The sequence below is a fragment of the Micromonospora sp. HM134 genome (genome assembly GCF_007833915.1).
Classification (GTDB): domain Bacteria; phylum Actinomycetota; class Actinomycetes; order Mycobacteriales; family Micromonosporaceae; genus Micromonospora; species Micromonospora wenchangensis.
In genome coordinates, this window is record NZ_CP041061.1 from 6,927,931 (window position 1) to 6,984,110 (window position 56,180).

A 56,180-nucleotide genomic window follows, 5' to 3' on the forward strand; every position below is an offset into this window, starting at 1 on the left:
GTAGCCCGGCGACCACGCCGCCCACACCCGCAATACCGACGTCGCCGGGTCAGGCCCGGGGGAACATCTGGCCGATCCGGATCCGGTTGCCGAACGGGTCACGGATGCCGAAGTCGATGCCGTACGGCCGCTCGGTCGGCTCGTCGGTGATGTCGACGCCCTTGGCGACCAGATCCTCGTACGTCTTGTGCGCGTCGTCGGTGGTGATGCTCAGCCACCCGCCGATCGCGCCCTTGGTCAGCAGCTCCCGGACCTGCTCGGCGGTCGCCGGGTCCAGCGCGGGCGGGCCGGGCTTCTCCAGCAGCACCTCGCGCTGCGGGTCGCCGGGCACGTTGACGGTCAGCCACCGCATGAAGCCCAGATCCTGGTCGGTGTTGACCTCGAAGCCCAGCTTGCCGACGTAGAAGTCGAGCGCCTCGTCCTGGTCGAGGACGTAGATCTGGGAGCGGGTGATCGCGTTCATCGTCATGCCCGGAACGCTATGCCAGGCCCCTGACCTGCTGCTTATCCAAAACTGCTGGGCCTGGTCCAGGCTTTGGTGAAGCAGCTCGGCACCGTCGTGTCGCCGGCCGACCGGCGGCTGCGGTACCCGCTCGGTGACTCGCCGACGATCTGCCGGAAGGTGCGGCTGAACGAGCCGAGACTGCTGAACCCGACGGCGAAACAGATGTCGGTGACGTCCCGGCCGGTCTCCACCAGCATCGACATCGCCCGTTCCACCCGACGTCGTTGCAGGTAGCGGTGCGGTGTCTCGCCGAAGGTGGCCCGGAAGGTACGGATGAAGTGCGCCTCGGACACCAGCGCGATCCGGGCCAGCGCCGGGATGTCCAGCGGTTCGGCGTACGCCCGGTCCATCGCGTCCCGGGCCCGCAGCATGGCCCGGTTCGACTGCTCCACCGCACGACTCATCGGCCCCCGCCCGTCGTCCTAGCTCCGCGCCGACCAGGCTACCCAGCCGGACCGACCGGCGGGGTCCCGCCGCGACCGGCGACCGGTGGGCCCTGCGGGGATCCGGAAGGCTCAGCAACCGCTCCACCGGAGACCTGCGGGCCGGCGGCCCTGCCGACGACCAGACCGTTGTCGGCGATCGCCTCGGGGACGACGCGGGTCACCGGGCCCGAGACGGCACTGCGCAGCGGAACCCGGCGATCAAGGTGATCGACCACCGAGTCGGAGAGCAGGCCACCGGCGGCTTTGACGCCCGTCATGGCGGTCAGTCCCGGCCTGACCGGGGTCGCTACCCCGGTGCGCAGGTCCCACCGCACCATCTGCCTGTACTCGCCGTCCGCCGTGTCGGCCACCTGGCCGATCGCCCAGTTCCCCCGGGCCGCCCGCACCGTCGACTTCACGGCCCCGGGCGCGGTGAGCCGGTCGATCCGCCCGTCGGGACGACGCACCCAGGCGACGGGCGGCGGGGTGACCCCGCGCCCGGCGGCACCACGCGCCCCGGCACCGTGCGACGAGCGGTCCTCCTCGGCGGGGACCTCACCGACGATGGTGCCGTCGTCGAGGACCGCCACCGGTATGCCGCCGGGCTCAAGAACCTCGACGGTGTCCGGCCGGTCGACCGGCCAGCGCAGGGTCACCGGTTCCTCCAGGTAACCGCCGTAGCCGACGATGTCCCCTCGGCTGTTGACGGCCGTGACATAGCCGACGATCCCGTTCGGCGGCAGGGACGGCCACTCCACCCGGCCGTCCCGGTAGCGCCACGGTCGGTTGCCGGTGCTGGTGGAACCGTCGCCGACCGGGACGCCGTCCCGGTTGACGGCCACGAGCAGACCGGGTGATCTCGTCAACACGGTGACGCGCGGGCCGTCCCACCGCAGCAGCAGCGACTCCTGCCCCTGATCGGTGGCCCGCCGGCCGGTGCCGACGCTGGGTCCTCCCACTCAACCAGCTCGATCCGCATACCGGAAGTGACCGGTCGGTCACGCAAGCGGCGGCGGGAGCGTACGCCCGGCCGCTGTCGACGGATCGACAAGCGGCAACGCCAGTGGCGGCCGTGCTGTGGAATTGGAGCCCCCGGCCGGGATCGAACCGGCGACATCTCGCTTACAAGGCGAGTGCTCTGGCCAGCTGAGCTACAGGGGCGCGTGGTGCGAGGTCAGCATAGCGACTGACGTCGGGAAATCCCGGCCGGCAGGGTCCCCGAGCATGGAAAACGTCAATCTCACGCCCGCACCGCCGACGAATTGACGCGCCGGACCCCCGTCAGGCGAGGGGATTGATGCCCGGCCGTGCCCGCCTGACCGAAATGCGTATGCCGTCCGTCCCACTCGGTGTATCCCGTCTTGGCAGGGATGGAAATCCCGTTTACCGTGCAGTGACACGGATGACACCCGGGGTCGGCCACGGCTGCCCTCCGGATGTGGTCCGCGGGGTCGGCACCGTGGGTGCCGACAGCTCCTTCACTCGGATCGTCCGGCACGTTCCTGCCGGTGAAAGGAAGCGCACCACCATGGCTACGGTCACCTACGCGAAGGCGTCCCGGATCTACCCGGGCACCGAACGCCCCGCCGTCAACCAGCTCGACCTCCAGATCGGCGACGGGGAGTTCCTCGTCCTGGTCGGCCCGTCGGGTTGCGGCAAGTCCACCAGCCTGCGGATGCTCGCCGGCCTGGAGGACGTCGACGACGGCGCGATCTACATCGACGACCGGGACGTCACCCACCTCCCGCCGAAGGCCCGCGACATCGCGATGGTCTTCCAGAACTACGCCCTCTACCCGCACATGTCGGTGTACGAGAACATGGCGTTCGCCCTCAAGCTGCGCAAGACCCCGAAGGCCGAGATCGACCGGCGGGTCAAGGAGGCGGCCGGCCTGCTCCAACTGGAGGAGTACCTCAGCCGCAAGCCGAAGGCGCTCTCCGGTGGTCAGCGCCAGCGGGTCGCGATGGGCCGGGCGATCGTCCGCGAGCCGCAGGTCTTCCTCATGGACGAGCCGCTGTCGAACCTCGACGCCAAGCTCCGCGTGCAGACCCGTACCCAGATCGCCTCGCTCCAGGCGAAGCTGGGCATCACCACGGTCTACGTCACCCACGACCAGGTCGAGGCCATGACCATGGGCCACCGGGTGGCGGTCATGCTCGACGGCGTCCTCCAGCAGGTGGACACCCCGCGGGCGCTCTACGACACCCCGGCCAACGTGTTCGTCGCCGGCTTCATGGGCTCCCCCGCCATGAACATCAAGACCGTGCCGCTCAACGAGCGGGGTGCGGCCTTCGCCGAGATGCACATCCCGCTGACCCGCGAGCAGGTCGAGGCGGCCCGCAGCGAGGGTGGCGACAACCGGGTCACCGTCGGTTTCCGCCCGGAGGACTGCGACCTGGTCAGCCCGACCGAGGGCGGCATGCCGGTCGTGGTCGAGCTGGTCGAGGACCTCGGCTCGGACGCCAACGTCTACGGCCACGCCGCGCTGGAGGGCCACGAGGAGCGTTTCGTGGTCCGCACCGACCGGCGGAACATGCCGAACATGGGTGACACCGTGTTCGTCAAGCCGCGCGCCGGCCGCAGCCACGTCTTCAACGCGGCCACCGGCCACCGCATCTGATCCACCTGCGAAAGGGGCGGTCCGCTTCGGCGGGCCGCCCCTTTCGTCGTACGTCGTTCCCGGCACCTGCCGACGCCGGCAGCCGGTCAGCCCTCCACGGCGCGGCGGCGGGCCACCTCGGCGAGGGTGACGGCGGCGGCGACGCTGGCGTTCAACGACTCCACGTCCGAGATCATCGGGATGCTGACGGTCAGGTCACAGGTCTCCCCGACCAGCCGGGACAGCCCGCGCCCCTCGGAGCCGACCACCACGACCAGCGGACCGACGGCGGCCTCCAGGTCGTACAGGTCGGTGTCGCCGTCGGCATCCAGGCCGACCACCATGAAACCGGCGTCCTGACACGCCTTCAACGACCGGGTCAGGTTGGTGACCTGGGCGACCGGCACCCGCGCCGCCGCGCCGGCACTGGTCCGCCAGGCGGTCGCGGTGATCCCGGCGGCCCGCCGCTCCGGTACGAACACACCCTGCGCGCCGAACGCGGCGGCCGACCGGATCACCGCACCCAGGTTGCGCGGGTCGGTCACCCCGTCCAGCGCGACCAGCAGCGGGGCGGGCTGCTCCAGGGAGGCCGCCAGCAGGTCCTCGAACAGTTCGTAGGCGAACGGCGGCACCTGGAGACCGACACCCTGGTGCAGCACACCGCCGGTCATCCGGTCCAGCTCGGCCCGGCTGATCTCCAGGATGGCGATGCCCCGGTCGGCGGCCGTCCGGGTGATCTCGTTGACCCGGTCGTCGGCGTCGATGCCCTGCGCGGTGTAGAGGGCGGTCGCCGGCACCTGGGCACGCAGCGACTCCAGCACCGGGTTGCGGCCCACCAGCAGCTCCGGGCTGTCCCGCGACGGGTTCGACTTGCGCCCCGGCGCGACCCGGGGGCCACCGCGGCCCGCGCCCGCGCCACCCCGGCCGGCCGCGCCGCCTCGGCCACCACCGCCGGCCCGGACGGGGGCGACGCCCCGGGTGCCCCTGCCCCAGGTGGTGTCCTTGGTGCCCGGCTGGCCGATCTTGGGAGCGCGGCCCTCCTCGGCCGCCGCCCGGCGCTCCTTGTCCTGCTTCCAGGCGGTGCGCTGGGGCAGCTTCTCGGTCCCCGAGTACGCCTTGTGCCAGGGACGCTCGTCGGCGGGCAGGGTCTTGCCCCGGCCCGCGAGGGAATCCTTGTTCTTGCCGCCGGAGCCCTTGGGGGCACCCGCCTTCGACGTCAGTCGCCGGCCACGGCGCTGCGAGTTGCCGGCCATCAGTCCTGCTCTCCAATAGTCCAACGGGGGCCCTGCGGGGTGTCCTCGACCACCACGCCGGCCTGTTTGAGCTGGTCGCGTACGGCGTCCGCAGCGGTCCAGTCCTTGCGGCTGCGGGCCTGCGCGCGCTGCTCCAGGGCCAGCGCGACCAGGGAGTCCACCACGCCCCGCAGGTCGTCGACGCGCCCGCCGCCGGTCCAGGCCGGGTCGAGGGGGTCGACGCCGAGGATATCCAGCATCGCCCGGGTGGCGGCGAGGGTGGTGCGGACCGTCACATCGTCGCCGTCGGCCAGCGCGGTGTTGCCGTCACGCAGCGTGGCCTGGAGGACGGCGAGCGCGGCGGAGGTGTTCAGGTCGTCGTCCATCGCGGCCACGAACCCGGCGGGCAGCTCCCCGAGCTGCCCCGCGCCGACCCGCTCCACGGCCCGCTGGACGAACCCCTCGATCCGCCGGTACGCCACCGCGGCCTCGCGCAGCGCGTCCTCCGAGTAGTCGATCCGGGACCGGTAGTGCGCCGCCGCGTAGTAGTAGCGCAGTTCCACCGGTCGCACCCCGAGCGAGTCGACGTAGTCGAGGTCGAGGGCGTTGCCGAGCGACTTGCCCATCTTGGCGCCGCCGATGCTGAGCAGCCCGTGGTGCACCCACCAGCGGGCGAAGGGCAGCCCGGCGGCCTGCGACTGGGCGATCTCGTTCTCGTGGTGCGGGAAGGTCAGGTCGAGCCCACCACCGTGGATGTCGAACTCCGCGCCGAGGTAACGCAGGCACATCGCCGAGCACTCGATGTGCCAGCCGGGACGGCCCCGGCCCCACGGGGAGGGCCAGTAGGCGTCGGCCGGCTCGTCCGGCTTGACGCCCTTCCACAGCGCGAAGTCCCGGGGGTCCCGCTTGCCGCGCTCCGGGGCGTCCCCGGCGGACTGCATGTCGTCCGGCGACTGGCCGGACAGCGACCCGTACGCCGGCCAGGAGGCCACGTCGAAGTAGACGTCACCGGACCCGTCGGTGGCCGGGTAGGCGTGACCGGTTTCGATCAGCCGGGCGATCAGCTCGTGCATCTCCGGGATGTGCCCGGTCGCCCTCGGCTCGTACGTCGGCGGCAGCACGTTCAACGCCCGGTAGGACCGGGCCAGGACCAGCTCGTTGGCGTACGCGATGGACCAGAACGGGCGGCCCTGCTCCTGCGCCTTGACGAGGATCTTGTCGTCGATGTCGGTCACGTTGCGGATGAAGGTGACCTCGAAGCCGGCGGCCGACAGCCAACGCCGCAACACGTCGTAGTTGACGCCGGAGCGAAGGTGACCGATGTGCGGCGGCGCCTGGAGGGTGAGACCACACAGGTAGACCCCCACCTTGCCGGTTTCCCGCGGAACGAAGTCCCGCACCGATCGGGCGGCGGTGTCATACAGGCGTAGCGTCACCGTACCAGGGTAGCTGTCCGTGCTTTCCCGGGTCGGCCCGAGCCGGGTCGTACGCTGCCTGCTGTGGAGACGACGGCGGCCCCCGGCGAGCCGGGCAACCAGGTGCCTGCGGGTGGCGAGACGGCGCAGACCCTGGACCGGGGCCTGCGCCTGCTGCACCTGGTGGCCGACGCGTCGGCCGGATTGACCATCACCGAGGCCGCCCACCGGCTCGGCATCGGCCGGGCCGCCGTCTACCGGCTGGTGAGCGCGCTGACCGGACACGGGATGCTGCGTCGGGGCGGCGACGGCCGGCTGCGCCTCGGCGTCGGCGTGCTGCACCTGGCCCGACGCGCCCAGCCGCTGCTGGCCGAGGGGGCCCTGCCCGCCCTGCGCCGGCTCGCCGAACAGACCGGGGCGACCGCGCACCTGACCGTGGTGGAGGGCGGCGAGGGGGTCGCCCTGGCCGTGGTCGAGCCGAGCTGGACGTCGTTCCACGTGGCGTACCGGCCGGGGGCCCGGCACCCGCTGGAACGCGGGGCCGCCGGGCGGGCCGTCCTCGCCGGGCGGGCCGGCCACGCGGGCCCGGTGAGCACCGCCGGGGAACTCCAGGCCGGGGCGTACGGGGTGGCCGCGCCGGTGCTCGGGGTGCCCGGCCTGGAGGCGAGCGTCGGGGTGATCTCGCTGGCCCCGCTGCCGGTCGACACGGTCGGCCCGCAGGTCACCGCCGCCGCCCGGACCATCGCCACCGCCCTGTCCTGACCCTCCCGGCCCCGGGGATGATCGACTCACGTGGGCCTTGGTAGCGGTCTCCCGCCGAGTCGCACCCCGCAACTTCGGCCCAGGTGAGTCGATCAAGACGCGCCATCGCCGGCCGCCCACCTGTCCGCGCGACGGAAGGGGGCGGCTGGATCGTGGGCGGCGGATCGGTTGCGCCGCCTTACCACATGGCACGGTGTGAGGGGGCTTGTCCACAGGGGCGGGGGGCGCGGGCGGGCGCGGTTGTCCACAGGGGTGTCGCCGGACGGCCAGGCGGCCCGAGGCTGGTGTCATGCCACCTCAACCGCATCGGCCGGAGGCCCTCGCCTGGCAGGTGTTCCGCGGCTCGGACGCGATCCGGCGCGGCCTGCTCACCCGACACCAACTACGCGGGGCAGCCTGGCTCCGCCTCGGTCACGACGTGTACGCCGACGCCCGCCTCGACCGGGACCACGCCCTGATCTGCCGCGCCGCCATCCTGCGGATGCCCGCCGGATCGGTCATCGCCGGCCCGTCGGCGGCGTACCTGCACGGGGTGGAGCACGCCGCCGGCTTCGGTGACGAGGTGCACGTGCTCGTGCCCCGGGCGGCGCGGGTCGGCTCCCAGGGAGCCACCACGGCCACCTCCCCCGGTGGCGTCCGGCTCCGCTCCGCCGGTGGGGTCCGGCTCGGCTCCCCGGGTGGTATCCGGGTGCACTCGGTAGCCGACCCCGGCGGACCGGCCGGGTCCCGGCGGCCGCCCCCGTCCGACCATCACCCTGAAGCCACCCCACTCGACCTCCCCGGAACCGCCAGGTTGGACCTACCCGGAACCGCCCGGCCCGACCTCCAGGCGACCACCCGACCCGACCTACCCGGAACCGCCCGGCCCGACCTCCATGCGACCACCCGGCACGACCTCCCCGGGACCGCCGGGCACGACCCCCCTCAGACCACCAGGCTCGACCTCCCTGGGACCACCAGGCCCGATCTCCCTCGGACCACCCGACCCGACTTCCCCGGGACCACCAGGCACGACCCCCCTCAGACCACCCGACCCGACCTCCCTCGGACCACCAGGCTCGACCTCCCTGGGACCACCAGGCTCGACCGCTCTGCAGCCGTCCCACCCGGGCTGCCTGCGGCCACCACGCTCGGCCCGCCTCTGATGCCGCTCAGCCCGCCCCGGTCGTCTCCTGCGCTCGCCGCCTGGGAGACAGCGGCGTGGCTGGAGCCGGTCCGCGCGGTGGGGATCGTCGACGCACTGCTCGGTGGCGGCCTGACCAGCCCGGCCGCGCTCGCCGAGATCGCGCAGCGGTTCGCCGACCGGCGGGGCGGTCGACGGGCCAGCCGGGTCTTCGCCCTGGCCGACCCGGCCGCACAGTCGCCACCCGAGTCGCACCTGCGGGTCCGGCTCGTACTGGCCGGCCTGCCCCGGCCCGTCGCGCAGCATCCCGTACGGCTGCCGTCCGGTCTGGTGTTGCATCCCGATCTGGCGTGGCCGGAGTTCGGGGTGGCGGTGGAGTACGACGGCCACTGGCACACCGACCCGGACCAGATGCACCGGGACCGCCGCCGGCTCAACCAGTTGGTCGCTGCCGGCTGGGTCGTGCTGCATGTGACCAGCCGTCGCCTGCGGGACGACTTCCCCGCCGTGCTCCGCGACGTCCTCGCCCAACGGGGTTGGCGCCGATGATCCACTCCCTTGGGCCGATGTTGCGGTATCCCGCCCACCCCGACACCGCAATATCGCCCCCCTTGAGTCGATCATCGACGGACCACGACCGGCCAGGGCGGGACGCGGAGGGGCCCGGACGACCTCCGTCGTCCGGGCCCCTCCTGGGAACGTCGAGCGTCAGCCCAGGTGTCGGGCGTCAGCCGGGGTGCCGCGCGTCAGGGGGTGACGTTCGGCTTGAGCGGGCTGCGGACCGCCGCGTTGGCGTCCACGATGCCGTACCCGTAGAAGCCGTTGAAGTTCAGCGACCCGGCGCAGTACGCGTCGAACTCGGTCGACCGGCCCTCGTTGGCGTAGCTCTGCAGGCGCGGCTCCGGGCAGGCGTGCTCGGTGGCGGTCCGGTAGAGGTGCTGCTCCACCTTGGCCGGTGCCAGGCCGTAGCCGTCCTTACCCTCCTTCTTGCCCCACTTGCTGACGATCAGCGCGGCGACCCCGCTGACGTGCGGCGACGCCATCGAGGTGCCCTGGAGGTAGGTGTAGTAGCCACACTCACCGGCGGTGGTGCACTGCTTGAACACCGAGTTCTCGAAGCCCGGCACGACGTTGCCGTTCTCGTCGACCGACCCCTCCTCCTGGAGCACCTTCTTCGGGTACGTCGAGAGGATCATGTTGGCGTCGGTGCGGTAGGTGTCGGTGCCGAAGCCGTCGCGGAACCAGCCACCCGGCGCGGCGACCGAGATCTGCTCGGTGCCGTAGTTGGAGTAGTCGGCCTTCTTGCCGGACGGGCCGATGGCGGACACGCCGATCACGTGCGGGCCCTCCACCGGGAAGTCCCAGCAGCTCTCGTTGTCGATCGGGCGCGGGTACGGGTCGGCGCCGTAGTCCGGGCTGGACACGTCGGTGCGCGGCGCGCCGAGGTCCTCGTGGTTGTTGCCGAGCGAGCCGACCAGGGTGACGCCCTTGTTGTGGGCGAAGTTCAGGGCCCGCTTCATCGCCTTGATGACGGCGCGCTGCTCGGCCTGCGACTCGGGCGAGTCGGCCGGGTTGGCGGTGCAGTTGTAGAGCCACGGGTCGACGTAGAACGACATGTTCACCACGTCGAGGCCGGACTTGCCGGCGTGCACCAGGGCGTTGACGACCGGGTTGAGGAAGAAGTACCCGGAGTCCTGGCCGCCCTTGAGCTCCACCAGCGAGACGTTCGGGGCCACGCCGGACAGGCCGAAGCCGTTGGCCGCCGCGCCGATGGTGCCGGCGACGTGGGTGCCGTGCCCGCCGTCGTCGGTGCCGACCGGGTCGAGGCAGCTCGGCACCTCGCACGGGCCGTCGACCTCGGCGATGTCCGGGGCGAAGTTGCGCGACAGCGCCCAGTTGAAGTTGGGCGCGAGGTCGGGCTGGCTGGCGTCGACGCCGGTGTCCAGGATGCCGACGGTGACCCGCTTGTCGCCCGGCATGACCTTGCGGGCCTTGTCGGCCCCGATCATGGTGAGGCCCCAGAGCTTGTCGTCGAGCGGGTCCAGCTTCTTGCCCTTGGCGTTGGCCGCCGCCTTGGCCGCCTTCCTGGTCTCGGTCAGCAGGTTCTCCTGCGCGACCCGGTCCAGCTTGGGCTTGCGGCCGATGGCCCGCTGCTCGGCCGCGCCGACCAGCGCGGAAGCGGCGGTGACCCGGCCGGCGAAGTCGGCCCGGTCGCTGGTGACCTGGTAGAGACCGACGTCGTCCGTACGGGACACGACGGTGCCACCGGCGGCACGGATCGCGGCGATCGCCGCGTCCGCCGAAACGCCGTCCTCGGCCACCACGGTGAACGTCCGGCTGGTGGTCGGCCCGGCGTTCGCCGGGACGGTCAGGCCGGTCACCGTAAGTGCCAGGGCCGCCGCGGTCGCGACGGCTCCGGCGGTGAAGCGCTTGCTCACCACATCAGATCCTCTCGTTGAGGGACGTGGCAGCCATCCCATAGCACCGGCGACGATTCCGCCAGATACAAATCCGAATTGGTCCCGCATCAGGCATTCGTCGGTTGCAGGCTGCGCAGCGCCGCCGGCAGGTCGGTGAGCGTGCCCACCTCCGCGTCGGGGCGTACCCCGGCGGGGAGGGGGAGCCCGGGCCGGTTGAGCCAGATGCCGAGCATCCCGGCCTGCTGGGGGCCGAGCACGTCGTGGGCGATCGAGTCGCCGACGTACGCGATCCGCTCCGCCGGCACCCCGGCGGCGGCGACGATCGCCGCGTAGAACGCCGGGTCGGGCTTCTTGGGCAGGCCGCCCTCGTGGGCGTACAACTCGAAGGCGAACTCCCCGGGCAGGCCGCAGCGTTCGGCCCGGCTGTTGCCGTTGGTGGCGTAGCCGAGGGTGAAGTCGGCCCGCAGCGCGGCCAACGCCGGCAGGGCGTCGGGGTAGGGGTGGCTGAGCGCGTAGCGCCTGGTGAAGAAGAGTTCGGCGAACTCGTCGAGCTGACCGGCCAGCCCGGCCCGGTCGAGCGACCGGGCGAGCGCGGCCCGGCGGATCTCCATCACCGGCGCGGCGGTCATCGACCCGAACACCGCCTGCCAGTCGGACTCCACCTCGGCGAAGGTCACCCCGGCCGCCACCGGCGTCCGGCGACGCATCTCCTCCAGTACGGCCACCAGGGCCCCGGTGACCGCCGGGCGCAGGTCGATCAGGGTCTCGTCGGCGTCGAACACCACCACGCTGAGCATGCCCGACACCCTCTCACGTTCGCCCCACCCGGCCACGCGGGCCGGGCCGGCACCCGCCCGCGCCGGCCGGGCCACCGTCACGTCGGCTCAGGTCAGTGCCGGCTCGTCCGTCCGGACCGTCGTCTGTTCGGTGCGGCCCGCGCGCAGCTCGTCGAGGCGGACCAGGGCCACCCCGGCGACGATCAGCGCGCCCCCGGCGAGTTGCACGGGCACCGGCAGCTCGCCGAGCACCAGCCAGGCGATGAGCACCGCGAACATCACCTCGGTCAGCCCGACGAACGACGACAGCCGGGCACCGAGGATGCGCGTCGCGGCGATCCCGGTCAGGTAGGCCACCACGGCGGCGACCAGCGACAACCCGACGATCGGGACGAGCCAGCTGGTGCGCTGCCCGGCGAAGTCGACCGCGCCGAAGGTGGCCCGCAGCGGCAGCACCCCGACCAGGCCGAGCAGGGCCAGCACCGCCGCCCCGACGGCCATCCCACCGCTGGCCATGGTGACCGAGGGCAGGTCGGCGTCGACCCGGGCGGCCAGGACGAAGTAGCCGGCCAGCCCGACGGCCGCGCCGAGCCCCCAGAGCACGCCGACCGGGTCGAGTCGGCCGGTGCCGGTCAGGTCGAGCACCAGCACGAGCCCGACCAGGGCGGCCAGCGAACCGACCACGGTGAGCCGGCGGGGGCGCTGCCCGTGCACCAGCCACAGCCAGCCGACCACGAGGATGATGCCGAGGTACTCCAGCAGCAGGGCCACCCCGACCGGCAGGTAGCGGACGGCGTTGAAGAAGCACGCCTGGGCGGTGGCGACGCCGAGCAGGCCGAAGACGGTGACCGGGCCGAGGTTGCGGCGCAGCACCCCGGCCCGGCCACGCAGCGCGAGCACGGCGGGGACGGCCAGCACCAGGGCGGCCAGGCCGACCCGGGCCACCACGACGGCCTCGGCCGACCAGCCGGCCTCGATCAACGACCGGGCGAAGGTGCCGGAGGTGGCGAACGTGACGGCGGAGAGCAGGGCGAGTGCCAGGCCGGTGCCGGCGGTGGATCGGTGCGGCATCGGGTTCCTCCGGCGTGACATCAGCAAAGTAGCATTACGCCGGTGACGCTAGCGGCCGAGGATGACAGGGGTCAAGTTGCTTTTCGCCCATGACACGGAGTGCGGGCTGACCGCCGCCGCCGCACTGGTCAACACCGAAGGCCGGGACGGCGAGGGGCTGGCCGACATCGCCGCGCTGGACCGCTTCGTCGCCGCGAACCGGTGGACCGGCCGGCACGAACGCACCGAGGCCGAGCTGCGCGCCGTCCGGGCCCTGCGCCCCCGGCTGCGCCGGCTCTGGGACGACGACCCCGACACCGTCGTCACCGTGGTCAACGACCTGCTCCGGGAGGGCCGGGCGCTGCCGCAGCTCATCCGGCACGACGACGAGCCGTACCACGTGCACGCGGTGCCCCGGGACGCCCCGCTGGCCACCCGGATGGCCGTCGAGGCGGCGATGGCCGTCGCCGACCTGGTCCGGGGCGACGAGTTGGGGCGGCTGCGGCACTGCGCCCACCCGGAGTGCGACAACGTGCTGGTGGACCTGTCCAGGAACCGGTCCCGCCGGTTCTGCGACGCCGGCTGCGGCAACCGGGTCGCGGTCAACGCCTACCGGGCCCGGAAGGCGGCCGGTAGTCGCCCCTGAGCAGCTCGTACTCCACCTCGCCGTGCTCCGATCCGGCGATCGGATCGGCCCAGTCGAGGTGGAAGGTACGGACGTACCGCAGGCCGGCCTTCGCCAGCACCGCCCGGGAACGCACGTTCACCGCCATCGTCTGCGCCCACACCCGGCGTACCCCCGCCAGGGTGAAGGCGTGCCCGACCAGCGCGCGGGCGCCCTCGGTGGCCAGGCCCCGCCCCCAGGCCGCCCGGCGCAGCCGGTAACCCAGCTCCGGCCCGGCACCGTCGTCCGACGGATCGAGCGCGAACCACCCCAGGAAGGTGCCGTCGACGGCGTCCTCGGCCGCCCACCGGCCCAGCCCCGGGTAGCGGTCGTAGCCGGCGAGAATCCGGGGCAGCTGCTCGTCCCGCACGGTGGCCGGCGGGGTCGGCCGCCCGCCGGTGAGAAACCGCATCACCTCCGGGTCACCGTCCAACTCGACCAGTCGCGGCACGTCGTCGCCGGTGAAGCGGCGCAGCCGCAGCCGGGCCGTCGTCAGCAGCACCTCGTCCGAGCCGGTCACGCCCCGGATCATGCCGGGCCGCCGACCGTCCGGTCGACCGGTTATCCCGCCGCCGGCCGGTCCCGTCAGCGCGGCGGCGCGGCCAGGAAGACCCGCCAGGAGTACGCCGGAAAGGTGAGCACCGGGCCCGCCGGGTCCTTGCTGTCCCGCACCCCGACCACCCCGCCCAGATTCGCCACCTCGACACAGTCGTGGTTCTGGCTGCTGCGGGTGCTCGTGCGCCAGACCGGGCCGGTCGGCCCGGGAACCGCGCGACCTGCCGCACCGGTCAGTTCCACGACTCCGCCACCTCCCGCATCAACTCGATGGACTCCGCCGGGGGCAACGCCTCACCGAGGGTCGACTCCCAGACCTCCCGCATCCGGGTCAGCACGTCGGGCTCGGTGAACTCCTGGGTGCGGACCTGCCCGCCGACACACCCCAGCTCCGTGCCGTCGGGCAGGGTCGCCAGCACGAAACCCCCGGCGAGCCCCGGGTACTCCCCGGCCGTGCACGGCACCAGGTGCAGCCGGACCCGGGGGTGCTCCGTCGCCACCCGCGCGAGGTGCGCGGCCTGCTCACCCATCACCTTCCGGTTGCCGACCTGACGGCGGAGGGCGGCCTCGTCGAGGATCGCGACCACCTGCGGCGGCTGGTCGCGGTACAGCACCGCGTGGGTCTCCAGCCGGTCGGTCAGCCGCCGCTCCACCTCGGGCCCGTCGAGCAGCGCGCCGGCTTCGAAGACGGCTCGGGCATACGCCTCCGTCTGGAAGAGACCGGGCACGTACAGCGGCTCGTACCAGCGGACCGCGCGCGCCTGCTCGATCAGTGCCCGCCAGCCGAGTTGCCACACCCGGGCCCGGTCGAGCGCGACCAGGTCGGTGAGCATCCGGCTGAAGATGCCGCCGGTGTCGAGGGCCTTGTCGACCAGTTCGAGGTACTTCGCGGTGGGCGGCTGCTGGCCCAGCTCGATCGCGCTGACCATCGACGCCGAGTAGTTGACCGTCTTGGCGAGATCGTCCTGGCTCCAGCCCCGCCGGGTCCGCGCCCGCCGTAGCTCGGCGACGAGGAAGGCCGCCGCCGTCATCCGCCCGTCCGTCATCTCCAGTCGCCCTCCACCGCGCCGACGATCGACTCCGACACCACGCCGACCAGGGACGCCGCAAACACAGGACAAGACCGGAAGCCGACAACAACCCTTCACACGGTAGTGGTTTCATCAGCAGACTGTGAAGTGCGACATCGACCGCCCTCCCTCCGGGCGTGCCGGTGTCGCGGTGGGACAGCCCGCTCCCCGGCCGGCGGTCCCACCGCCGGGGGAGACGACCAGCCGACCCACCATGGAGGCGACGCGATGCCCCGGCTCACCTGGCGACACCGGCTTGCCCGCAGATTCCGACCGGCCCGGCTCCCCGCAGCGGCCGAACCCGCCCAGCCCGTTCCCCCGTCCACCGGAAAGACCGCCCACCCGGCCACGGGAGCGGCGGCGTCCCCGGCCGGCGGGCCGGGTACCGGACCGACGCCGCCCGGGTGGGAGGACACCACCGTGTCGTTTCCCCGGGTGGGGCGGGTCGGTTGGCTCACGTTGGCCCAGGAGTGGCGCGCCAACCGGGGACGCCGGTGAGCGCGGCGGCCGGTCCGGACGGGCCGCGCCGCACCGGTGGGCCACCCGACCCGGTCGGCCGCGACGGGCCGGGCCCGACGTATCCGCGCCCGCACCTGCCGCTGCGCCCGCTCTGGCTGTGCCGGGTGTGCGCCGCGCCGTGGCCCTGCGGGGCCGCCCGACTCACCCTCGTCTCCGAGTACGCCCACGATCGGGTCGCGCTCAACATCTACCTCTGTACGGTGCTGCACGACGCCGCCGCCGACCTGTACCGGCTCCATCCCGACACCGGCCCCGACCCGGCGGCCCTCTTCGCCCGCTTCCTCGCCTGGGTCCCCCGCACCCGCCCACCCGAATGATCCACTCCCGTGGGCCGATGTAGCGGTATCGACTCAGGTCCGACACCGCTACATCGGCCCACAGGAGTCGATCGAGCCGGGCGGGCCGGGGCGGCGGGTCAGGGGTGGGTCATCCGGAGCAGGTCGAGGGCCTCGTCGAGCTGGGTCTCGGTGAGCTTGCCGGAGTCGACGTGCCCCCGGGAGATCACCACCTCACGGATGCTGACCTGCTTCGCCAGCGCCTCCTTGGCGATCGAGGCGGCCTCGTCGTACCCGAGGTGGCGGTTGAGCGGGGTGACGATCGACGGCGACCCTTCCGCGTACGCCAGGCAGACCTCGGCGTCCGCGACCAGGCCGGCCACCAGGCGGTCGGCGAAGAGCCGGCTGGACGCGGAGAGCAGCTTGATCGATTCGAGCAGGTTGCGGCCCATCACCGGGAGCATCACGTTCAGCTCGAAGTCGCCCTGGCTGCCGGCGAAGGCGACCGCCGCGTCGTTGCCGATCACCTGCGCGCAGACCTGCCGCACCGCCTCGGCGACCACCGGGTTCACCTTGCCCGGCATGATCGACGAGCCGGGCTGGAGGTCGGGGATGCGCAGCTCCCGCAGGCCCGCCCGAGGGCCGGACCCCATCCAGCGTACGTCGTTGGCGATCTTGTAGAGCCCGACCGCGACGGTACGCAGCTGGCCGGACGTCTCGACCAACGCGTCCCGCGCCCCCTGCGCCTCGAAGTGGTTGCGGGCCTCGGTCAACGGCAGCCCGGTCGAGGCGCGCAGCTTCTCGATCACCTTGCCGGCGAAGCCCAGCGGCGTGTTGATGCCGGTGCCCACGGCGGTGCCGCCCAACGGCAGCTCGGCCAGCCGGGGCAGCGCCGACTCCAACCGCTCGACGCCGTAGCGGACCTGCGCGGCGTACCCGCCGAACTCCTGCCCCAGGGTGACCGGCGTGGCGTCCATCAGGTGGGTACGGCCCGCCTTGACCACCGTCTCGAACTCGGCCGCCTTCGCCTCCAACGCCTCCGCCAGGTGGCGCAGCGACGGCAGCAGGTCCTCCACCACGAACTGGGTGGCGGCCAGGTGGATCGAGGACGGGAAGACGTCGTTGCTGGACTGCGAGGCGTTCACGTCGTCGTTCGGGTGCACGTCCCGGCCCAGCTCCCGGGTGGCCAGGGTGGCGATCACCTCGTTGGTGTTCATGTTCGACGAGGTGCCCGAGCCGGTCTGGAACACGTCGATCGGGAACTGGTCGTCGTACCCGCCGTCGGCCACGTGCGCGGCGGCGGTGGCGATCGCCTCCGCGACGTCCGCGCCGATCACCCCCAGCTCGCCGTTGACCAGCGCGGCGGCCCCCTTGATCTGGGCCAGCGCCTTGATCTGGGCCGGTTCGATGCCCCGGCCCGAGATCGGGAAGTTCTGCACCGCGCGCTGGGTCTGCGCCCGCCACAACGCCTCGGCGGGCACCTCCACCTCGCCCATCGAGTCGCGTTCGATCCGGTAGCCCGCTGCCTCTGGAGTCGTCACCCGTCCCATCCTGCCCCGCTCACCGCCGGCCCGCAGATGATCGTCGGCTCAGGTGGGACAGATCGCTCAGGCGTGAGGACTCCCCGGTCACCGGCCGGGACGTGCCAGCCCACGCCGGGCACCACGCGGTGGTCCCATGGTGGGCGTGAGCGCGAGATCACGATCGGCCGGCTCGGGGGCGAGGGGTGGCACCGTCCGGCTGGTCATGAAGGCTGGATGCCGTGGTAGCCCATTCGCGGGCCAGGATGGCGAAGACGAGTTGGTCGGCCCACTCTCCCCTGAACAGATAGCTTTCGACGTGGCGCGCCTCCTGACGCATGCCGAGTCGGGCCATCAGGCGGGCAGACGCAGCATTGCGACCGTGACACCGGGCGTAGATCCGGTGCAGACCGAACTCGGTGAACCCCCAGTCCATCAGCGCCGTGGCGGCTTCCGTAGCCAACCCGCGCCCGCCATGGCCGGGATGGAAGACGTACCCGAGTTCAGCTGTGCGGTCGGTCTGGCTGCGCCAGACCAGCTCCACCGTCCCGATGACCTCGGCGTCGGTGGCTACAGCCAAAGTCAAGCAGTCTCCCTCAGCGCGTAGCGCGTCCTCACCCGCCATGGCGATCACCGACGTTCGCGACTCCTCGCGAGTACGCGGCTCGCTGAGCGTCCAGCGGAAGACGTCCGGTCGGCGCTGCCATGAGCACACATGATCGAGGTCATCCAGCGTGACCGGGCGCAAGGTGAGCCGTGCAGTGCGAATCGGGTACGTCGGTCGAAACATCCAGCGATGTTAAGGCGTGTGCGTGGCGAACTGGCTGTTCAGCGGCGGCCCACGGTCAGCACCGGCTTGGTGACCTCGGCGAAGAAGTCGTTGCCCTTGTCGTCGACGACGATGAAGGCCGGGAAGTCCTCCACCTCGATCTTCCAGACCGCCTCCATGCCCAACTCCGGGTACTCCAGGACCTCGACGTGCTTGATGCAGTCCTGGGCGAGCCGGGCCGCCGGGCCGCCGATCGAGCCGAGGTAGAACCCGCCGTGCTGCTGGCAGGAGCGGGTCACCTGGCCGGACCGGTTCCCCTTGGCCAGCATCACCTGGGAGCCGCCGGCCGCCTGGAACTTCGCCACGTACGCGTCCATCCGGCCGGCGGTGGTCGGGCCGAACGAGCCGGAGGCGTACCCCTCGGGGGTCTTGGCCGGGCCGGCGTAGTAGACGGCGTGGTCGCGCAGGTACTGCGGCATCGGCTCACCGGCGTCGAGCCGCTCGGCGATCTTGGCGTGGGCGATGTCCCGGGCGACGACCAGCGGGCCGGTCAGCGACAGCCGGGTCTTCACCGGGTACTTCGACAGCTCGGCCCGGATCTCGTCCATCGGCCGGTTGAGGTCGACGCGCACGACCTCCTCGGCGTCGAGCGTCTCGTCGGTGACGTCGGGCAGGTAGCGCGCCGGGTCGGTCTCCAGGCGCTCCAGCCACACCCCCGACGGGGTGATCTTGGCGACCGCCTGCCGGTCGGCCGAGCAGGAGACGGCGATAGCCACCGGGCAGGACGCCCCGTGCCGGGGCAGCCGGACCACCCGTACGTCGTGGCAGAAGTAGCGTCCGCCGAACTGCGCGCCGATGCCGAAGTTGCGGGTCAGCTCCAGCACCTCGGCCTCCAGCTCCAGGTCACGGAAGCCGTGCGCGGTCATCGAGCCGGCGGTGGGCAGCGCGTCGAGGTACTTCGCGGAGGCGTACTTGGCGGTCTTGAGGGCGTACTCGGCGGAGGTGCCGCCGATGACGATCGCCAGGTGGTACGGCGGGCAGGCCGACGTGCCGATCAGCCGCAGCTTCTCCTCCAGGAACTGCATCATCCGGGTCGGGTTCAGCAGCGCCTTGGTCTCCTGGTAGAGGTACGACTTGTTGGCCGAGCCGCCGCCCTTGGCCATGAACAGGAACTTGTACGCGTCCGGGTGGCCGTCCGGGTCCTCGGCGTACAGCTCCACCTGGGCGGGCAGGTTGCTGCCGGTGTTCCGCTCGTCCCACATGGTCAGCGGGGCGAGCTGCGAGTACCGCAGGTTCAGTTTCGTGTACGCCTGGTAGACCCCGCGCGAGATCGCCTCGGCGTCGGAGCCGTCGGTGAGCACGTGCCGGCCGCGCTTGCCCATCACGATGGCGGTGCCGGTGTCCTGGCACATCGGCAGCACGCCACCGGCGGCGATGTTGGCGTTGCGCAGCAGGTCCAGCGCGACGAACCGGTCGTTCGGCGAGGCCGCCGGATCGTCGATGATCGACCGGAGCTGGGCCAGGTGCGCCGGGCGCAGGAAGTGGGCGATGTCGTGCATCGCCTCGGCGGTCAGCGCGGTCAGCGCGGCCGGCTCCACGGTCAGGAAACGGCGGCCCCCCGGGCCGTGGACGACGTCGACGCCCTCGTCGGTGACCAGGCGGTATTCGGTCTGATCCGGACCGGTCGGCAGCAAGGGGGCGTACGAGAACGCGGCGGCACTGCTCATGACCGAAAAGCCTAGGGCAGACCGGGCGATCGGTGACACCCGCCGGGTGGGTCGTGGGACGCCGCTCTCACCCGTTGCCGTTGGCGCAGAGTTCCCGTTTCGGCCCGCAGCTGTTCTCGGGCTCCGGCGCGCCGCCGGTCCGCCCCGGGCCGGGGCCGGCGTCGTCGTCCGACCCGGCCGGGGGCGCGGCGGGCGGGGGCGCACCGGCACCCGCGCCGAACCGGACGTACCCGATCTCCCGCCCCTCGCCGACGACCATCCCGTTGGGCCCGACGGCGAGCGCGTTGGCGCTGGTCCGCAACACCACCAGTTCCCGACCGGTACGCGGGTCGACGGCGACCAGCCGGTTCGGCTTGTCCCCGGTCAGCACCGCCGCGTACGGGGTGAGCGCCGCGCCCGCCTTCGCACCGGCCGGCCGGTTCCAGCGGGCCTTGCCGGTGCCCAGGTCCCGGGCGATCACCGAATCCCGGTCGGCGCTGCGGACCAGGGCGTACCTGTCGTCGACGGCGAGCAGCTTCTCGCCCTCGGCGTCCACCAGGAGCAGCCGGCCGTCGTAGCCGTCGAGGACGGCCTCCCGCCCGTCGGGGGCCACGCCGATCAGCACGCTGCGCGCCCCCTGCGGGTCCTCCCGCTGCGCGCATCCGGCGCTGTCGGCGGTCCGCAGGTTGAACCCGCTGCGCCGCCACACCTCCTGCCCGGTGGCCGGGTCGCGGGCCGAGACGGCGTACTGGCAGCTGCCGTCGACCGACACCGCGCGGATCTTGAGCATCCGGCCGCCGACCACCGACAACCGCTCGTCCTGCCCCGGTTCGACGTCCTGCACCACCCGGCCGGTGGCGGTGTCCACCACGTGCACCCGGCCGTCGACGGGGAAGCCGAGCAGCGGCGGCACCGCCTCCGGCCCGGCCACCCCCTCGTCGATCCGCTGCGCGGTGAGCCGCCGGGTGCCGAGCAGTCCCGGGTTGTCGGCGAACAGCCCGCTGCTGACGCCGGGCAGGAAGGCCGTCCACAGTGGGCTGGTGCCGCGCGGGTCCCAGGCGCTCAGCGTGCAGTCGGTGGCGGCCACGCACCGGGCGTCCAGCAGCATGTTCCGGTACGTCCAGACGGCCACCGCGTCGCCGTCGCGTCGACGTACCGCCCCGGTGGTGGGGTCGAGCACCTCGTACCCCTTGACCAGGAGCTTGCCCACGGCGACGACGGCGTCGCGGTCGCCGCCGGCCACCGCCGACCAGTCCGCCTTGCGTTCCCACAGCGGCGCGCCGGTGGCGAGGCTGCGCACCTCCGTGCGGGTACGCTGCTCGACCACGACGGTGTCGCCGACGATCGTGACGCTCTTCGGGGTGCCGCCGACCCGCTGCTGCCACAGCACGTCCGGTTCGGAGATCGGCTCGCTGCGGTCGACCCAGTCCCACACCCCGGGGAAGGGGTTCCACACGCCGGTGACGGCGAGCGCGATCACGATGACGAGCCCGAGCAGCAGCCCTCCCCGCACCCCGCCAAGGCCCTTCACACCGGACACCGTAGCGACGATCACCTCCCCGCCCAGCCCCCGCGCCGGAGTGTCGCCCCGCTTTCTCCCTGGCGGGCGGCGCATCCGTCGGGCAGATCGGACGTGCCGCGACATCGCCGGTATAGCGCCAACAGAGCCTTCGGATGCCGCTATATCAGCCCAATTGGATTGATCACGACCCGGCGGCGGACCGCAGCAACGGCAGCGTGCGGTACGGGATCTGCTCGGCGAGCGCGATGATCGTCGAGGCCCGGCGGATCGCCTCCGACGAGACGATCTGGTCGATCACCCGTTGCAGGTCGGTGTTGGAACGGGCCACGATCCGGCAGAGCAGGTCACTCGCCCCGGTGATGGTGTGCGCCTCCAGCACCTCGGGGATCGCCGCCAGGTGGGCGGTGACCGTGTCGTGGCCGTGCCGCTGGCTGATCTCCAGGGTGACGAAGCTGGTCACCGCGAACCCGATCGCCGCCGGGCGGATCTCCGGCCCGAACCCGCCGATCACCCCCCGGTCGACCAGCTTGTCCAGCCGGGCCTGCACGGTGCCCCGGGCCACCCCGAGCCGGCGGGAGCATTCCAGCACCCCGATCCGGGGTTCGTCGGCGAGGAGTTGGACCAGCCTGCCGTCCAGCTCGTCGAGCTGTACACCCTGTCCAGCGTTCATGGCTGCACACCCTACCGATTGCGCAACCTGACCAGGGGAAAACGTGAGTGTTGCCCAGTGACGGGCCCACCGCGATGCTGCCTGCAAGAGCTGACGGACCACCGGCCCACGACGCCGGCCGCACCCGAGGGAGGCCACCGTGACCCAGGCGATCGACCGACCCCAGTCGACCGAGGACATCGACGTCGACACGCTCGTCGGCGCAGTCGACCACGACATCACCCGTGACCCGTTCCCGGTCAAGGGCCTCGACCACGTGCACTTTCTGGTCGGCAACGCCAAGCAGGCCGCGCACTACTACTCCACCGCGTTCGGCATGACCTGCGTGGCCTACCGGGGGCCCGAGCAGGGCTACCGGGACCACGCCGAGTACGTGCTGACCAGCGGTTCGGCCCGGTTCGTGCTGACCGGCGCGGTCCGCCCCGACGCGGCCGGCACCGACCACGTCGCGAAGCACTCCGACGGGGTCAGTGACATCGCGCTGGAGGTGCCGGACGTCGACGCCGCGTACGCGCACGCCGTGGCCCAGGGCGCGACCGGCCTGGTCGAGCCGCACGACGTGACCGACGCGTACGGCACCGTCCGGCTGGCCACCATCGCCGCGTACGGCGACACCCGGCACAGCCTGGTCGACCGGTCCCGCTACAGCGGCCCGTTCCTGCCCGGCTTCGTGGCCCGGGGCCCGATCGTCGACCGGCAGCCGATGATCGCCGCCGGCCTCCAGCCGAAGCGCTTCTTCCAGGCCGTCGACCACGTGGTCGGCAACGTGGAACTGGGCCGGATGGACGAGTGGGTGGAGTTCTACAAGCGGGTGATGGGCTTCTCCAACATGGCGGAGTTCATCGGCGACGACATCGCCACCGACTACTCGGCACTGATGAGCAAGGTCGTCGCCAGCGGCACCCGGAAGGTGAAGTTCCCGCTCAACGAGCCGGCGGTGGCCCGCAAGAAGTCGCAGATCGACGAGTACCTGGAGTTCTACCAGGGCCCCGGCGCGCAGCACATCGCGGTCGCCACCAACGACATCCTGGCCAGCGTCGACGCGATGCGGGCGGCCGGCGTCGAGTTCCTCGACACGCCCGACTCGTACTACGACGACCCGGAGCTGCGGGCCCGGATCGGCAACGTGCGGGTGCCGATCGAGGAGCTGAAGTCCCGCAAGATCCTGGTCGACCGGGACGAGGACGGCTACCTGCTCCAGATCTTCACCAAGCCCGTGCAGGACCGGCCGACGGTCTTCTTCGAGCTGATCGAGCGGCACGGCTCGCTCGGTTTCGGCAAGGGCAACTTCAAGGCGCTGTTCGAAGCCATCGAGCGTGAGCAGGAAGCGCGCGGCAATTTGTAACACTGTCTCGCGTGACGCAACCTCCGAGCTACCCGACACCGCCGGCGGGTGGGCCCAGGCCCGCCGCCGGCGGCTTCGCCCCGCCCGCCGGCCCACACCCGCAGGGGTACGCCGTGCCGCCGCAACCCGGCCCCTACGCCGCCCCGCCCGGCGGGTACCGGCAGCCCGGCCCGTACGCCGGGCTGCCCGGGTACCCGCCGCCGGCCCCCGGCATGCCGCCGCCCGGGATGTCGCCGCGTGGGCTGCCGTTGGCCAGCTTCGGTGACCGGCTGCTCGCCCTGCTCATCGACGGGGCGGTGCTCACCGCGGCCAGCATGGTCTTCATCGTGCCGGCCTTCATCGTCTTCTTCCAGATGGTCCTGCCGGACCTGACCACCGGCGCGAACGGCCGGCCCACCTCCGACCCGTTCACCAACTTCCTGATTCCGATGCTGGTGTTGCAGGGCGTGATCTTCGTGGTGGCGTTCGCCCTCAGCTACGTCTACCAGGTCGAGATGATGTTCAAGACCGGGCAGACCATCGGCAAGCGGGCGATGAAGATCCAGGTGGTGCCGCTCGACCCGGCCACCACGCTGACCCGCACGGCGGCGGCCAAGCGGTGGGCCGCCTACCAGATCGGCGGGGCGGTGATTCCCCTCTTCAGCTACCTCGACGGGCTGTGGCAGCTCTGGGACAAGCCGTGGCAGCAGTGCCTCCACGACAAGTTCGCCGGCACCATCGTCGTTAAGGTTGCCGGGTGAGCCAGCAGAGCGACCGCACCGGACAGCGCAGGGCGAGACCGTGAGCGTGCAACCAGGTTGGTACGTCGACCCGGCCGAGCCGACCACCCGACGGTGGTGGGACGGCGAGGGCTGGATCGGTGCCCCGATCCCCGTCGACGCCACCCCACCCGACGGCCCGCCCCCGCCCGAGCCGGAGCCCGCCGCCGAGCCGCCCGCCCCGACCTCCCCCGCCGGGGCCACCACGGCGTCCGCCCCGCACCCGCCGGCCACTCCCGGTACGCCGGACGCGTCCGGCCCACCCTGGGCCGGCCAGCCGTGGGCCGGGCAACCCGGGGCAGGCCAGCCGGGCGCAGGACAGCCCGGGGCGGCAGGGCAGCCCTGGGCCGGTCAGCCGGGGGTGGGCCAGCCCGGCGGGCCGCCGCCCGGGTGGCCCTACCCGACCTGGCCGGGGCGTCCGCCGGAACCCCGGCCGCACGGCGTGCCGCTGGCCGGCTACGGTGCCCGGCTGCTCGCCCGGCTGATCGACTTCGGGGTCGTCTTCGCGCTCAACGCGGTGGTCAACGGCTGGTTCGTCTGGCGGTACTTCGAGGAGACCGCACCCTACCTGCGCGAGGCGGTCCGTCGGGCGATGGCCGGCGACTCCTCCCAGGAGGGTCTGCCGACCATCGGTGAGCAGGCCAGCGGCCTCCAGATCGCCATCCTGGTCATCGCGACCGCGCTCTGGTTCGCCTACGAGGTGCCGACGATGGCCTCCGGCGGGCAGACCCTCGGCAAGCGGCTGCTGCGCATCCGGGCGGTGCCCGTCGACGCCGACCAGCCGCTCGGCTTCGGCCGGGCCACCCGGCGGTGGAGCACCATGGGCATGCCCACCCTGCTCTGGTTCTGCTGCGGCTTCGGCCTGCTGCTCCAGTTCGTCGACGCGGTCTCCGCGCTGTTCGACCACCCGCTGCGGCAGGCGCTGCACGACAAGCGGGCCCAGACGGTCGTGGTGCAGGTGCCACGCACCGACCGCCCCGACACCCCCACCGACGACCCCGGCACCGCCACCGACCGCACCGACCCCGAGCCCCCGGGAGACACCCCATGACCGACACCGGACGGCACCAGCCCCCGCTGCGACTGACCCGCGCCGACCTGGACGCCCTGCCGAACTACGTCCCCGGACGCAGCCCGGCCGACCTGGCCCGCGAACTGGGCCTGGCCGAGGCGATCAAGCTGGCCAGCAACGAGGTGCCGTACGGGCCGCTGCCCGGGGTGGTCGAGGCGGTCACCGAGGCGGTCGCCGGTTCGCACCGCTACCCGGACATGGGCGTGGTGGCGCTGCGCGCCGCGCTCGCCGAGCGGTACGGCGTGGACCCGGACCGGATCGCCACCGGCTGCGGGTCGGTGGCGCTGGCCGAGCACCTGGTCCGGGCCACCTGCCTGCCCGGCGACGAGCTGCTCTACTCGTGGCGCTCGTTCGAGGCGTACCCGATCATCGCGGCGACCAGCGGGGCGAGCAGCGTGCGGGTGCCCAACGACGCCGGGCACGGGCACGACCTGGCGGCGATGGCCGCGGCGGTGACCGACCGGACCCGGATGGTGCTGGTCTGCAACCCCAACAACCCCACCGGCACGGCCGTGCACAAGCCGGAACTGGACCGCTTCCTCGACGCCGTCGGCGACGACGTGCTGGTCGTCATCGACGAGGCGTACCGGGAGTTCGTCACCGACCCGCAGGTGCCCGACGGCCTGACCTACCTCGACCGGCCCAACGTGGTGGTGCTGCGCACCCTGTCCAAGGCGTGGGGCCTGGCCGGGCTGCGGATCGGCTGGCTGGTCGGCGCCCCGGAGGTGGCCGCCGCAGTGCGCAAGGTGGTCACCCCGTTCTCCACCAGCATGGCGGCGCAGGCGGGGGCGCTGGCCGCGCTCGCCCAGGCCGACGAGGTCGAACGCCGCTGCGCGCTGGTCGTGGCGGAACGGGAGCGGGTCACCTCGGCGCTGCGCAAGTTCGTCCCCGACGTGCCGTCCAGCCAGGCCAACTTCGTCTGGCTGCCGCTGGGCGAGCGGTCCGTGGAGTTCGGCCGGGCCTGCGAGGCGCGCGGCGTGATCGTCCGCCCGTTCCCCGGCGACGGCGTGCGGGTCACCATCGGCACCCCGGCCGAGAACGACGCCTTCCTGGCCGTGGCGGAGGCTGCCCTGTCCTGAACCACCGGCCGGGGCGGCCGGACGCCCGGTCAGGTGGCGGCGAGCACCACCGGCTCGGCCATCAGGAAGTACGCCTGGTCGTCGTCGTCCGGGTCGGCGCGCTCCCGCAGCCGCTCCACCGCGACATAGCCGCCGGCCGCGTACGCCCGGCCGGGTTTCCAGCCGATGCCGTCCCGGCCGGGGGTCATCGGGAAACGGGACCGCTGCGCGCCGGTGACCGGGTCGAGGGTGACCAGTTCCCGGCGTTCGGTCAGCACGTAGAGCCGGCCGGCCTCGGTGGCGAGGACTGTCACCGGCCCCAGGTCACCGCGCTGCCAGCGGTCCTTGCCGCTGCGCGCCTCCCGGCCCTTGAGCACCCCGCCGTCGTCGCCGACGGCCAGCTCGCCGACCAGGGTGGTGTCGGCGGCGTCCAGGGCGGGGGCGGCCATCGGCGCACCCGGGCCGACCTGCCAGCCCCGGCCACCGGAACCGCCGTCGGTACGCAGCCCCCGGCACTGCGAGCGGGGGGTGAGGCAGCCGACCGGGGTGACGGTGAACCGCTCGGGTGCGTCCGGGGGCCGCCAGCGGGTGTCCACCGAGCCGGTGGCGACGGCGCGGAACTCGACCGTCGTCGGGCCGGCGCAGGAGTCGACGGAGAAGACCTGCCCGGCGGCGGTGGTGCCCAGGTCGGTACGGCAGTCCCCACCGCCGTCGACCCGCCACAGCTCCCGCCCGTCGGCGAGGTCGTAGCCGCGCAGACCGTCCCGGCCGGAGACGACCAGCACCGTCCGGCTCCCGGGGGCGGGGGCGACGGAGATGCCGCGCGGGTCCCAGACGGTGACCGCCCCGGTGCGTCGGGCCGCGGCCACGGCGTACGGCGTCGGCCCGTCGGCCCGCCAGGCGACCGTGCCGGTGAGCGCGTCCAGGGCCACCAGCTTCCCGTCCGACCAGCGGCTGAGCACCGTCGTACCGGCCGCCAGCACCCCGTCGAGGGTGGCCGGCCAGCGCCGGTACGACCAGAACGGGGTGACCCGGTTGCGGCCGTCGGCGGGCTGGTCGGCGTAGAGCTGACGCTCGGCGGCGTAGACCCGCAGCCGCCCCGCCACCACCAGCGGCGCGACCGGCAGCCGACCCACCACCCCGATCGCCGGGGTGCCGACGGGCGGCGGTGCGGCGCGGGCGGGCGTGACGACCTCGGCGGGGGCGAGCACCCGGTAGCCGATGCCGGCGACCGCCGCGAGGGTGAGCAGCGTGGTGACCGCGACCACGAGTCGTCGCCGTCCCTTCGGGAATCCCATGCCCACCTCCGACCGGCACCCTACCCAGGCGTCCCCCCTCGGGACCGGTCAGGTCGTGTCGCGTCGCGCGAAGGAAGTTGGGCGGCGGGTCGCCGGTGCCCGGACGCGGATCAGGCGGCGGTGGCCCGGCCGGTGCTGCGCACGGTGGCGGCCAGCGCGGTCAGGTCGTGCCGGATCGCACCCTCGACCGTCCGGGCGGCCAGGCCGCCGAAGAGCAGCGCCATCACCCGCCCGTACGGGGCGGTCGGCAGGGCCCGGTGTTCGACCGTGACGGCGGTGCAGGCGCGACGACGCCGGTGCACGGCGCGCAGGGTCCAGGTGATCCGGTAGTCCACCCCGATGCCCGGGGAGGCGAGCACCAGCCGGTGCGGTGGCTCGGCGGCCAGCACGAGGAACTCTTCCGCCTGGTCGCCGCCGTCCGGACGGGTACGGGTCTCCCGCCACGCGGTGCCCGGACCGAACGGCCCGGGGGTGAGCAGCTCGGCGGCGCTGACCGTGCAGAGCCAGTCGACCCGGACGGGCAGGTCGGTCAGGAGTTCCCACACGTCGACGGCCGACGCCTCGATGACATCGGTGACCGCAACCGTCGACATGGCACCTCCCGTGTCGTCCACCGTACGGCGGGTGAGCGACCGACGGGGGGCCGTACGGTGAAATTTCCGTCACCGGCGTCCCGGGGTGGGACGCCGGTGACGGGGGGGGTCAGGGGCGGAAGGCCCCCTGCCGGACGGCGCCGACGAACGCCGTCCAACCCGGTGGGCCGATGACCAGGGCCGGGCCCGACGGGTCCTTGGAGTCGCGTACCCCGACCACGGCCCGGGTACGGACGAGGTTGTCCGCCACCTCCACACAGAGCCCCTGGTCGTTCGAGCGGCTACTGGTGCGCCACACCGCGCCGACGAGATCGTTCATGCTCGTACCTCCCTCTCCACTGGGACGTGCCACGCCGACGCGCCCCGCGCCGCCGACGGGAGACGGCGGCGCGGGGCGTACGGCGGAATCCGGTGGGAGAAACGCGGCAGGAGCGTCGCGCGGTCGGACAGCGGGTGCGACCGTCCGACGTCGGGCTCAGCGGGCGGGCAGGATGCGCCCGGTGACCTCGCCAAGGGCGACGGTGGAGCCGTCCGGGCCGGGCGCGGTGGCCCGCAGGGTGACGGTGTCGCCGTCGGCGAGGAACGTGCGGGTGTCCCCGCCGACGGTGACGGGTTCGGCCCCGCCCCAGGTCAGTTCCAGGAACGAGCCCACCTGGTCGCGTTCGGGGCCGGAGACCGTGCCCGAGGCGTACAGGTCGCCGGTACGCAGGGACGCGCCGTTGACGGTGAGGTGGGCCAACTGTTGGGCGGGGGTCCAGTACATGCCGGCGAACGGCGGCTCGGTGACCCGCTCACCGTTCCACTCGACCGCAAGCCGCAGGTCGAGGCCCAGGTGCGGGGTCTGGCGCAGGTAGTCCTGCACCGGCGGGTCCTGCTGCGGGGCCGGCACGAACGCGTCGGCCAGGGCGTCCAGCGGGGTCACCCAGGCGGAGACGGAGGTGGCGAAGGACTTGCCGAGGAACGGCCCCAGCGGCTGGTACTCCCACGCCTGGATGTCCCGGGCCGACCAGTCGTTGACCAGCACCACCCCGAAGACGTGGTCGGCGAAGTCGGCGGTGGGCACCCGGTCGCCGAGCGCGCTCGGCACGCCGACCACGAAGCCCACCTCGGCCTCGATGTCGAGGCGTACCGACGGGCCGACGGTGGGGCCCTGGCCGGTGGCGCGCTGCCCGCTCGGGCGGACGACCGGGGTGCCGGAGACCACCACCGTGCCGGCCCGGCCGTGGTAGCCGATCGGCAGGTGCTTCCAGTTCGGCAGCAGCGGCGGCTGGCCGGGGCGGAAGATCTGCCCGACGTTGCCGGCGTGGTGTTCGGAGGAGTAGAAGTCGACGTAGTCGGCCACCTCGAACGGCAGCAGCAGCTCGACCGCGGCCAGCGGCAGCAGCAGCGGCTCGACGGTCCCCCGGTGCGCCGGGTCGGTGAGCAGTTCGACGATGCGCTGCCGGACCGAGGTCCACTGCGGGCGGCCGAGCGCCATGAAGTCGTTGAGGGTGGGCCGGCGCAACGCCCCGGCGGCGAGGACCAGCCCGGCCTCCTCCGCCGCCGCCAGGTCGAACACCAGGTCGGCGACGCGTACGCCGATCCGGGGTGGCCGCCCGTCGTGCCGGAACACCCCGTACGGCAGGTTGGTCACCCCGTACGGCGAGCCGTCCGCGCCCGTCACCCAGCTCATCGGTCGAATCCCCCGTTCACCAGCCCCAGCCGGATCAGATCGGTAAGTGGTTCCCGCACGCTGCACGAGCCGAACCCGATCCACAGCGGACGGTCGTCGTCCCGGGCCGCCCGGGCCGGCTCGACCACCCGCAGCGGATCGGTGTCGGCGAGCAGCGCGGCGACGGCGTCCACCTCGGCGCCGCCTGCGGCGGCGAGGGTGGCGGCCAGCACGTTGCCGAAGCCGTGGTGGGTGAAGCCGGTCTCCGGGTCGATCTGGCGCAGCGCGTGGTGCAGCCCGGCGGTCAGCTTGAACGGCAACGCCCTGTCCCGGCAGGCGCAGATCACCGCGGCCAGTTCGACGGGGGTGGGGAAGAGTTCGGCGGCCAGCCCGCCGGTGCGGAACTTCGCGGCGACCGGTTCGCCGGCCGCGCGGGCCTCGGCGAGGGTGTCCAGCGCGGCGGTCAGCCCGAAGGTCAGCGGCAGTTCGGCGTACCAGTCGAGGTCGCGGTGCCGGGTGAGCACGCCGCGCAGCGCGGCCAGGCCGGGTTGAGGGTCCTCGCCGCGTCGGGCGACGGCGACCTCGACCTGCCGGACGGTGATGCCGGCGGTGGCGAGCCGGGCCAGCGCGGTGGGCAGCCCGGCGACGCCGGTGTCGCCGATCAGCCCGGTCACCGTGCCGTCGGGCAGGCCGTCCAGCTCGCCGACGGCGGAGGCGGGCACCAGCAGCGGGCCGACCAGGTCGGCGTACCAGGAGGTGCGGTGTTCGCGGTGTGCCGCGATCGCGTCGGGCAGCGACGCGCTGCCGGGCGGGAAGACGGCGGCGTCGTCGACGAGTCCGGCGAGGAGGCGGGGGACCTGCGTTGACACGAGACAAGAATCTACGGGACGCTGTCAAGGAACGGACAGCGACGTCCGGTTATCGGACGCCGCCGGCCGGATATCGGGACAATACGGGAGGCGACATGCCGTACTACCGCAGCGTCGGCGAGGTGCCCCGCAAGCGGCACACCCAGTTCCGCCAGCCCGACGGCAGCCTCTACACCGAGGAGCTGATGGGCCAGGAGGGGTTCTCCGCCGACTCGTCCCTGCTCTACCACCGGCACCCGCCGACCGCGATCGTCGCCGCCGAGGAGTTCACCCCGCCCGGGTACACCCGGCTGCCGAACCACCCGCTCAAGCCGCGCCACCTGCAGACCCACAAGCTCGACGGCGCGGGGGCCGACCCGGTGCTCGGCCGGCGTCAGCTGCTCGCCAACGACGACGTCCGGATCGGGTACGTGCTGGCCGACCGGCCGTCCCCGCTTTACCGCAACGCCACCGGCGACGAGTGCCTCTACGTCGAGGCGGGCACGCTGCGGCTGGAGTCCACCTTCGGCGCGCTCGACCTGGTCGCCGGCGACTACGCGGTGATCCCCACCTCGACGGTCCACCGGCTGGTCCCCACCGGCGACACCCCGGTCCGGCTGCTGACCATCGAGGCCACCGGGCACATCGGCCCACCCAAGCGCTACCTGTCCGTACGCGGCCAGTTCCTGGAGCACTCCCCCTACTGCGAGCGGGACGTCCGGGGGCCGGACGCGCCCCTGCTCGTCGACGGCACCGACATCGAGGTGCTGGTCCGCCACCGGTCCCGGGCCACCGGCACCGCCTGGACCCGGCACGTCTACGCCCACCACCCGTTCGACGTGGTCGGCTGGGACGGGCACCAGTACCCGTGGGCGTTCTCCATCCACGACTTCGAGCCGATCACCGGCCGCCTGCACCAGCCGCCACCGGTGCACCAGACCTTCCAGGGCCCCAACTTCGTGATCTGCTCGTTCGTGCCCCGCAAGGTCGACTACCACCCGGACGCCATCCCGGTGCCGTACCACCACCACAACGTCGACTCCGACGAGATGCTCTTCTACACCGGCGGCAACTACGAGGCCCGGCGCGGCTCCGGCATCGGGCAGGGCTCGATCTCGCTGCACCCGTCCGGCTTCACCCACGGCCCGCAGCCCGGCGCGGCGGAACGCTCGATCGGCGTCGACTTCTTCGACGAGTTGGCCGTCATGGTCGACACCTTCCGCCCCCTCGACCTCTGCGACGCCGCCGTCGAGTGCGAGGACCCGGGCTACGCCTGGACCTGGTCCCGCCACCCCTGACGCACCCGGCCACCGGCCCGGAGGCTAGGAGACGCCCGCGCGGGTGGCGGCGATCAGGGTCGACGGCACCGCGACGGCGATCGCGAGCACCAGCGGCCACGGGCTGCCCACCAGGGCGAACAGCAGCAGCAGGGCCGGGCCGGCCGGGACGGCGTACACGGCGAACGCCAACGCCCGGTCCTCCCGGCGCAGCGCCGGCAGGACCACCCGGCCCAGCTCGGGCACCTGCCGGGACAGCCGCCAGGCCAGCAGCGCGCCACCGGCCGCCGCCAGCACCGCCACCACCCGGCCCGCCCCCGCCCCACCCGCCGCCAGGAACGCGAGCAGCAGGCTGGCGACCAGCGACCAGCCGCTGCCGATCAGGACGAGCCGGCGCAGTCCGGCCCAGAGCGGCAGTTTCTCGGCCCGGGCCGGCTGCACCGGCGCCAACGCGGCCACCTGTTCCAGCGCCAGCACCCAGCGCCGCCGCTCCAGCCGCAGCACCCCCGGGTCGTGCCGCGCCTCGGCCAGCTCCGGGTCGAGCCGCAGCGCCTCCCGGTAGGCCCGCTCGGCCAGGTCGAACAGCTCCAGCCGGCCGGCGACCAGGGCCAGCACCAGGTGCGCCTGCGGCTCCTCGGGGGCCAACTCCACCCCGCGCCAGGCCGCGTTCAGCGCCGGCTGGCCGTTGCGCGCCTCGGCCAGGATCGCCGCGGCGCTCCGCTGTGCGTACGCGTCACCCGGCCCGGCCGCCAGGATCCGATCGGCGGTACGCGCCGACTCGGCGTACTCCCCCAGGTCGGCGAGGGCGATCGCCCGGACGACCAGCGCGGCGGTCGGCACCCTCGCCCCGGCCGTGCCAGCTGCACCGGCTCCCCCGGCCGGGCCGGAGGGGTCGGAGGGGTCGGACGCACCGGGCACGCCGGCCGGGCCGGAGAAGGCGGGCGTCCCCGGCCGGCCGGGGTCGACCGGCGGTGCGGGCCACTCCGGCGGCGATCCGGGCGGGCCGGGCGGCGTCGGCAGGCCCGCCTGTTCCGGCGCTGCCCATGGTCCCGGAGGGCCGGCCGGTGCCGGCGCACCCGACGGGTCGGCCGGGTACGGCACAGCCGGTGATCCGGGTGCCGCCGACGCCCCCGGGGGTGCCGGCGGTCCGGCGACGTCCGGGGACGTCGAGGGCGACCGCGCCGCGCCCGGGGTCGCCCCGCCGACCGCCGCTCCCGGCGGCACCGGCGACCCTGGAGGCACAGTCGATCCCGGGGGCACAGTCGATCCCGGGGGCGTGGGCGGCTCCGGGGGCACAGCCGGGTGCGGCGGGGCGGGGAGCGGCGGGGCGCCGGGGCGGGGTGGGGTGATCGCCGCGTCGGCGGCGGCGAGCGCCTCGCCGGGGCGGCCGGCGGCGAGGTGCAGCCGGGCCAGCAGCGTCAGCGCGGCCGGGTCGGTGGGGGCCAGGGCCAGCGCGAAGCCCAGTTCCTCGGTGGCCTCGTCGTGGCGGCCCAACTCGGCCAGCAGCTGGGCCCGCTGCCGGTAGCCGTCCAGGGGCGACTCGTCGTCGGTCATCGCGGCCCTACCCGGCCGACGCGTCGTAGACCAGGGCCACCGCGATGCCGGCGAGGCCCTCGCCCCGCCCGGTGAAACCGAGGCCGTCGCTGGTGGCGGCGGTGACGGTGACCGGTGCGCCGACCGCCGCGGAGAGCACCTGCTGCGCCTCGTCGCGACGCGGCCCGATCCGGGGCCGGTTGCCGACGACCTGCACCGAGACGTTGCCGATCGCGTACCCGGCCGCGCGGACCCGGCGGGCGGACTCGGTGAGCAGCGTGACCCCGGAGGCGGCGGCCCACTCCGGCTGGTCCACCCCGAAGTTCGCCCCGAGATCACCGAGCCCGGCGGCGGAGAGCAGCGCGTTGCAGGCGGCGTGGGCGACCACGTCGGCGTCGGAGTGTCCGGCCAGGCCGTCCTCGCCCGGCCAGTGCAGGCCGGCCAGCCAGCACGGCCGGCCGGCCGCGAAGGCGTGGATGTCGGTGCCGACGGCGACCCTGGGAACGATCATGGATCGAGGGTACGCGTCAGTGCCCGGCGGCCAGCAGGTGCTCGGCCAGGGTCAGGTCGAACGGGCGGGTGACCTTCAGCGCGTACTCCGAGCCGGGGACGCAGAACACCGGCACCCCCTGCTGCTCGACCAGGCCGGCGTCGTCGGTGAGCGGGTCACCGGCGGCGGCGTGCGCGGCGGCGAGCACCTCCCGGCGGAAACCCTGCGGGGTCTGCACGGCCCGCAGGGCGGACCGGTCGACGGTGGCGAGGACGACGCCGGCAGCGTCCACCCGCTTGATCGTGTCGCTGACGGGGAGCACCGGGACCACCGCGTCGTGGCCGGCCCGGACGGCCGCCGCCACCGCCTCGACGAGTGCGGGCGGGGTGAGCGCCCGGGCGGCGTCGTGCACCAGCACGATGCCGGGGCCGGGTGGCACCGCCGCCAGCGCGTTCGCCACCGACGCCTGGCGTTCGGCACCGCCCGCCACCACCAGGACCGGGGCGACCGGGGTCAGCAGCTGCCGGACGGCGTCGACCCCGGCGGCCGGGGCGGCGACGACGACGGTGTGCACCGACGGGGCGGCGGCGATCCGGCGTACCACGTGCACCAGCAGGGGCTCGCCGCCGAGGAGCCGGAGCGCCTTGGGACCGCCCGGTCCGAGACGTACGCCGGCACCGGCCGCAGGAACGAGGACCGCGACGTCACCGCGCGGATTGAGCTGCGCGGTCACGTCGCGGTCCTCGGGAATTCTTCGCTGCGGGGTGGGTACGACGATGCGGTGGGATCAGGCCTCGGTGAGGACCTTGTCGAGCAGCGTCTCCGCCTCGTCCTTGGTGCTCTTCTCAGCCAGCGCGACCTCGCCGACGAGAATGTCGCGGGCCTTGGCGAGCATGCGCTTCTCACCCGCGGACAGGCCCCGCTCCCGCTCCCGACGCCACAGGTCGCGGACGACCTCGGCGACCTTCAGCGGGTTGCCGGAGGCCAGCTTCTCCAGATTCGCCTTGTAACGCCGCGACCAGTTGGTCGGCTCTTCGGTGTGCGGTGCACGGAGCACGTCGAAGACCTTTCCCAGGCCCTCTTCGCCGACCACCTCACGCACACCCACGATCTCGGCGTTCTCGGCCGGCACCCGGACCGTCAGGTCACCCTGCGCGACCCTCAGGACGAGGTACTGCTTGGGTTCGCCCTTGATGACCCGAGTCTCGATTGCCTCGATGAGTGCGGCCCCGTGGTGGGGGTAAACAACGGTCTCGCCGACGCTGAAAACCATAGGTTCGAAACCCCTTTCGCTGTGTCTAGGGTAACACGCTCAGGCACCAATGTCCCGCTGCCGTCCTGACCGTTGGCGCAGCTCAGGGGCCCTGTGAGAGGCGTTGCTTCGGCTTGACAGGCGGCCAAACCAGTGGTTCAAACACGCTCCGTGAGCAGCGGATGACAACCCGGTACGGGTGATCGGAGCGCGGATTTCTCCAGCTGTGCGCTTCTCCCATGGTAGCCCGGCGGCGTCCCGGCCGCCCAGGTCTAGCGGCAGGAGGGTCCGTGCGGGACGCTGGAGGGGTACCACACACCGCTCGCCGCACCGCTTACCGGGGGGTCCGATGGGCATGCCCGACGCCGAGGGACACGGTCCGACCGACGGACTGCCCGACCTGCCACCGGAGTGGGGGCGGGTGGTGGTGCCGGACGACGCGTCCGCACTCGCCGACGAGGCCGCCCAGCTCCGCCGTGAGCTGCGCCGGCAGGCCCGGTCCGGCCGGTGGCGACGCCGGTGGGGGTTGACCGCCCGCCCCGACGGGCGGCCACCGCTCGGCCTGCCCCTGCTGATGCTCCTGGTGGCGGTGCTCGCCACCACCGTCGGGTTGGTGACCGTCACCTGGCCCCGGTCGTCCCGGGGCACCGAACGACCCACCGTCCTGCCGCAGACGGGCACGCCGGTGCCGCTGGTCGGGCGGTCGCTGCCCGCGCTGGACCTGGTCGACGTCGACCAGCGGCCGGTCCCGCTGCGCGGCCTGCTGCCCGCGATGATCATCCTGGTCGACGGCTGCGCCTGCGCCGAGCAGGTGGCCGCCGCCGCCAGCGCCGCCCCCGACGGGGTGCAGGTGGTCAGCGTCGCCGCCGGACGGGAGGTCACCCCCGCGCCACCGGTCGGCGGACCGGTCCGCGCCCTCGCCGACCCCGCCGGTGAACTACGCGCCGCGGTGCACCTGCCCGCCCAGGCCGGTGCCGCCCCGGCACTGCTGGTGGACCGGGCCGGCACGGTCGTCCGGGTGCTGCCCGAGCTGGGTGCCGCCGCCGACTACCGGGGCGACCTGATCCGGCTCGCCGGCTGACCCCGGCCGGGGTGTCGCTGCCGCCGGCCCGTCCGACCGGTCCGGGTCGCGGACCCGGCTGACCGACCGGGTCGCTCAGGGCACCGCGACGACCTGCGCCTCCAGCTCGACCGAGCCCGGCCCCACCACCGAGAACTCCAACCGGGTGCCACCGTCCGGGCCGCGCAACTCCCAGGCGACCAGTTCGCCGTCGCAGGCCGTCCGCCGGTGCTGCGGCGGATCGTCGTGCAGCACCGAGATCAGCAGCGTCCCGTCGCCCGAGCAGCGGTACTGGAACAGGTGGCGTGCGCCGTCCGGGGCCGACTCCCGGCGCACCGGCGGCCGGCCGGACACCAGCGTCATCCGCTCCCGCCAGGTGGTGTCGGTGAACGTCGGCAGCCCCACGTCCGGGTCACCGGAGGTCCCGGGCAGCTCGGTCGCGCTCAGCAGCCGCCCGGTACGGGCGTCGATCACCACCACCCGCCGGGTCGCCTCCGTGCCGACCGACGGCTGCGGTGACACCGTCGCCGCCGAGCCGACCGGGTCGACCGCCGGGGCGGTGGCCGACCACCACCAGCCGCCCCCGACCAGGGCGAGCAGGGCCGCGCCGGCCAGCACCGCACCGCGCAGCCGATCACCGCCGCCCCTCTCGATCCCCACCCGGCGAGGGTAACCAGCAGCCGACGGCTGCGCTCGGCGCAGCGCCGACCCCACCCACCCTGACCAGGTCGTCTACCTCACTCCGAGCGCTCCCGACCGGCCGGCGACGGGTCCGGGCCGGCCGGATTCCGGGCCGGACCCGGTTTCGGGCCGGGGTGCGGTGGCGGGTGGACCGGCGGGCGGCTCAGGAGCGGCGTTCGAGGAGCGCGGCGTAGAGGGTCAGTCCCGGGCCGAAGGCGAGCAGCACGATCCGGCGGGGCGGTGCCACCGCCCGCAGCAGCCGCTCCAGGATCAGCAGCACCGTGGGCGACGAACAGTTGCCGTGCGCGTCCAGCACCGCCCGGGAGGCCGCCAGCGCGTCGGCGGGCAGGGCCAGTTCCCGCTCCACCACGTTGAGGATGCGCGGCCCGCCCGGGTGCACCGCCCAGCCGTCCACCTCGGCGACCGTCGTGCCGTGCCGGGCCAGCAGGTCGTCCACCAGCCCCCGGACGTGCGCCGAGAGCACCTGCGGCACCTTCGGCGACAGGCCCATCCGGAAACCGGTGTCGGTGACGTCCCAGGTCATGTGGTCGGCGGTGGAGGTGTCGGTCACCGAGGCGACCTCACGCAGCGCGTACCCCCGGCCGGTGGTGCCGGTCCCGGGGACCAGCACGGTGGCGACCGCGGCATCGGAGAAGAGGGCGTGCGAGATGATCTGCTGGGTGTCCATCCGGGCCGAGGACGGCTGGATGTGCAGGCTGGTCAGCTCGGCGCAGAGCAGCAGCGCCGGCCGGCCCCGCGCGGTCACGAAGTCACCCGCCGCGCCCAACCCCGGCAGGGCCGCGTAACAGCCCATGTGCCCGACGAACATCCGCTGGCAGTCCGGGGCCATGCCCAGGTCGCGGGCGAGGAGGATGTCCAGCCCGGGGGTGGCGTAACCGGTGCAGGAGCAGACCACGAACAGCCCGAGGTCACCGGCGTCCAGGCCGGCGGCGGTCAACGCCCGGCCGATCGCCTCCTTGCCCAGCGGCAGCGCCTCCACCTGGTAGCGCCGCATCCGCCGGTCGGTCGGCCAGTCGGAGACGTCCTCCAGCAGCGGGTTGACCGCCGCCTGCCGGTGGGACACCCCCGAGTTGGCGAAGATCCGCTCGGCGAGCGCCCGGGTGGCCCCCGAGAAGTGCTTCGCGAAGTAGCCCGTCCAGAGTTCGTCCTGGGCGGCGCCGGGCGGGTGTGCCGCCCCCAGACCCGCGATCAACGGCACGGCCATCTGTCCCACCTCTCGTCCGCACTGCCCGTCCGGCGGTCGCCCCGACCCCCGTCACCCTCACCAACGAGGGGCCGTTCCGTCGCGGTCCGGGTCACCCCCGAGCACCGCCACCCCGAGCCAGTCGGCGCACACGTCCGAGGTCGCCGGATGCAGCGAGCCGCAGCGGGCGTCCCGGTAGAGCCGTTCCAGCGGATGCCCCCGGCGGGTCGCCGACGTCCCGGCCGCCTCCAGCATGGACGCCGCCACCTCCGCCGCCGTGGTGCCGGCGAGCAGCTTGGCCCGCCACACCCACCGGTTCGTCCCGGCGTCGCCGGGGGCGTCGTCGACCCGGCGGGCCGCCTCGGCCACCACCAGCTCCGCCGCCGCCACCGCCGCGTCCGCCCGGCCGAGCCGGGCCCGCACCGCCGGCAGGCCGCCGAGGTCCCGCGCGGTGAGGTGCTCGGCGGCGGCGTCCACCGCCGCCCGGGCGACCCCCACGTAGACGGCGGCGTAGCTGGCCACCAGCCAGTGCGGCATCAGCTGGGCGACCACCAGGGCCAGCCCCTCCACGCCACCGAGCAGCCGGTCCGCCGGCACCGTCACGTCCAGGTGCAGGTCGTGCGACGAGGTGGCCCGCATGCCCAGGGCGTCCCAGGTCGGCTCCACGGTCACCCCCGCACCGGCGGGCACCAGGAACTGGGAGACCAGCGAGGGGTCGGCGGCGCTGCGGGCGGCCACCAGGTAGCCGTCGGCGTGCCCGGCCCCGGAGCAGAAGGTCTTGCTCCCCTTGATCCGCCAGCCGCCGTCGACCGGTTCGTAGACCGTGCTGAGCCGGGACAACCGGGCCCCGGCGCCGCGTTCGCTCATCGCCACCGCGTACCAGGCGCCCTCGGCCGCCGCGCGCAGCAGCCGGTCCCGGGCGGCCAGCGCCTCGTCCGGTACGCCCAGCGCCTCGGCCAACTCCTCGGTGACCGCGCCGAGCGCGCCGGTGACCGAGGCGTGCATGTTGAACACCAGCGCGGTCGCGCCGTTGCCCCGGGCCAGTTCGGTGGCGACCGCCGCGTACCGGGCGAAGGAGGCTTCCGCGCCGCCCAGCACGGCCGGGACCATCAGCCCGAACAGCCCGGACTCCCGCAGGTCGGCGAAGTCGTCGACCGGGAACGTGCCGTCCCGGTCGTGCCCGGCGGCCCGTGCGGCGAACCTCGGTGCCAACCGGCGGGCCACCGCCGGTGCGTCCACAGTCATAGGTCCCCTTCCTGGGTGTTCCTGGTACCCTGAACCGGGGCGGCTACCCGTGTCGGACCCCCCGGCCCTGGTAGAGCACCGCCGTCGACCAGGTCGGACGGATCGCGGGCCCGCCGTCGGGCGCGTCGCGGGCGACACCCCCACGGGTACGGCGCACCAGCCAGCCCAGCGTCGCCCGCAGCCCCGGCCGGACACCCCGTACCCGCAGGGCGACGCCGTGCCGGGCGCACTCGACGACCAGGGCCCGGTCGTCCACGAACAACCGTGGGTCGTGGATGCCCCGGGGCACGGTGGGCAGCCGTTCGCCCAACTCCACCGCGATCAGCCGGGCGAGCACCGTGTCGTTGAGGGTGTCCAGCACGAGCAGCCCGCCGGGGCGCAGCAGCCGGCACGCCTCGGCGACCGCCGCCCGCCAGTCGGGCACGTGCTCCAGCACCTCGCCGGCCGCCACCACGTCGGCGCACCCGTCGGCGAGCGGCACCGCCGTGGCGTCACCGGCCAGCGCGGTGACGCCGTGCGCCGCCGCCTGCTCCAGCGCCGACCGGGTGAGGTCCACCCCCACGTGCCGGTAACCCTTGCCGGCCAGGTGGGGGGCCATCAGCCCGGCGCCGCAGCCGAGGTCGACCAGGACCGCGTCGGGCCGGGACGCCGGTGGCACCAGGGCGGCGCGGGCCCGGGCCAGCCAGTGCAGCATCGCGAACGCGCCGTCGGGCCGCCACCACTCGCCGGCCAGGTCGTCGTACTGGCGGGGGTCGTTGGGGGGCAGCACCCGTACACCGTTGGACACCGGACCGTCACCCATGGCATCGAGCGTGGCACGACCGGCCGGTAACGACCAGACTTCCCTTATGTCGCGGACGGTGTTAGGGCTGGTCAAAGCGAGTCATCCGGAACCGGGCCTGGCCGTGACCACGGTGGCCGGGCTGCTCGCCGTCGCCGTCGGTCACCGTCCGGCCGGGACGGTCGCCGTGGTGCTCACCGTGCTGTCCAGCCAGCTCGCCGTCGGCTGGACCAACGACGCGGTGGACGCCGGGCGGGACGCCACGGTGGGACGTACCGACAAGCCGGTCGCCGCCGGGGCGGTGGGCCGCCGGACGGTGGTGGTGGCCGCCATGCTGGCCGCGGTCGCCACCCCGCTGCTGGCGCTGACCACCAACCCGGTCGCCGCGCTCTGCTACACCGTCGGCCTGGTCTCGGCGCTGCTCTACGACTGGCCGCTGAAGTCCACCCCGGTCTCGGTGCTGCCGTACGCGGTCTCCTTCGGCTCGCTGCCCGCCTTCGTGGTGCTCGCCCTGCCGGGGGCGCCCGCGCCGCCGGTCTGGCTGGTCGTCGCGGCGGCCTGCCTGGGCGCGGGGGCGCACTTCGCCAACGTGCTGCCCGACCTGGCCGACGACGCCCGGACGGGGGTACGCGGGCTGCCGCACCGGCTCGGTGCCACCGGCAGCCGGCTGGCCGCCGCCGGGCTGCTGCTCGCCGCGACCGTCGCCCTCGTCCTCGGGCCACCCGGGCCACCGTCGTGGGTCGGCTGGTCGGCGGTGGCGGCGGCCGTCGCGGTGCCCACCGCCGGCTGGTACGCGGGCCGCCGCGTCACCGCCCGGGGCGACGGCCGTTCGGTGGCCGCCTTCCGGGCGGTGCTGGTGGTGGCCCTGATCGATGTGCTGCTGCTGGTGGCGAGCGGTCGGGTGGTCTGACCGGCACCCGCCCGGGTGGCGGCACCGGGTCCGCGTGCGGCCCTCGATCAGCCCCAACTACCCTGGAGCGCGGTCTGCGCGGGTATGACCACCCCGCGCCCGGGGCACGCACCGGGTGGGGATCGTGACGAGGAGGACCGACGTGACGCGCTCGATCAGGGGTTCCCGGCGGGCCACCCTGCTGCTGTCCGGCCTGGCGGGGGCGACCGCCCTGCTGGCGACGGGCTGCGGGGCGGGCCAGGTTTCCGAGACCGCCAACAAGCAGCCGTCGGTCCAGGGGGTCAACGTCCAGACGCCGGACAACGCGTACAAGGTGCGTGGCCTCTACGTCGACTACCCGGGCGCGGACGGTCTCACCGCCGGGGCGAACGCCGCGCTCAACGCCGTGATCTACAACGACACCCGGGACCCGGTCACCGTCACCGTCACCACCGACAGCGCCCGGCAGATCGTGCTCACCGGGGCCGCCGGCTCGGCCAGCCCCTCCGGCTCCGCCTCCCCGTCGGAGAGCGCGTCGCCGTCCGAGAGCGCGTCGCCCTCGGGCAGTGCCTCCCCGGCCGAGGGGGCATCCCCCTCCGAGGGCACTTCGCCGTCGGAGGGCGCCTCCCCGTCCGAGGGGGCGTCGCCGTCGGCCAGCCCGTCCGCGCCGGCCGGTCAGCCGGCCCGGATCGAGATCCCGGCCCTCGGTTACGTGCAGCTCAACGTGCAGAACGGCCAGCACCTCCAGCTCGTCGGGCTGAACGAGGCGCTGCGCACCGGTCAGCAGGTCAACCTGACCTTCGACTTCGGCGACGGCCGTACCGTCAGCACCCCGGTCCCGGTCGGCGTGCCGCTGAGCCCGGCCGCCCGGCCCTCCCCGATCGTGCACCGCGAGGGTGGCGAGGAGAGCGGCCAGGAGGGCACCTCCGGCCACGGCGGCTGACCGGCCGGACCAGAAGACACCGACGACACCGTCGGCGTGGTGACCACCACGCCGGCGGTGTTTTCGTCACCGGTGGGGGTTAGCGTCCTGGGGTGACCACCTCCCGATCGACCCCCGCCCGGAGCGGCTCCGGCGCGTCCCGGGGCCGGGCCGCCCGTGAGCCCCGCCCCGCCTACGAGTGCGACGCCTGCGGCCACCAGCCGCCCAAGTGGGTGGGGCGCTGCCCGGAGTGCGGCGAGTGGGGTTCGGTGGTCGAGTGCACGGTCACCGGGCCGGTGGTCTCCGGCCGGGTGGTCAGTTCCCGGATGCCGGCTGAGCCGGCCCGGCCGATCGCCACGATCAGCGCCGCACCGGCCCGGGCCCGGCCCACCGGGGTCAGCGAACTCGACCGGGTCCTCGGCGGCGGCCTGGTCCCCGGCGCGGTGGTCCTGCTCGCCGGGGAGCCGGGCGTGGGCAAGTCCACCCTGCTGCTCGACGTGGCGCAGCAGTGGGCGGCCACCGCCGGCAGCCCGTCGCTGGTGGTCAGCGGCGAGGAGTCGGTCAGCCAGGTGCGGTTGCGCGCCGAGCGGATGGGCGCCCTGCACGAGCAGCTCTGGCTGGCCGCCGAGAGCGACCTGAGCGCCGTGCTCGGGCACCTCGACGCGGTCAAGCCGGGCCTGCTCGTCCTCGACTCGGTGCAGACCATCTCCACCACCGGCACCGAGGGCGTGCAGGGCGGGGTCACCCAGGTACGGGCCGTCACCGCCGCCCTGGTCGCGGTCGCCAAGGAGCGCGGCATCGCCACCGTGCTGGTCGGTCACGTCACCAAGGACGGTCAGGTCGCCGGCCCCCGGGTGCTGGAACACCTGGTCGACGTGGTGCTGCACTTCGAGGGGGACAAGCACTCCTCGCTGCGGATGGTCCGGGGGGTCAAGAACCGGTTCGGCGCGGCCGACGAGGTCGGCTGCTTCGAAATGCACGAGGGGGGCATCAGCAGCCTGGCCGACCCGTCCGGGCTCTTCCTCACCCGATACTCCGAGCCGGTCCCGGGCACCTGCGTCACCGTGGCGATGGAGGGGCGGCGGGCGCTGTTGACCGAGGTGCAGGCGCTGATCGGCGCGACGGTGGCCGGGTCGCCCCGGCGTACCGTCTCGGGGCTCGACGGGGCCCGGCTGGCCATGGTGCTGGCGGTGCTGCAACGCCGTACCGAACGGCTGACCCTGCACGACCGGGAGGTCTTCGCGGCCACCGTCGGCGGCATCCGGGTGGTCGAGCCGGCCGCCGACCTCGCGGTAGCGCTGGCGGTCGCCTCCGGCGGGCTCAACCTGGCCATCGCGCCGCACCTGGTGGCGATCGGCGAGGTCGGGCTGACCGGGGAGGTACGCCGGGTCGGCGCGGTCCCCCGCCGGCTCGCCGAGGCGGCCCGGCTCGGCTTCCGGATGGCCCTGGTGCCGCCCGGGTGCGGCCCCGAGAGCACCGGCGCCGGCCCGGAGAACATGCGGGTGACCGAGGTCACGGACGTCCGGTCGGCGCTCCAGGCGGTCGCCCGCGCATCCGCGGAGTGACCGAGGGTGGCGACGGCGGGGTACCGGTCGGGCCATACCGGTCGACGTCCGGCAGGTCCGGCGGGTGGTAAGAATCCGACGCCGTGACACATCACAGTAACCACGAGAGCACCCACCGCAGGGCAGTCCGTAGACTGTGCGCGTGCCGACCGACCGCGACGCCGCCAAGCCTGCCGGCGCGACGCCCCACACCCGCGCCGCCGCCGTGGGCTCGCCCACCCGTCCGATCAGCGTGAGCGTGGCCGGGACCACCGGCAGCGCCGGTGATCCGCTGCGGGCCAACCTCGCCCTGATGGCGCCCGGCACCGCGTTGCGCGACGGGCTCGAACGCATCCTGCGCGGTCGGACGGGCGCGCTTATCGTCCTCGGCTACGACAAGGTCGTCGACGGGATCTGCACCGGCGGCTTCCCGATGGACGTCGAGTTCTCCGCGACCCGGGTCCGTGAACTGTGCAAGATGGACGGCGCGGTGGTGCTCTCCAGCGACGGCACCCGGATCGTCCAGGCAGGTGTGCACCTGATGCCCGACCCGTCCATCCCGACGGAGGAGTCCGGCACCCGGCACCGCACCGCCGAGCGGGTGGCCCGGCAGACCGGCTACCCGGTCATCTCGGTCAGCCAGTCGATGCGGATCATCAGCCTCTACGTCAACGGGCAGCGGCACGTGCTCGACGACTCGGCCGCGATCCTCTCCCGGGCCAACCAGGCCCTGGCCACCCTGGAGCGGTACAAGCTGCGCCTCGACGAGGTCTCCGGCACCCTGTCCGCGCTGGAGATCGAGGATCTGGTCACCGTCCGCGACGCGGTCGCCGTGGTGCAGCGGCTGGAGATGGTCCGCCGGATCGCCGACGAGATCGCCGGGTACGTGGTCGAGCTGGGCACCGACGGCCGCCTGCTCGCCCTGCAACTCGACGAGCTGATGGCCGGTGTCGACGCCGACCGTACCCTGGTCATCCGGGACTACCTGCCCGCCGGCCGCAAGTCACGCACCCTCGACGAGGCCCTGGTCGAGTTGGACCTGCTCGGCGCGACCGAGCTGATCGACCTGGTCGCGGTCGCCAAGGCGATCGGCTACCCGGCCGCCTCCGACGCGCTCGACGCGGCGGTCAGCCCGCGCGGGTTCCGGCTGCTGGCCAAGGTGCCCCGGCTGCCGGTGGCCATCGTCGACCGGCTGGTGCTGCACTTCGGCAGCCTCCAGCGGCTGCTCGGGGCGACCGTGGAGGACCTCCAGGCCGTCGAGGGCGTCGGCGACGCACGGGCCCGGGGCGTCCGCGAGGGGCTGTCCCGGCTGGCCGAGGCGTCCATCCTGGAACGTTACGTCTGACCGGGGGCCGGTCAGCCGGTGACGACCAGCTTGACCGGCTCGCTCAGCTTGGTGCCCACCCGGGCGAAGACCTGGTAGTTGCCGGCCGGCGGGTTGGGGCCCGCAGCCACCCCCTGCTTGCACCGGCTGGCGTCCATGCCGTTCCAGGTGAGCTGGTAGGAGCGCTCGAAGCCGGGGGTGAACGTCTGCACGTCGGACCCCCTGCCGGTGCCGCAGGTGTCCGACGACCAGACCTTCTCCGCCCCGGACTTGATGAACAGCTCCTGGGCGTCCGCGCCGACGTCCCGGTTGCAGGTCCGCTGTGACTTGTTCCTGATCTTGAGGCTGAGGTCGACCGGGGCACCGCTGCCCACCTCGGCGGGGAGCGCCACCGGAGTCACCACGATCTCGCTGTCGGTGCAGGTGCCGTCGTCGACCCGGGCCTGGTTGGTCGGCGGGGCGGGCGGATCGGCGGCCGGGACGTTGCTCGCACCCGGATCGGCGGTCGGCCCGGCCGGCGGGCCCGCCGCGTCGGACCCGCCCGACGGGGACGCGGACCCGGCAGGCGGCGAGGCGGCCGTCGGTGTGGTCGCGCCCGGCGCGGGGGCCGACGACGAGGCCCCGGCACCCGGTGTGGTGCCGGTGTCCCCCGATCGGGCACACGAGTAGAGCAGAACAACCAGGAGCAGAAGCCCCGCTCCGAGTACGACGGCGCGACGCCGCCAGTACACGGCGGAAGGCAGGGGACCGACCGTCAGACGCATGATGCCCCCACCGTAGCGGCGCGGCGCACGTGGACCGGCCACGACTCGCCGGGCATCGGCCACCGGGCGGCGAACGACGTTCCACTGACGACAGTCGGCCGGACCGATCCGGCGGGAATCCGCGTCGCCGACGTTCCGACCGGCCCGGTCACAGGTAGACCTTGCGTTGGTAGACCGCGTGCGCGCCGGCCACCCGGTCCAGGAACAGCAGCCCGGCACAGTGGTCGATCTCGTGTTGCAGGGCCCGCGCCTCGAACCCGTCGGTGACCAGCCGGACCGGCGTACCGCTGCCGGGCAGCACCCCCTCCACCACCAACCGGCTGGCCCGCTTCACGTCGCCGGTCAGGTCGGGCACCGACATGCAACCCTCCCGACCCGGCTTCCACCGGCTCGCCTCCACCACCCGGGCGTTGCAGAGCACGAAGGTGCCGTGCACCGTCACCGCCTTCGGATGCCCGGTCACGTCCACCGCGAACACCTGCGCACCGACCCCGACCTGCGGCGCCGCCAACCCCACACAGCCGGGCGACACCCGCATCGTGGCGACCAGGTCGGCGGCGAGCCGGACGGTCTCCTCGGCGGTCGGGTCCACCTCCGGCCCCGGCCGGCTCAGCACCGCCTCGGGGGCACAGACCACCCGGCGCACCTCCCCCGGTACGCCCAGGTCCGCCGGGGTCCAGCCACCGAGCCCGACGTACGGTTCCGCGCTCACGGGCCTACCTCGGTTCGCGACTGCGGGGCTCGCAGACCCGGCTCACTCCTCGCGCTCACAGACCCCACCCCGGCTCGCGACTGCGGGGCTCGCAAACCCGGCTCACTCCTCGCGCTCACAGACCCCACCCCGGCTCGCGACTGCGGGGCTCGCAAACCCGGCTCACTCCTCGCGCTCACAGGAGGTCCGGGTCGGCGGGGCGCAGGGAGACCCCGACCCCCAGGTCGGCGGCCGTTCGGGAGAGCCGGCCGGCCAACTCGTCGGCGCGGCCCGCAGGTAGGTCCACCTCGGCCACCACCACGTAGAGCGTGCCGGCCAACCGGGTGCTCAGATCCGTCACGTTGCCACCCATCTCGGCGATCACCCGGGTCATCGCCGCCACGATGCCCATCCGGTCCGCCCCGTGCACCGCCAGCACGTACGGCTCACCGGCCGGCGTCGCCGTACCGTCCGGGGTGACCGCGCGTACGGTGGCCAGGAGTTGTCCGTCGGCGGCCAGCGGCGTCAGGGCGGCCTCGACCTCGGCGGCGGCGGGGCCGACACAGATCAGGGTCATGGCGAAGTGACCACGCAGCCGGGTCATCGTGGAGTCGGTGAGGTTCGCGCCGAGCCCGGCGAGCACCTCGGCGACGTCGGCCACGATGCCGGGCCGGTCCCGACCGATGACGGTGATCGCGAGCTCGCTCATCCGGGCATTCTGCCCGATCCGCCCGGCGACCCGGCGACGCCCCGCCCGGCCCGCCCAACCAGCGGGAAGGCATCGCGTGACATCATCGTCGGCGCGATGACTGAACCCACCTTCACCACCCTGGTCAGCCGGTGGTACGAGCAGAACGCCCGCGACCTGCCCTGGCGGGTGCCCGGCATCGGGGCCTGGCCGATCCTGGTCAGCGAGGTCATGCTCCAGCAGACCCCGGTGGTACGCGTCCTGCCCGCCTGGCACGCCTGGCTCGCCCGCTGGCCCGATCCCGCCGCCCTCGCCGCCGATACCCCGGCCGAGGCGATCCGGATGTGGGGACGGCTCGGCTATCCCCGCCGCGCGGTACGGCTGCGCGAGTGCGCGGTGGCGATCGTGGAACGGCACGGCGGCCGGGTGCCCGACCAGCTGGACCAGTTGCTGGCGCTGCCCGGCATCGGGACGTACACGGCGCGGGCCGTCGCCGCGTTCGCCTACGGCCAGCGGCACCCGGTGGTCGACACGAACGTCCGGCGGGTCGTCTCCCGGGCCGTCGCCGGTGCACCGGATGCGGGCCCGGCCACCACCCCCGCCGATCTGGTCGCCTGCGCGGAGCTGCTGCCGGTGGAGCCGGCCGCCGCCGCGCTGGCCAGCGCCGCCTTCATGGAACTCGGGGCGATCGTCTGCACCGCCCGCTCGCCGCGCTGCACGAGTTGTCCGGTCGAGTCGATCTGCGCCTGGCGTGCCTCCGGCCAGGTGGCACCCGCCGGCCCGACCCGCAAGATCCAGCGGTACGCCGGCACCGACCGTCAGGTACGCGGGCTGCTGCTCGGGGTGCTCCGGGACGCCACCGGCCCGGTGCCGCACCAGCGGCTCGACCAGGTGTGGCACGACGACGTTCAGCGGGCCCGGGCACTCGCCGCGCTGGTCAAGGACGGCATGGTGGAGCCGGTCGGCGAGGGTCACTTCCGGCTCATCGGGGACGGCCCCGCCACCCAGCCCCTTCCCGGCTGACGGGGGCCGCATCCGGCCGGCCCGGCCGCGCCCGACTCGACAGACAGGGCGGCGGCCCGGTGGCTCACGCCACCGGGCCGCCGCCCTCGTGCTCGATGTCCTACCGACCCGTCGGGGCCTACTCGCCCGTGGTGGCGGCGCCACCCAGGTCGGCCGGGACGGCGTCCGGCACTGCGGCCGGACGGTCGGAGCCGTGGAAGACCAGCTTCGACTTGTCGATGTCCTCCGGGTCCCCCTCGCAGTCCACCACCACGATCTGACCGGGGGTCAGCTCGTTGAACAGGATCCGCTCGGAGAGGTTGTCCTCGATGTCGCGCTGGATCGTCCGACGCAGCGGACGGGCGCCCAGCACCGGGTCGAAGCCCTTCTTGGACAGGTACTTCTTGGCGTTGTCGGTCAGCTCCAGACCCATGTCCTTGTTGCGGAGCTGGCCCTCGATCCGCTGGATCATGATGTCCACGATCGAGAGGATCTCGTTCTGCCGCAGCTGGTGGAAGACGATGGTGTCGTCGATCCGGTTGAGGAACTCGGGCCGGAAGTGCTGCTTCAGCTCGTCGTTGACCTTCTGCTTCATCCGGTCGTAGGTGGACTCGGAGTCCTCCGACTGCTGGAAGCCCAACGACACCGCCTTGGCGACGTCCCGGGTGCCCAGGTTGGTGGTCAGGATGATGACCGTGTTCTTGAAGTCCACGATCCGACCCTGACCGTCGGTCAACCGGCCGTCCTCCAGGATCTGGAGCAGCGTGTTGAACACGTCCGGGTGGGCCTTCTCGATCTCGTCGAAGAGCACCACCGAGAACGGGCGACGACGGACCTTCTCGGTCAGCTGGCCACCCTCGTCGTAACCGACGTAACCGGGCGGGGCACCGACCAGGCGGGACACCGTGTAGCGGTCGTGGAACTCGGACATGTCCAACTGGATGAGCGCGTCCTCGCTGCCGAACAGGAACTCGGCGAGCGCCTTGGACAGCTCGGTCTTACCGACACCGGACGGGCCGGCGAAGATGAACGAGCCGGACGGCCGCTTCGGGTCCTTCAGGCCGGCCCGGGTACGCCGGATCGCCTTCGACACCGCCTTGACCGCGTCCTCCTGGCCGATGACGCGCTTGTGCAGCTCGTCCTCCATCCGCAGCAGCCGGGAGGTCTCCTCCTCGGTCAGCTTGTAGACGGGGATGCCGGTCCAGTTGCCGAGCACCTCGGCGATCTGCTCGTCGTCGACCTCGCTGACGACGTCCAGGTCACCGGCCTTCCACTCCTTCTCCCGCTGGGCCTTCTGACCCAGCAGCTGCTTCTCCTTGTCCCGCAGCTGGGCGGCCCGCTCGAAGTCCTGCGCGTCGATCGCGGACTCCTTGTCGCGGCGCACCTGGGCGATCCGCTCGTCGAAGTCACGCAGGTCCGGCGGTGCGGTCATCCGGCGGATGCGCATCCGGGCCCCGGCCTCGTCGATCAGGTCGATCGCCTTGTCGGGCAGGAAGCGGTCGGAGATGTACCGGTCGGCAAGCGTCGCGGCGGCCACGAGGGCGGCGTCGGTGATGCTCACCCGGTGGTGCGCCTCGTAGCGGTCCCGCAGGCCCTTGAGGATCTCGATGGTGTGGGCCAGCGACGGCTCACCCACCTGGATCGGCTGGAAACGACGCTCCAGCGCGGCGTCCTTCTCCAGGTGCTTGCGGTACTCGTCGAGGGTGGTCGCACCGATGGTCTGCAACTCGCCCCGGGCCAGCATCGGCTTGAGGATGCTCGCCGCGTCGATCGCGCCCTCGGCGGCACCCGCACCGACCAGGGTGTGGATCTCGTCGATGAACAGGATGATGTCGCCCCGGGTGCGGATCTCCTTGAGCACCTTCTTGAGGCGCTCCTCGAAGTCACCCCGGTAGCGGGAGCCGGCGACCAGGGCACCGAGGTCGAGGGTGTAGAGCTGCTTGTCCTTCAGCGTCTCGGGCACCTCGCCCTTGATGATCTTCTGGGACAGGCCCTCCACCACGGCGGTCTTGCCGACACCGGGCTCACCGATCAGGACCGGGTTGTTCTTGGTGCGGCGGGACAGCACCTGCATGACCCGCTCGATCTCCTTCTCGCGCCCGATCACCGGGTCGAGCTTGCCCTCGCGGGCGGCCTGAGTCAGGTTGCGACCGAACTGGTCCAGCACGAGGCTGGTCGACGGGGCGGCCTCACCCGGCGCGGTGCCGGCGGCGGCCGGCTCCTTGCCCTGGTAGCCGGAGAGGAGCTGGATCACCTGCTGGCGGACCCGGTTGAGGTCGGCGCCCAGCTTCACCAGCACCTGGGCGGCGACGCCCTCGCCCTCTCGGATCAGCCCGAGCAGGATGTGCTCGGTGCCGATGTAGTTGTGGCCGAGCTGTAGCGCCTCGCGCAGGGACAGCTCCAGCACCTTCTTGGCCCGGGGCGTGAACGGGATGTGCCCGCTCGGCGCCTGCTGGCCCTGGCCGATGATCTCCTCGACCTGCTGGCGGACGCCCTCCAGGGAGATGCCGAGGCTCTCCAGGGCCTTGGCCGCCACACCCTCACCCTCGTGGATCAGGCCCAGCAGGATGTGCTCCGTACCGATGTAGTTGTGGTTGAGCATCCGGGCCTCTTCTTGGGCCAGGACGACAACCCGTCGCGCTCGGTCGGTGAACCGCTCGAACATGCCCTCGTGCTCCTCACGTGCCGTGCGCCTCGACTGCGAGATCTTGGCGGGGCCGGTGCTCGGACGTCCGGGACGGGCGTCCGTGCCTCCTTACTCTATCGCCGCTGACCGACTCCGCTGAGGTCGTGTCTCCTCGTACCGAGCCGTTCCGACGTCGTTTTGACCAACCATCCGCGCTCAGGAGGTGTTCCGGCACCCCAGCCTGTACGCGCAGAGCGAAATTCGCCCGGGGTGCAGAACGCCCTCCCGGGGCCCCGTGGGTCATCCACAGGCTGTGGACGAACTCTCCACCGCCTGTGGACAACGCCTCCGGAGCCGGAGAGCTTCCCTCCGGCCGGGCGATGCCGCCGACCCCGCAGACGGCGACGCCGGCCCGGAGGCGTGCTCCGGCCCGGCGTCGGTTCGCCGCTGACGCTCAGCGGGTCGCGTGGTACTCGTCGACGATCTCCTGCGGGATGCGGCCCCGGTCGGAGATGTCCTTGCCGTTCTTCTTGGCCCAGGACCGGATCGCCTTGTTCTGCTCGCGGTCGGCGGTCGCCCCGCCCCGGCCCCGGGCGGCCCGGCCACCCACGACCACACCGCCCCGACCGACCCGGGTACCGGCGGCCACGTACGGCGCGAAAACATCCCGCAATTTGTCGGCGTTGGAGTTCGACAGGTCGATCTCGTACTGAACACCGTCGAGGGCGAACTTGACGGTCTCGTCCGCGTCCCCGCCGTCCAGGTCATCGACCAGCTTGTGAATGATCTGCTTGGCCACGTCCCACATTCCTTTCGAGCAGGGTGCTCCTGCAATAGGAGCACGATAACCCGCCCGATGCTTGCCGCGTCAATAGGTCGCCGTAACGACCCGGCAAAGGTCCCACCGGGGAGCTACTCGGCGCGGACCAACGGGAAGAGGATGGTTTCCCGAATTCCCAGGCCGGTCAGCGCCATCAAGAGCCGGTCGATTCCCATTCCCATACCCCCGGCCGGCGGCATTCCGTACTCCATGGCCCGGAGAAAGTCCTCGTCCAGCCGCATGGCCTCGTCGTCGCCCCGGGCGGCCAGCTGCGCCTGCGCGACCAGGCGTTCCCGCTGCACCACCGGGTCGACCAGCTCCGAGTACGCGGTGCCCAGCTCGAAGCCGAGCACGTAGAGGTCCCACTTCTCGGCCAGCCCCGGCTCGCTGCGGTGGGCCCGGGTCAGCGGGCTGGTCTCCTCCGGGTAATCCCGCACGAAGGTCGGCGACTGGAGGCTCGGCACCACCAGTTCCTCGAACAGCTCCTCGGCCAGCTTGCCCGGACCCCACTTCGGGTCGACCGCCAGCCCCACCTTGTCGGCGTACTCCACCAGGCGGGCCCGGTCGGTGCGGACCGTGACCTCCTCGCCGAGGGCCTCGGAAAGCACCCCGAAGAGGGTCACCGAGCGCCACTGCCCGCCCAGGTCGAACTCGCGCCCGTCGGCGTGGGTCACCGTCGTCGAGCCGCTGACCGCCACCGCCGCCTGCTGCACGAGATTACGGGTCAACTCGGCCATCGTGTCGTAGTCGCCGTACGCCTGGTAGGTCTCCAGCATCGCGAACTCCGGCGAGTGCGACGAGTCGACTCCCTCATTGCGGAAGTTGCGGTTGATCTCGAACACCCGGTCGACCCCGCCGACCACGGCGCGCTTGAGAAACAGTTCCGGCGCGATTCGCAGATACAGATCCGTACCGAGTGCATTGCTGTGGGTCACGAATGGGCGGGCCGCCGCACCCCCGTGCAGCAACTGGAGCATCGGCGTCTCGACCTCGATGAATCCCTGACCGTGCAACGAGTCGCGCAGGCTACGCACCGCAGCCGCCCGGGTCCGGACCATCTGGCGGGCCTGCGGGCGGACGATCAGGTCCACGTAGCGCTGCCGGACCCGGGCCTCCTCGCTCAGCGGCTTGTGTGCCACCGGCAGCGGACGCAACGCCTTGGCGGTCACCGCCCACTCGTCGGCGAGCACCGACAGCTCACCGCGCCGGCTGGTGATCACCTCGCCGGTGACACCGACGTGGTCACCCAGGTCGACCAGGCGCTTCCAGTCCTCCAGCCGCTCCGCACCGACCCGGTCCAGGGAGAGCATCGCCTGCAACTCGGTGCCGTCGCCGTCGCGCAGGGTGGCGAAACAGAGCTTGCCGGTGTTCCGTACGAAGATCACCCGGCCGGTGACCGAGACCCGGTCCCCGGTCGCGGTGTCGGTGGGCAGCTCGGCGTACCGCTCGCGCACCTCGGCCAGGGTGCTGGTCCGGGGAAAACCGACGGGGTACGGCTCGACGCCCTCGGCGAGCATCCGGTCCCGCTTCTCCCGGCGGACCTTCATCTGCTCGGGAAGGTCGTCGGCGGGGTCCACTGGCACGGCGTTCTGCTCGGTCACGGCACGCTTCCTCGGCTAAGGGAGTTTCGGCGGGGTCAGCCCATGAGCGTACTCATGCCCCCGGTCGGCCGTTACGGGATAACCTGCCCCTCATGGTCGAGGACACCCGAGCACGCTCCTTCGGAGCGGTCGCCGCCGACTACGACCGGTTTCGACCCGGCTATCCGGCCGAGGCGCTGCGCTGGGCGCTGGCCGGCGCGGGCGACGTCGCAAGCGTGGTCGACCTGGGTGCCGGCACCGGCATCCTCACCCGTGACCTGCGGGCCCTCGGCCACCGGGTGACCCCGGTGGAACCCGACCCGGGGATGCGGGCCCGGCTCGACGCGGCCACCCCCGGGACCACCGCGCTGGCCGGGTCCGCCGAGTCGGTCCCGCTGCCCGACGGCAGCGCGGACGCGGTGCTGGTCGGGCAGGCGTACCACTGGTTCGACCGGGCACGCGCGCACGTCGAGATCGCCCGGGTGCTCCGGCCGGACGGCATCTTCGCCCCGATCTGGAACATCCGGGACGACACCGTCGGCTGGGTGGCCGAGCTGGGACGAATTGCCCAGATGGGCGAGAACACCAACGACCTGACCGAGAAGGTGACCACCTTCGGTGCGGCCTTCGGCCCGGTCGAACTGGGCCGGTTCACCCACCGGACGACCGTCACCGGGGACGAGGTGGTCGGGCTGATGCGTACCCGCTCGCACTGGTTGACCGGCGCTCCCGGGCAGCGGCAGCGGATGGACGCGGAACTGCGCGAGTTGTTCGCCACCCACCCCGACCTGGCCGGCCGGGAGACCGTCGAGCTGCCGTATTGGACCCTGGTCTTCCGGGCCCGGCGACGCTGACCCGCCGCGACCGGGCCGACCGCCGCGATCAGGTGTTGCGCTCGTAGACCATGCGCAGGCCGATCAGGGTGATCATCGGCTCGTGGTGGGTGATGGTCCGGCACTCGCCGATCACCACCGAGGCCAGCCCACCGGTGGCGATCACCGCCCGGACCTCGCCCAGCTCCTCGGTCATCCGCTCGACGATCCGGTCGACCTGCCCGGCGAAGCCGAAGTAGAGGCCGGACTGGAGGCACTCCACGGTGTTCTTGCCGATCACCGAGCGGGGCTTGTTCGCCTCCACCTTGCGCAGCTGGGCGGCACGGGCCGCGAGCGCGTCGAAGGAGATCTCGATGCCGGGGGCGAACGCCCCGCCGAGGAACTCCCCCCGGCCGCTGATCACGTCGAAGTTGGTGGTGGTGCCGAAGTCCACCACGATCGACGGGCCACCGTAGAGGGTGTACGCGGCCAGCGTGTTGACCACCCGGTCCGCGCCGACCTCCTTCGGGTTGTCGATGGCCAACTGCACGCCGGTGCGTACCCCCGGCTCGACGACCACGCTCGGCAGGTCGGCGTAGTAGCGGGCCAGCATGGTCCGCAGCGAGCGCAGCGCCGCCGGCACCGTCGAGCAGGCGGCCACCCCGGTGATCTCCACGGCGTCACCGGCCAGCAGCCCCCGGAACATCAACCCCAGCTCGTCCGCCGTCGAACGGGCGTCGGTCTTGATCCGCCACGAGTGCACCAGGCGGTCGCCGTCGAAGGTCGCCAGCACGGTGTTGGTGTTTCCGATGTCGATGCAGAGCAGCACGCACGCAGCCTAGACGCCGGCCGGGCCGGCGGGCGCGAGGAGTGGGCCGGGGCCGGCGTCCGCGCCGGCCCCGGCCGGCTCACCGCTCGCGCAGGTCCAGAGCGATGTCCAGGATCGGCGACGAGTGCGTCAACGCGCCCACCGAGAGGTAGTCCACCCCGGTCGCCCCGTACTCGGCGGCCACCTCCAGGGTCAGCCCGCCGGTCGCCTCCAGCTCCGCCCGGTCGCCGACCGCCGCGACCACCTCGCGCAGGGTCGCCGGGGACATGTTGTCCAGCAGCAGGAAGTCCGCGCCGGCCTCGACCGCCTCCACCGCCTCGGCCGGGGTGTCCACCTCCACCTGCACCGGCACGTCGGGGAAGGTCTGCCGGACCCGCCGGAAGGCCGCCCCGACACCGCCGGCGGCCAGCTTGTGGTTGTCCTTGATCATGGCGACGTCGTACAGGCCCATCCGCTTGTTGGTGCCGCCACCGGCGCGGACCGCGTACTTCTCCAGCATCCGCAGGCCGGGCGTGGTCTTGCGGGTGTCCAGCACGGTCGCCTTGGTGCCGGCCAGGGCGTCCGCCCAGGCCCGGGTGTGGGTGGCCACCCCGGACATCCGGGAGAGCAGGTTCAGCGCGGTGCGCTCGGCGGTGAGCAGCAGCCGGGTCGGGCCGGTCACCGTCGCCAGCACGTCGCCCCGGGCCACCCGCGCGCCGTCGTGGGCCACCACGACCACCTCGACGGTACGCTCCGCAGCGGTCACCTCCCCGACCAGCTCGAAGACCGCAGCGGCCACCGCCAGCCCGGCCACCACCCCGTCTTCCCGGGCCACCAGGTCGGCGGTGTCGGTCTGCCCGGCCGCGATGGTGGCGACGCTGGTGACGTCGAGGAAGCCCGTCCCCAGGTCCTCGGTGAGCGCGTCGACGATCACCCGCCGCACCCGCTCCGGGTCCAGCCCACCGGCGGTCAGCGCCTGCCGCGTCGATTCCCGCACGTGGATTCCTCCGTTCGTCGGCGCTGCCCGCGCCACCGCTCCTTCGCCGCCCCTGGTCAGGGCAGGCCCTCCCAGCGTCCGGTCAGCCCACCCCGGGCGTCGATCGCCGCGACCAGGTGGCCACGCCACCGCTCGTCGGCCGTCGGGAAGTCCTCCCGCCAGTGGCAGCCCCGGGTCTCCTGCCGGGCGTACGCGGCGGCGACCAGGGTCGCCGCCACGGTGACCAGGTTCGTCGCCTCCCAACCGGCGGTGCCCGCCCGGCCGGCGTCACCGGCCAGCCCGGTCAGGGTGGCGGCGGTCCCGGCGAGGCTGGCTGCCGACCGCAGCACCCCGGCACCCCGGGTCATCGCCCGTTGCAGCTCCGGCACGCCCCCGGCGGACAGCACCCCGCCCCCGCCGCCCACCCACGCGCCGGTCGACGCCGGCTGCGCCTGCTCGGGCAGCCCGGTGGCGATGTCCTCGGCGATCCGGCGGGAGAAGACCAGCCCCTCCAGCAGCGAGTTGCTGGCCAGCCGGTTCGCCCCGTGCACACCCGTGCAGGCGACCTCGCCGCAGGCGTACAGGCCGGGGATGGAGGTCCGGCCGCGCAGATCGGTGCGGACGCCACCGGACGCGTAGTGGGCGGCCGGGGCGACCGGGATCAGGTCGGTCGCCGGGTCGACCCCGATGGCCAGGCAGGACGCGACGATGGTCGGGAACCGCCCGGCGAGGAAGTCCCCGCCGAGGTGCCGGGCGTCGAGATGGACGTGGTCGGCACCGGTGGCCAGCAGCACCCGGTGGATGCCCTTGGCCACCACGTCGCGGGGGGCCAGTTCGGCCAGTTCGTGCTGGCCGAGCATGAACCGCTTGCCGTCGGCGTCGACCAGGTGCGCGCCCTCGCCGCGCAGCGCCTCGGAGACCAGCGGCTGCTGGGCCAGGCCGGCCCCGGGCACCCGGGCCTGCTCGGGCACGATCAGCGCGGTCGGGTGGAACTGCACGAACTCGACGTCG

General features: G+C 73.3%; 55 protein-coding genes and 1 tRNA gene (1 of these 56 running past the window's edge). 17 read left to right on the forward strand and 39 right to left on the reverse strand.

Annotated features, from left to right (window positions below; translation table 11 throughout):
• Positions 1–49: 49 nt before the first annotated feature.
• The 4 genes from FJK98_RS30140 to FJK98_RS30155 all read right to left on the reverse strand — a co-directional run bounded on the left by FJK98_RS30140 (position 50) and on the right by FJK98_RS30155 (position 2,091).
• The gene (locus tag FJK98_RS30140; protein WP_145922041.1) at positions 50–469 is read right to left on the reverse strand and encodes a VOC family protein; all 420 of its coding nucleotides are present in this window, start codon (positions 467–469) and stop codon (positions 50–52) included.
• A gap of 35 nt (positions 470–504) precedes the next feature.
• The gene (locus FJK98_RS30145) at positions 505–909 is read right to left on the reverse strand and encodes a helix-turn-helix domain-containing protein (RefSeq protein WP_145922042.1); all 405 of its coding nucleotides are present in this window, start codon (positions 907–909) and stop codon (positions 505–507) included.
• Positions 910–947: 38 nt separating this feature from the next.
• A complete protein-coding gene (locus FJK98_RS30150; protein ID WP_145922043.1) occupies positions 948–1,889 on the reverse strand; it encodes a hypothetical protein in 942 nt (313 codons plus the stop codon).
• Between the two features lie 125 nt (positions 1,890–2,014).
• Positions 2,015–2,091, reverse strand: a tRNA-Thr gene (locus FJK98_RS30155).
• A gap of 367 nt (positions 2,092–2,458) precedes the next feature.
• On the opposite strand from FJK98_RS30155, the gene FJK98_RS30160 reads away from it, so the two are divergent.
• Positions 2,459–3,550, forward strand: a complete 1,092-nt coding sequence (locus FJK98_RS30160; protein ID WP_088643228.1) for an ABC transporter ATP-binding protein — start codon at positions 2,459–2,461, stop codon at positions 3,548–3,550.
• Between the two features lie 86 nt (positions 3,551–3,636).
• Here FJK98_RS30160 and rlmB read toward each other — a convergent pair whose 3' ends face one another.
• Positions 3,637–4,782 carry a 23S rRNA (guanosine(2251)-2'-O)-methyltransferase RlmB gene (gene rlmB, locus FJK98_RS30165; protein ID WP_145922044.1) on the reverse strand — a complete coding sequence of 382 codons (1,146 nt, stop codon included), beginning with the start codon at positions 4,780–4,782 and terminating at the stop codon, positions 3,637–3,639.
• Positions 4,782–6,197, reverse strand: a complete 1,416-nt coding sequence (cysS, locus tag FJK98_RS30170; protein WP_145922045.1) for a cysteine--tRNA ligase — start codon at positions 6,195–6,197, stop codon at positions 4,782–4,784. The genes rlmB and cysS overlap by 1 nt, the downstream gene beginning before the upstream one ends.
• A gap of 63 nt (positions 6,198–6,260) precedes the next feature.
• On the opposite strand from cysS, the gene FJK98_RS30175 reads away from it, so the two are divergent.
• Together FJK98_RS30175 and FJK98_RS30180 are read left to right on the forward strand one after the other, a co-directional pair.
• Positions 6,261–6,938 (forward strand): IclR family transcriptional regulator, encoded by a 678-nt coding sequence (locus FJK98_RS30175; protein WP_240762436.1) that lies wholly within the window; start codon positions 6,261–6,263, stop codon positions 6,936–6,938.
• 289 nt (positions 6,939–7,227) lie between these two features.
• Positions 7,228–8,610 (forward strand): hypothetical protein, encoded by a 1,383-nt coding sequence (locus FJK98_RS30180; RefSeq protein ID WP_145922046.1) that lies wholly within the window; start codon positions 7,228–7,230, stop codon positions 8,608–8,610.
• Between the two features lie 197 nt (positions 8,611–8,807).
• On the opposite strand, the gene FJK98_RS30185 is transcribed toward FJK98_RS30180, so the two are convergent.
• The 3 genes from FJK98_RS30185 to FJK98_RS30195 all read right to left on the reverse strand — a co-directional run bounded on the left by FJK98_RS30185 (position 8,808) and on the right by FJK98_RS30195 (position 12,328).
• Complete coding sequence (locus tag FJK98_RS30185; RefSeq protein ID WP_168222572.1) at positions 8,808–10,499, reverse strand: S8 family serine peptidase; 1,692 nt, start codon at positions 10,497–10,499, stop codon at positions 8,808–8,810.
• A gap of 89 nt (positions 10,500–10,588) precedes the next feature.
• Positions 10,589–11,278 (reverse strand): HAD family hydrolase, encoded by a 690-nt coding sequence (locus FJK98_RS30190; protein ID WP_145922048.1) that lies wholly within the window; start codon positions 11,276–11,278, stop codon positions 10,589–10,591.
• Between the two features lie 87 nt (positions 11,279–11,365).
• The gene (locus FJK98_RS30195) at positions 11,366–12,328 is read right to left on the reverse strand and encodes a DMT family transporter (RefSeq protein ID WP_145922049.1); all 963 of its coding nucleotides are present in this window, start codon (positions 12,326–12,328) and stop codon (positions 11,366–11,368) included.
• A 61-nt stretch (positions 12,329–12,389) separates the two neighbouring features.
• On the opposite strand from FJK98_RS30195, the gene FJK98_RS30200 reads away from it, so the two are divergent.
• Positions 12,390–12,953 (forward strand): CGNR zinc finger domain-containing protein, encoded by a 564-nt coding sequence (locus FJK98_RS30200; RefSeq protein WP_145922050.1) that lies wholly within the window; start codon positions 12,390–12,392, stop codon positions 12,951–12,953.
• Here FJK98_RS30200 and FJK98_RS30205 read toward each other — a convergent pair.
• The 3 genes from FJK98_RS30205 to FJK98_RS30215 form a co-directional block, all read right to left on the reverse strand.
• Positions 12,910–13,491, reverse strand: a complete 582-nt coding sequence (locus tag FJK98_RS30205; RefSeq protein WP_240762438.1) for a GNAT family N-acetyltransferase — start codon at positions 13,489–13,491, stop codon at positions 12,910–12,912. The genes FJK98_RS30200 and FJK98_RS30205 overlap by 44 nt on opposite strands.
• A gap of 65 nt (positions 13,492–13,556) precedes the next feature.
• On the reverse strand, positions 13,557–13,769 hold the full coding sequence (locus tag FJK98_RS30210; protein ID WP_240762440.1) for a DUF397 domain-containing protein: 213 nt from the start codon (positions 13,767–13,769) through the stop codon (positions 13,557–13,559).
• Entirely contained in the window at positions 13,760–14,572 is an 813-nt protein-coding gene (locus tag FJK98_RS30215; RefSeq protein WP_145922052.1) for a helix-turn-helix transcriptional regulator, read from the reverse strand. Before FJK98_RS30215 ends, FJK98_RS30210 begins: the two co-directional genes overlap by 10 nt.
• A gap of 617 nt (positions 14,573–15,189) precedes the next feature.
• Between FJK98_RS30215 and FJK98_RS30220 the strand changes: the two genes are divergently transcribed.
• Positions 15,190–15,432, forward strand: coding sequence for a hypothetical protein (locus FJK98_RS30220; RefSeq protein WP_145923081.1), 243 nt, complete (start codon positions 15,190–15,192; stop codon positions 15,430–15,432).
• 98 nt (positions 15,433–15,530) lie between these two features.
• On the opposite strand, the gene FJK98_RS30225 is transcribed toward FJK98_RS30220, so the two are convergent.
• The 5 genes from FJK98_RS30225 to FJK98_RS30245 form a co-directional block, all read right to left on the reverse strand.
• Positions 15,531–16,931, reverse strand: a complete 1,401-nt coding sequence (locus FJK98_RS30225; RefSeq protein ID WP_145922053.1) for a class II fumarate hydratase — start codon at positions 16,929–16,931, stop codon at positions 15,531–15,533.
• A gap of 157 nt (positions 16,932–17,088) precedes the next feature.
• Positions 17,089–17,700, reverse strand: coding sequence for a GNAT family N-acetyltransferase (locus FJK98_RS30230; protein WP_145922054.1), 612 nt, complete (start codon positions 17,698–17,700; stop codon positions 17,089–17,091).
• Positions 17,701–17,738: 38 nt separating this feature from the next.
• The gene (locus FJK98_RS30235; protein ID WP_145922055.1) at positions 17,739–19,406 is read right to left on the reverse strand and encodes a fumarate hydratase; all 1,668 of its coding nucleotides are present in this window, start codon (positions 19,404–19,406) and stop codon (positions 17,739–17,741) included.
• A gap of 67 nt (positions 19,407–19,473) precedes the next feature.
• The gene (locus tag FJK98_RS30240) at positions 19,474–20,886 is read right to left on the reverse strand and encodes a PQQ-binding-like beta-propeller repeat protein (RefSeq protein WP_228543036.1); all 1,413 of its coding nucleotides are present in this window, start codon (positions 20,884–20,886) and stop codon (positions 19,474–19,476) included.
• A 202-nt stretch (positions 20,887–21,088) separates the two neighbouring features.
• The gene (locus FJK98_RS30245) at positions 21,089–21,577 is read right to left on the reverse strand and encodes an Lrp/AsnC family transcriptional regulator (RefSeq protein WP_145922057.1); all 489 of its coding nucleotides are present in this window, start codon (positions 21,575–21,577) and stop codon (positions 21,089–21,091) included.
• 139 nt (positions 21,578–21,716) lie between these two features.
• On the opposite strand from FJK98_RS30245, the gene hppD reads away from it, so the two are divergent.
• The 4 genes from hppD to hisC are packed head-to-tail and all read left to right on the forward strand — an operon-like array spanning position 21,717 to position 25,831.
• Positions 21,717–22,922 carry a 4-hydroxyphenylpyruvate dioxygenase gene (hppD, locus tag FJK98_RS30250; RefSeq protein WP_145922058.1) on the forward strand — a complete coding sequence of 402 codons (1,206 nt, stop codon included), beginning with the start codon at positions 21,717–21,719 and terminating at the stop codon, positions 22,920–22,922.
• An 11-nt stretch (positions 22,923–22,933) separates the two neighbouring features.
• Positions 22,934–23,662 carry an RDD family protein gene (locus tag FJK98_RS30255; protein WP_145922059.1) on the forward strand — a complete coding sequence of 243 codons (729 nt, stop codon included), beginning with the start codon at positions 22,934–22,936 and terminating at the stop codon, positions 23,660–23,662.
• A 40-nt stretch (positions 23,663–23,702) separates the two neighbouring features.
• Positions 23,703–24,731 carry an RDD family protein gene (locus FJK98_RS30260; RefSeq protein ID WP_145922060.1) on the forward strand — a complete coding sequence of 343 codons (1,029 nt, stop codon included), beginning with the start codon at positions 23,703–23,705 and terminating at the stop codon, positions 24,729–24,731.
• Complete coding sequence (gene hisC, locus FJK98_RS30265; RefSeq protein WP_145922061.1) at positions 24,728–25,831, forward strand: histidinol-phosphate transaminase; 1,104 nt, start codon at positions 24,728–24,730, stop codon at positions 25,829–25,831. The genes FJK98_RS30260 and hisC overlap by 4 nt, the downstream gene beginning before the upstream one ends.
• A 29-nt stretch (positions 25,832–25,860) precedes the next feature.
• Here the strand turns inward: hisC and FJK98_RS30270 are convergent, their stop codons facing one another.
• The 5 genes from FJK98_RS30270 to FJK98_RS30290 all read right to left on the reverse strand — a co-directional run bounded on the left by FJK98_RS30270 (position 25,861) and on the right by FJK98_RS30290 (position 30,221).
• Positions 25,861–27,108 carry a PQQ-binding-like beta-propeller repeat protein gene (locus FJK98_RS30270; RefSeq protein WP_145922062.1) on the reverse strand — a complete coding sequence of 416 codons (1,248 nt, stop codon included), beginning with the start codon at positions 27,106–27,108 and terminating at the stop codon, positions 25,861–25,863.
• Between the two features lie 110 nt (positions 27,109–27,218).
• On the reverse strand, positions 27,219–27,701 hold the full coding sequence (locus FJK98_RS30275) for an SRPBCC family protein (protein WP_145922063.1): 483 nt from the start codon (positions 27,699–27,701) through the stop codon (positions 27,219–27,221).
• A 109-nt stretch (positions 27,702–27,810) separates the two neighbouring features.
• Positions 27,811–28,020 (reverse strand): DUF397 domain-containing protein, encoded by a 210-nt coding sequence (locus tag FJK98_RS30280; protein WP_145922064.1) that lies wholly within the window; start codon positions 28,018–28,020, stop codon positions 27,811–27,813.
• Positions 28,021–28,176: 156 nt separating this feature from the next.
• On the reverse strand, positions 28,177–29,373 hold the full coding sequence (gene fahA / locus FJK98_RS30285; RefSeq protein WP_145922065.1) for a fumarylacetoacetase: 1,197 nt from the start codon (positions 29,371–29,373) through the stop codon (positions 28,177–28,179).
• Positions 29,370–30,221 (reverse strand): hypothetical protein, encoded by an 852-nt coding sequence (locus tag FJK98_RS30290; RefSeq protein ID WP_145922066.1) that lies wholly within the window; start codon positions 30,219–30,221, stop codon positions 29,370–29,372. The genes fahA and FJK98_RS30290 overlap by 4 nt, the downstream gene beginning before the upstream one ends.
• 95 nt (positions 30,222–30,316) lie before the next feature.
• Between FJK98_RS30290 and FJK98_RS30295 the strand changes: the two genes are divergently transcribed.
• A complete protein-coding gene (locus tag FJK98_RS30295) occupies positions 30,317–31,498 on the forward strand; it encodes a homogentisate 1,2-dioxygenase (RefSeq protein ID WP_145922067.1) in 1,182 nt (393 codons plus the stop codon).
• Between the two features lie 24 nt (positions 31,499–31,522).
• Here the strand turns inward: FJK98_RS30295 and FJK98_RS34905 are convergent, their stop codons facing one another.
• Genes FJK98_RS34905 through FJK98_RS30320 form a run of 4 tightly spaced genes read right to left on the reverse strand, consistent with a single transcriptional unit; the run spans position 31,523 to position 34,773 of the window.
• Positions 31,523–33,031: a tetratricopeptide repeat protein gene (locus FJK98_RS34905; RefSeq protein ID WP_370516944.1), complete on the reverse strand. Its 1,509-nt coding sequence runs from the start codon at positions 33,029–33,031 to the stop codon at positions 31,523–31,525.
• 7 nt (positions 33,032–33,038) lie between these two features.
• Complete coding sequence (ispF, locus tag FJK98_RS30310) at positions 33,039–33,521, reverse strand: 2-C-methyl-D-erythritol 2,4-cyclodiphosphate synthase (RefSeq protein ID WP_088643252.1); 483 nt, start codon at positions 33,519–33,521, stop codon at positions 33,039–33,041.
• Between the two features lie 16 nt (positions 33,522–33,537).
• The gene (ispD, locus tag FJK98_RS30315) at positions 33,538–34,233 is read right to left on the reverse strand and encodes a 2-C-methyl-D-erythritol 4-phosphate cytidylyltransferase (protein WP_145922068.1); all 696 of its coding nucleotides are present in this window, start codon (positions 34,231–34,233) and stop codon (positions 33,538–33,540) included.
• Positions 34,234–34,287: 54 nt separating this feature from the next.
• Complete coding sequence (locus FJK98_RS30320; RefSeq protein WP_007073334.1) at positions 34,288–34,773, reverse strand: CarD family transcriptional regulator; 486 nt, start codon at positions 34,771–34,773, stop codon at positions 34,288–34,290.
• A gap of 328 nt (positions 34,774–35,101) precedes the next feature.
• Between FJK98_RS30320 and FJK98_RS30325 the strand changes: the two genes are divergently transcribed.
• Complete coding sequence (locus tag FJK98_RS30325; RefSeq protein ID WP_145922069.1) at positions 35,102–35,833, forward strand: hypothetical protein; 732 nt, start codon at positions 35,102–35,104, stop codon at positions 35,831–35,833.
• Positions 35,834–35,908: 75 nt separating this feature from the next.
• Here FJK98_RS30325 and FJK98_RS30330 read toward each other — a convergent pair whose 3' ends face one another.
• The 4 genes from FJK98_RS30330 to FJK98_RS30345 all read right to left on the reverse strand — a co-directional run bounded on the left by FJK98_RS30330 (position 35,909) and on the right by FJK98_RS30345 (position 39,744).
• A complete protein-coding gene (locus tag FJK98_RS30330) occupies positions 35,909–36,472 on the reverse strand; it encodes a hypothetical protein (protein WP_145922070.1) in 564 nt (187 codons plus the stop codon).
• 184 nt (positions 36,473–36,656) lie between these two features.
• Positions 36,657–37,718, reverse strand: coding sequence for a type III polyketide synthase (locus FJK98_RS30335; RefSeq protein ID WP_145922071.1), 1,062 nt, complete (start codon positions 37,716–37,718; stop codon positions 36,657–36,659).
• Between the two features lie 57 nt (positions 37,719–37,775).
• Positions 37,776–38,942, reverse strand: coding sequence for an acyl-CoA dehydrogenase family protein (locus tag FJK98_RS30340; RefSeq protein WP_145922072.1), 1,167 nt, complete (start codon positions 38,940–38,942; stop codon positions 37,776–37,778).
• 43 nt (positions 38,943–38,985) lie between these two features.
• Positions 38,986–39,744, reverse strand: coding sequence for a bifunctional 2-polyprenyl-6-hydroxyphenol methylase/3-demethylubiquinol 3-O-methyltransferase UbiG (locus FJK98_RS30345; protein WP_145922073.1), 759 nt, complete (start codon positions 39,742–39,744; stop codon positions 38,986–38,988).
• Positions 39,745–39,790: 46 nt separating this feature from the next.
• Between FJK98_RS30345 and FJK98_RS30350 the strand changes: the two genes are divergently transcribed.
• The 4 genes from FJK98_RS30350 (at position 39,791) to disA (ending at position 44,423) form a co-directional block, all read left to right on the forward strand.
• Positions 39,791–40,633, forward strand: a complete 843-nt coding sequence (locus tag FJK98_RS30350; protein ID WP_145922074.1) for a UbiA family prenyltransferase — start codon at positions 39,791–39,793, stop codon at positions 40,631–40,633.
• Positions 40,634–40,775: 142 nt separating this feature from the next.
• Positions 40,776–41,555, forward strand: coding sequence for a copper chaperone PCu(A)C (locus tag FJK98_RS30355; protein ID WP_145922075.1), 780 nt, complete (start codon positions 40,776–40,778; stop codon positions 41,553–41,555).
• Positions 41,556–41,647: 92 nt separating this feature from the next.
• The gene (gene radA, locus FJK98_RS30360) at positions 41,648–43,099 is read left to right on the forward strand and encodes a DNA repair protein RadA (protein WP_145922076.1); all 1,452 of its coding nucleotides are present in this window, start codon (positions 41,648–41,650) and stop codon (positions 43,097–43,099) included.
• Positions 43,100–43,241: 142 nt separating this feature from the next.
• Positions 43,242–44,423 carry a DNA integrity scanning diadenylate cyclase DisA gene (gene disA, locus FJK98_RS30365; protein WP_145922077.1) on the forward strand — a complete coding sequence of 394 codons (1,182 nt, stop codon included), beginning with the start codon at positions 43,242–43,244 and terminating at the stop codon, positions 44,421–44,423.
• Between the two features lie 11 nt (positions 44,424–44,434).
• On the opposite strand, the gene FJK98_RS30370 is transcribed toward disA, so the two are convergent.
• The 3 genes from FJK98_RS30370 to FJK98_RS30380 form a co-directional block, all read right to left on the reverse strand.
• Positions 44,435–45,166 carry a hypothetical protein gene (locus FJK98_RS30370; RefSeq protein ID WP_145922078.1) on the reverse strand — a complete coding sequence of 244 codons (732 nt, stop codon included), beginning with the start codon at positions 45,164–45,166 and terminating at the stop codon, positions 44,435–44,437.
• 148 nt (positions 45,167–45,314) lie between these two features.
• Positions 45,315–45,878: a peptide deformylase gene (locus tag FJK98_RS30375; protein ID WP_145922079.1), complete on the reverse strand. Its 564-nt coding sequence runs from the start codon at positions 45,876–45,878 to the stop codon at positions 45,315–45,317.
• A gap of 175 nt (positions 45,879–46,053) precedes the next feature.
• Positions 46,054–46,566, reverse strand: a complete 513-nt coding sequence (locus tag FJK98_RS30380) for a glycine cleavage system protein R (protein WP_145922080.1) — start codon at positions 46,564–46,566, stop codon at positions 46,054–46,056.
• Between the two features lie 96 nt (positions 46,567–46,662).
• Between FJK98_RS30380 and FJK98_RS30385 the strand changes: the two genes are divergently transcribed.
• Positions 46,663–47,568 carry an A/G-specific adenine glycosylase gene (locus FJK98_RS30385; protein WP_145922081.1) on the forward strand — a complete coding sequence of 302 codons (906 nt, stop codon included), beginning with the start codon at positions 46,663–46,665 and terminating at the stop codon, positions 47,566–47,568.
• A 118-nt stretch (positions 47,569–47,686) separates the two neighbouring features.
• On the opposite strand, the gene FJK98_RS30390 is transcribed toward FJK98_RS30385, so the two are convergent.
• The 3 genes from FJK98_RS30390 to lysS form a co-directional block, all read right to left on the reverse strand.
• Positions 47,687–50,212, reverse strand: coding sequence for an ATP-dependent Clp protease ATP-binding subunit (locus FJK98_RS30390; RefSeq protein ID WP_088647575.1), 2,526 nt, complete (start codon positions 50,210–50,212; stop codon positions 47,687–47,689).
• A 415-nt stretch (positions 50,213–50,627) separates the two neighbouring features.
• Positions 50,628–50,972 (reverse strand): Lsr2 family protein, encoded by a 345-nt coding sequence (locus FJK98_RS30395; protein WP_168222573.1) that lies wholly within the window; start codon positions 50,970–50,972, stop codon positions 50,628–50,630.
• A gap of 113 nt (positions 50,973–51,085) precedes the next feature.
• Positions 51,086–52,594 (reverse strand): lysine--tRNA ligase, encoded by a 1,509-nt coding sequence (lysS, locus tag FJK98_RS30400; protein WP_145922082.1) that lies wholly within the window; start codon positions 52,592–52,594, stop codon positions 51,086–51,088.
• Between the two features lie 92 nt (positions 52,595–52,686).
• Between lysS and FJK98_RS30405 the strand changes: the two genes are divergently transcribed.
• Positions 52,687–53,427 carry a class I SAM-dependent methyltransferase gene (locus FJK98_RS30405; RefSeq protein ID WP_145922083.1) on the forward strand — a complete coding sequence of 247 codons (741 nt, stop codon included), beginning with the start codon at positions 52,687–52,689 and terminating at the stop codon, positions 53,425–53,427.
• A 28-nt stretch (positions 53,428–53,455) separates the two neighbouring features.
• On the opposite strand, the gene FJK98_RS30410 is transcribed toward FJK98_RS30405, so the two are convergent.
• The 3 genes from FJK98_RS30410 to FJK98_RS30420 all read right to left on the reverse strand — a co-directional run.
• Positions 53,456–54,214 carry a type III pantothenate kinase gene (locus FJK98_RS30410; RefSeq protein WP_088647577.1) on the reverse strand — a complete coding sequence of 253 codons (759 nt, stop codon included), beginning with the start codon at positions 54,212–54,214 and terminating at the stop codon, positions 53,456–53,458.
• Between the two features lie 79 nt (positions 54,215–54,293).
• Entirely contained in the window at positions 54,294–55,190 is an 897-nt protein-coding gene (nadC, locus tag FJK98_RS30415; RefSeq protein ID WP_145922084.1) for a carboxylating nicotinate-nucleotide diphosphorylase, read from the reverse strand.
• Between the two features lie 56 nt (positions 55,191–55,246).
• Positions 55,247–56,180, reverse strand: the 3' portion of a protein-coding gene (locus FJK98_RS30420; RefSeq protein ID WP_145922085.1) for an L-aspartate oxidase. Its footprint extends 764 nt past the window's final position; the window shows 934 of its 1,698 coding nt (coding positions 765–1,698); its start codon lies off the right edge, out of view; it ends in the stop codon at positions 55,247–55,249.

Coding starts and splice junctions, on each gene's coding strand:
- FJK98_RS30140 (WP_145922041.1), bottom strand. CDS start 469: ATGACGATGAACGCGATCACCCGCTCCCAGATCTACGTCCTCGACCAG.
- FJK98_RS30145 (WP_145922042.1), bottom strand. CDS start 909: ATGAGTCGTGCGGTGGAGCAGTCGAACCGGGCCATGCTGCGGGCCCGG.
- FJK98_RS30160 (WP_088643228.1), top strand. CDS start 2,459: ATGGCTACGGTCACCTACGCGAAGGCGTCCCGGATCTACCCGGGCACC.
- rlmB (WP_145922044.1), bottom strand. CDS start 4,782: ATGGCCGGCAACTCGCAGCGCCGTGGCCGGCGACTGACGTCGAAGGCG.
- FJK98_RS30180 (WP_145922046.1), top strand. CDS start 7,228: ATGCCACCTCAACCGCATCGGCCGGAGGCCCTCGCCTGGCAGGTGTTC.
- FJK98_RS30190 (WP_145922048.1), bottom strand. CDS start 11,278: ATGCTCAGCGTGGTGGTGTTCGACGCCGACGAGACCCTGATCGACCTG.
- FJK98_RS30195 (WP_145922049.1), bottom strand. CDS start 12,328: ATGCCGCACCGATCCACCGCCGGCACCGGCCTGGCACTCGCCCTGCTC.
- FJK98_RS30200 (WP_145922050.1), top strand. CDS start 12,390: ATGACAGGGGTCAAGTTGCTTTTCGCCCATGACACGGAGTGCGGGCTG.
- FJK98_RS30215 (WP_145922052.1), bottom strand. CDS start 14,572: ATGACGGACGGGCGGATGACGGCGGCGGCCTTCCTCGTCGCCGAGCTA.
- FJK98_RS30230 (WP_145922054.1), bottom strand. CDS start 17,700: ATGTTTCGACCGACGTACCCGATTCGCACTGCACGGCTCACCTTGCGC.
- FJK98_RS30235 (WP_145922055.1), bottom strand. CDS start 19,406: ATGAGCAGTGCCGCCGCGTTCTCGTACGCCCCCTTGCTGCCGACCGGT.
- FJK98_RS30245 (WP_145922057.1), bottom strand. CDS start 21,577: ATGAACGCTGGACAGGGTGTACAGCTCGACGAGCTGGACGGCAGGCTG.
- hisC (WP_145922061.1), top strand. CDS start 24,728: ATGACCGACACCGGACGGCACCAGCCCCCGCTGCGACTGACCCGCGCC.
- FJK98_RS30270 (WP_145922062.1), bottom strand. CDS start 27,108: ATGGGATTCCCGAAGGGACGGCGACGACTCGTGGTCGCGGTCACCACG.
- FJK98_RS30275 (WP_145922063.1), bottom strand. CDS start 27,701: ATGTCGACGGTTGCGGTCACCGATGTCATCGAGGCGTCGGCCGTCGAC.
- FJK98_RS30280 (WP_145922064.1), bottom strand. CDS start 28,020: ATGAACGATCTCGTCGGCGCGGTGTGGCGCACCAGTAGCCGCTCGAAC.
- fahA (WP_145922065.1), bottom strand. CDS start 29,373: ATGAGCTGGGTGACGGGCGCGGACGGCTCGCCGTACGGGGTGACCAAC.
- FJK98_RS30295 (WP_145922067.1), top strand. CDS start 30,317: ATGCCGTACTACCGCAGCGTCGGCGAGGTGCCCCGCAAGCGGCACACC.
- FJK98_RS34905 (WP_370516944.1), bottom strand. CDS start 33,031: ATGACCGACGACGAGTCGCCCCTGGACGGCTACCGGCAGCGGGCCCAG.
- ispF (WP_088643252.1), bottom strand. CDS start 33,521: ATGATCGTTCCCAGGGTCGCCGTCGGCACCGACATCCACGCCTTCGCG.
- FJK98_RS30320 (WP_007073334.1), bottom strand. CDS start 34,773: ATGGTTTTCAGCGTCGGCGAGACCGTTGTTTACCCCCACCACGGGGCC.
- FJK98_RS30325 (WP_145922069.1), top strand. CDS start 35,102: ATGGGCATGCCCGACGCCGAGGGACACGGTCCGACCGACGGACTGCCC.
- FJK98_RS30335 (WP_145922071.1), bottom strand. CDS start 37,718: ATGGCCGTGCCGTTGATCGCGGGTCTGGGGGCGGCACACCCGCCCGGC.
- FJK98_RS30340 (WP_145922072.1), bottom strand. CDS start 38,942: ATGACTGTGGACGCACCGGCGGTGGCCCGCCGGTTGGCACCGAGGTTC.
- FJK98_RS30345 (WP_145922073.1), bottom strand. CDS start 39,744: ATGGGTGACGGTCCGGTGTCCAACGGTGTACGGGTGCTGCCCCCCAAC.
- FJK98_RS30350 (WP_145922074.1), top strand. CDS start 39,791: ATGTCGCGGACGGTGTTAGGGCTGGTCAAAGCGAGTCATCCGGAACCG.
- FJK98_RS30370 (WP_145922078.1), bottom strand. CDS start 45,166: ATGCGTCTGACGGTCGGTCCCCTGCCTTCCGCCGTGTACTGGCGGCGT.
- FJK98_RS30380 (WP_145922080.1), bottom strand. CDS start 46,566: ATGAGCGAGCTCGCGATCACCGTCATCGGTCGGGACCGGCCCGGCATC.
- FJK98_RS30385 (WP_145922081.1), top strand. CDS start 46,663: ATGACTGAACCCACCTTCACCACCCTGGTCAGCCGGTGGTACGAGCAG.
- FJK98_RS30390 (WP_088647575.1), bottom strand. CDS start 50,212: ATGTTCGAGCGGTTCACCGACCGAGCGCGACGGGTTGTCGTCCTGGCC.
- FJK98_RS30405 (WP_145922083.1), top strand. CDS start 52,687: ATGGTCGAGGACACCCGAGCACGCTCCTTCGGAGCGGTCGCCGCCGAC.